The organism is Flavobacterium sp. MAHUQ-57, assembly GCF_051908335.1.
Lineage (GTDB): Bacteria > Bacteroidota > Bacteroidia > Flavobacteriales > Flavobacteriaceae > Flavobacterium.
The window spans coordinates 770,895-828,565 of the sequence record NZ_JBPZTE010000007.1 but is presented as its reverse complement, the minus strand read 5'-3'; the positions used below and the strand labels follow the sequence as shown (position 1 = coordinate 828,565).

The 57,671-nt window shown below is 35.1% G+C and carries 44 protein-coding genes (1 of these 44 only partly in view); 30 read left to right on the top strand and 14 right to left on the bottom strand.

What is annotated here, in order from left to right:
* The 6 genes from ACS8MM_RS11760 to ACS8MM_RS11735 form a co-directional block, all read left to right on the top strand.
* Positions 1–4,734, top strand: partial view of a DUF6443 domain-containing protein gene (locus tag ACS8MM_RS11760; protein WP_379717117.1) — the 3' portion only. 945 nt of this gene lie to the left of the window's left edge; the window shows 4,734 of its 5,679 coding nt (coding positions 946–5,679); the start codon falls outside the window, past its left edge; its stop codon occupies positions 4,732–4,734.
* A 998-nt stretch (positions 4,735–5,732) separates the two neighbouring features.
* Positions 5,733–10,952, top strand: coding sequence for a hypothetical protein (locus tag ACS8MM_RS11755; protein ID WP_379717114.1), 5,220 nt, complete (start codon positions 5,733–5,735; stop codon positions 10,950–10,952).
* Between the two features lie 159 nt (positions 10,953–11,111).
* Positions 11,112–12,620, top strand: a complete 1,509-nt coding sequence (locus ACS8MM_RS11750; protein WP_379717111.1) for a hypothetical protein — start codon at positions 11,112–11,114, stop codon at positions 12,618–12,620.
* A gap of 30 nt (positions 12,621–12,650) precedes the next feature.
* A complete protein-coding gene (locus ACS8MM_RS11745) occupies positions 12,651–13,625 on the top strand; it encodes a cell wall anchor protein (RefSeq protein WP_379717108.1) in 975 nt (324 codons plus the stop codon).
* 93 nt (positions 13,626–13,718) lie between these two features.
* On the top strand, positions 13,719–18,470 hold the full coding sequence (locus tag ACS8MM_RS11740) for a lamin tail domain-containing protein (RefSeq protein ID WP_379717105.1): 4,752 nt from the start codon (positions 13,719–13,721) through the stop codon (positions 18,468–18,470).
* A gap of 404 nt (positions 18,471–18,874) precedes the next feature.
* Entirely contained in the window at positions 18,875–19,294 is a 420-nt protein-coding gene (locus ACS8MM_RS11735) for a hypothetical protein (RefSeq protein WP_379717102.1), read from the top strand.
* Between the two features lie 297 nt (positions 19,295–19,591).
* Here ACS8MM_RS11735 and ACS8MM_RS11730 read toward each other — a convergent pair whose 3' ends face one another.
* From ACS8MM_RS11730 to ACS8MM_RS11710, 5 genes are all read right to left on the bottom strand, one after another.
* On the bottom strand, positions 19,592–20,032 hold the full coding sequence (locus ACS8MM_RS11730) for a LexA family protein (RefSeq protein ID WP_379717099.1): 441 nt from the start codon (positions 20,030–20,032) through the stop codon (positions 19,592–19,594).
* Positions 20,023–21,297 (bottom strand): Y-family DNA polymerase, encoded by a 1,275-nt coding sequence (locus tag ACS8MM_RS11725; protein ID WP_379717096.1) that lies wholly within the window; start codon positions 21,295–21,297, stop codon positions 20,023–20,025. The genes ACS8MM_RS11730 and ACS8MM_RS11725 overlap by 10 nt, the downstream gene beginning before the upstream one ends.
* A gap of 59 nt (positions 21,298–21,356) precedes the next feature.
* Positions 21,357–22,256 carry a metallophosphoesterase gene (locus ACS8MM_RS11720; protein ID WP_379717093.1) on the bottom strand — a complete coding sequence of 300 codons (900 nt, stop codon included), beginning with the start codon at positions 22,254–22,256 and terminating at the stop codon, positions 21,357–21,359.
* Between the two features lie 9 nt (positions 22,257–22,265).
* A complete protein-coding gene (locus ACS8MM_RS11715) occupies positions 22,266–23,051 on the bottom strand; it encodes a DUF3050 domain-containing protein (RefSeq protein ID WP_379717090.1) in 786 nt (261 codons plus the stop codon).
* A gap of 331 nt (positions 23,052–23,382) precedes the next feature.
* Entirely contained in the window at positions 23,383–24,561 is a 1,179-nt protein-coding gene (locus ACS8MM_RS11710) for an acyl-CoA dehydrogenase family protein (protein ID WP_379717083.1), read from the bottom strand.
* 313 nt (positions 24,562–24,874) lie between these two features.
* On the opposite strand from ACS8MM_RS11710, the gene ACS8MM_RS11705 reads away from it, so the two are divergent.
* Positions 24,875–26,515, top strand: a complete 1,641-nt coding sequence (locus ACS8MM_RS11705; protein ID WP_379717080.1) for a helix-turn-helix domain-containing protein — start codon at positions 24,875–24,877, stop codon at positions 26,513–26,515.
* 4 nt (positions 26,516–26,519) lie between these two features.
* On the opposite strand, the gene ACS8MM_RS11700 is transcribed toward ACS8MM_RS11705, so the two are convergent.
* Positions 26,520–26,753 carry a bacteriocin gene (locus ACS8MM_RS11700; RefSeq protein ID WP_379717077.1) on the bottom strand — a complete coding sequence of 78 codons (234 nt, stop codon included), beginning with the start codon at positions 26,751–26,753 and terminating at the stop codon, positions 26,520–26,522.
* A gap of 261 nt (positions 26,754–27,014) precedes the next feature.
* Here ACS8MM_RS11700 and ACS8MM_RS11695 point away from each other — a divergent pair, with 261 nt between their 5' ends.
* The 6 genes from ACS8MM_RS11695 to ACS8MM_RS11670 all read left to right on the top strand — a co-directional run bounded on the left by ACS8MM_RS11695 (position 27,015) and on the right by ACS8MM_RS11670 (position 31,701).
* A complete protein-coding gene (locus ACS8MM_RS11695; protein ID WP_379717074.1) occupies positions 27,015–28,583 on the top strand; it encodes a vitamin K epoxide reductase family protein in 1,569 nt (522 codons plus the stop codon).
* 278 nt (positions 28,584–28,861) lie between these two features.
* Positions 28,862–29,011, top strand: a complete 150-nt coding sequence (locus ACS8MM_RS11690; RefSeq protein WP_379717071.1) for a bacteriocin — start codon at positions 28,862–28,864, stop codon at positions 29,009–29,011.
* A 36-nt stretch (positions 29,012–29,047) separates the two neighbouring features.
* Entirely contained in the window at positions 29,048–29,212 is a 165-nt protein-coding gene (locus tag ACS8MM_RS11685; RefSeq protein ID WP_379717068.1) for a hypothetical protein, read from the top strand.
* 69 nt (positions 29,213–29,281) lie between these two features.
* Positions 29,282–29,509 carry a hypothetical protein gene (locus tag ACS8MM_RS11680; RefSeq protein ID WP_379717065.1) on the top strand — a complete coding sequence of 76 codons (228 nt, stop codon included), beginning with the start codon at positions 29,282–29,284 and terminating at the stop codon, positions 29,507–29,509.
* 10 nt (positions 29,510–29,519) lie between these two features.
* Complete coding sequence (locus ACS8MM_RS11675) at positions 29,520–29,744, top strand: hypothetical protein (protein WP_379717062.1); 225 nt, start codon at positions 29,520–29,522, stop codon at positions 29,742–29,744.
* Positions 29,745–29,946: 202 nt separating this feature from the next.
* Positions 29,947–31,701, top strand: coding sequence for a helix-turn-helix domain-containing protein (locus ACS8MM_RS11670; protein ID WP_379717059.1), 1,755 nt, complete (start codon positions 29,947–29,949; stop codon positions 31,699–31,701).
* On the opposite strand, the gene ACS8MM_RS11665 is transcribed toward ACS8MM_RS11670, so the two are convergent.
* Positions 31,698–31,904, bottom strand: coding sequence for a hypothetical protein (locus ACS8MM_RS11665; protein ID WP_379717056.1), 207 nt, complete (start codon positions 31,902–31,904; stop codon positions 31,698–31,700). The genes ACS8MM_RS11670 and ACS8MM_RS11665 overlap by 4 nt on opposite strands.
* 261 nt (positions 31,905–32,165) lie before the next feature.
* Between ACS8MM_RS11665 and ACS8MM_RS11660 the strand changes: the two genes are divergently transcribed.
* The 7 genes from ACS8MM_RS11660 (at position 32,166) to ACS8MM_RS11630 (ending at position 41,160) form a co-directional block, all read left to right on the top strand.
* Positions 32,166–33,728, top strand: a complete 1,563-nt coding sequence (locus ACS8MM_RS11660; protein ID WP_379717053.1) for a vitamin K epoxide reductase family protein — start codon at positions 32,166–32,168, stop codon at positions 33,726–33,728.
* 95 nt (positions 33,729–33,823) lie between these two features.
* A complete protein-coding gene (locus tag ACS8MM_RS11655; RefSeq protein WP_379717050.1) occupies positions 33,824–34,036 on the top strand; it encodes a hypothetical protein in 213 nt (70 codons plus the stop codon).
* A gap of 21 nt (positions 34,037–34,057) precedes the next feature.
* Positions 34,058–34,222, top strand: a complete 165-nt coding sequence (locus tag ACS8MM_RS11650) for a hypothetical protein (protein ID WP_379717047.1) — start codon at positions 34,058–34,060, stop codon at positions 34,220–34,222.
* 13 nt (positions 34,223–34,235) lie between these two features.
* The gene (locus ACS8MM_RS11645) at positions 34,236–34,424 is read left to right on the top strand and encodes a hypothetical protein (RefSeq protein WP_379717044.1); all 189 of its coding nucleotides are present in this window, start codon (positions 34,236–34,238) and stop codon (positions 34,422–34,424) included.
* Positions 34,425–34,737: 313 nt separating this feature from the next.
* On the top strand, positions 34,738–36,930 hold the full coding sequence (locus tag ACS8MM_RS11640) for a peptidase domain-containing ABC transporter (protein ID WP_379717041.1): 2,193 nt from the start codon (positions 34,738–34,740) through the stop codon (positions 36,928–36,930).
* Positions 36,931–36,933: 3 nt separating this feature from the next.
* Positions 36,934–38,232 (top strand): HlyD family secretion protein, encoded by a 1,299-nt coding sequence (locus tag ACS8MM_RS11635; RefSeq protein ID WP_379717038.1) that lies wholly within the window; start codon positions 36,934–36,936, stop codon positions 38,230–38,232.
* Between the two features lie 18 nt (positions 38,233–38,250).
* Entirely contained in the window at positions 38,251–41,160 is a 2,910-nt protein-coding gene (locus ACS8MM_RS11630; protein WP_379717035.1) for a sensor histidine kinase, read from the top strand.
* 62 nt (positions 41,161–41,222) lie between these two features.
* Here ACS8MM_RS11630 and ACS8MM_RS11625 read toward each other — a convergent pair whose 3' ends face one another.
* Positions 41,223–41,345 (bottom strand): hypothetical protein, encoded by a 123-nt coding sequence (locus tag ACS8MM_RS11625; RefSeq protein ID WP_379717031.1) that lies wholly within the window; start codon positions 41,343–41,345, stop codon positions 41,223–41,225.
* A 187-nt stretch (positions 41,346–41,532) separates the two neighbouring features.
* Between ACS8MM_RS11625 and ACS8MM_RS11620 the strand changes: the two genes are divergently transcribed.
* The 8 genes from ACS8MM_RS11620 (at position 41,533) to ACS8MM_RS11585 (ending at position 51,013) form a co-directional block, all read left to right on the top strand.
* On the top strand, positions 41,533–44,085 hold the full coding sequence (locus ACS8MM_RS11620; protein ID WP_379717028.1) for a T9SS type A sorting domain-containing protein: 2,553 nt from the start codon (positions 41,533–41,535) through the stop codon (positions 44,083–44,085).
* A 107-nt stretch (positions 44,086–44,192) separates the two neighbouring features.
* Positions 44,193–45,221, top strand: a complete 1,029-nt coding sequence (locus ACS8MM_RS11615; RefSeq protein WP_379717025.1) for a hypothetical protein — start codon at positions 44,193–44,195, stop codon at positions 45,219–45,221.
* A 4-nt stretch (positions 45,222–45,225) separates the two neighbouring features.
* Positions 45,226–46,467: a T9SS type A sorting domain-containing protein gene (locus ACS8MM_RS11610; RefSeq protein ID WP_379717022.1), complete on the top strand. Its 1,242-nt coding sequence runs from the start codon at positions 45,226–45,228 to the stop codon at positions 46,465–46,467.
* A gap of 99 nt (positions 46,468–46,566) precedes the next feature.
* Positions 46,567–46,770, top strand: coding sequence for a hypothetical protein (locus ACS8MM_RS11605; protein ID WP_379717019.1), 204 nt, complete (start codon positions 46,567–46,569; stop codon positions 46,768–46,770).
* A 125-nt stretch (positions 46,771–46,895) separates the two neighbouring features.
* Positions 46,896–49,292 carry a T9SS type A sorting domain-containing protein gene (locus ACS8MM_RS11600; protein ID WP_379717017.1) on the top strand — a complete coding sequence of 799 codons (2,397 nt, stop codon included), beginning with the start codon at positions 46,896–46,898 and terminating at the stop codon, positions 49,290–49,292.
* Positions 49,293–49,597: 305 nt separating this feature from the next.
* Positions 49,598–49,786: a hypothetical protein gene (locus ACS8MM_RS11595; RefSeq protein WP_379717014.1), complete on the top strand. Its 189-nt coding sequence runs from the start codon at positions 49,598–49,600 to the stop codon at positions 49,784–49,786.
* Positions 49,787–49,856: 70 nt separating this feature from the next.
* Positions 49,857–50,456 carry a response regulator transcription factor gene (locus ACS8MM_RS11590; protein WP_379717012.1) on the top strand — a complete coding sequence of 200 codons (600 nt, stop codon included), beginning with the start codon at positions 49,857–49,859 and terminating at the stop codon, positions 50,454–50,456.
* The gene (locus tag ACS8MM_RS11585) at positions 50,456–51,013 is read left to right on the top strand and encodes a thrombospondin type 3 repeat-containing protein (protein WP_379717009.1); all 558 of its coding nucleotides are present in this window, start codon (positions 50,456–50,458) and stop codon (positions 51,011–51,013) included. Before ACS8MM_RS11590 ends, ACS8MM_RS11585 begins: the two co-directional genes overlap by 1 nt.
* On the opposite strand, the gene ACS8MM_RS11580 is transcribed toward ACS8MM_RS11585, so the two are convergent.
* The 4 genes from ACS8MM_RS11580 to ACS8MM_RS11565 form a co-directional block, all read right to left on the bottom strand.
* Positions 51,014–51,724, bottom strand: coding sequence for a tRNA1(Val) (adenine(37)-N6)-methyltransferase (locus tag ACS8MM_RS11580; protein WP_379717006.1), 711 nt, complete (start codon positions 51,722–51,724; stop codon positions 51,014–51,016).
* Positions 51,725–51,745: 21 nt separating this feature from the next.
* Positions 51,746–52,096: a four helix bundle protein gene (locus tag ACS8MM_RS11575; protein ID WP_379717003.1), complete on the bottom strand. Its 351-nt coding sequence runs from the start codon at positions 52,094–52,096 to the stop codon at positions 51,746–51,748.
* 116 nt (positions 52,097–52,212) lie between these two features.
* On the bottom strand, positions 52,213–52,740 hold the full coding sequence (rimM, locus tag ACS8MM_RS11570) for a ribosome maturation factor RimM (RefSeq protein ID WP_379717000.1): 528 nt from the start codon (positions 52,738–52,740) through the stop codon (positions 52,213–52,215).
* Between the two features lie 15 nt (positions 52,741–52,755).
* Positions 52,756–53,328 carry a 30S ribosomal protein S16 gene (locus tag ACS8MM_RS11565; protein WP_379716997.1) on the bottom strand — a complete coding sequence of 191 codons (573 nt, stop codon included), beginning with the start codon at positions 53,326–53,328 and terminating at the stop codon, positions 52,756–52,758.
* A gap of 170 nt (positions 53,329–53,498) precedes the next feature.
* Here ACS8MM_RS11565 and ACS8MM_RS11560 point away from each other — a divergent pair, with 170 nt between their 5' ends.
* Both ACS8MM_RS11560 and ACS8MM_RS11555 read left to right on the top strand, forming a co-directional pair.
* Positions 53,499–54,185: a DUF6252 family protein gene (locus tag ACS8MM_RS11560; RefSeq protein WP_379716994.1), complete on the top strand. Its 687-nt coding sequence runs from the start codon at positions 53,499–53,501 to the stop codon at positions 54,183–54,185.
* Positions 54,186–54,331: 146 nt separating this feature from the next.
* A complete protein-coding gene (locus ACS8MM_RS11555; RefSeq protein ID WP_379716991.1) occupies positions 54,332–54,688 on the top strand; it encodes an RNA recognition motif domain-containing protein in 357 nt (118 codons plus the stop codon).
* A 138-nt stretch (positions 54,689–54,826) separates the two neighbouring features.
* Here the strand turns inward: ACS8MM_RS11555 and ACS8MM_RS11550 are convergent, their stop codons facing one another.
* Both ACS8MM_RS11550 and ACS8MM_RS11545 read right to left on the bottom strand, forming a co-directional pair.
* Complete coding sequence (locus tag ACS8MM_RS11550) at positions 54,827–55,597, bottom strand: hypothetical protein (protein WP_379716988.1); 771 nt, start codon at positions 55,595–55,597, stop codon at positions 54,827–54,829.
* Positions 55,598–55,743: 146 nt separating this feature from the next.
* Positions 55,744–56,157 carry a hypothetical protein gene (locus ACS8MM_RS11545; RefSeq protein WP_379716986.1) on the bottom strand — a complete coding sequence of 138 codons (414 nt, stop codon included), beginning with the start codon at positions 56,155–56,157 and terminating at the stop codon, positions 55,744–55,746.
* Positions 56,158–57,671: the final 1,514 nt, after the last annotated feature.

The following is a 57,671-nucleotide window of genomic DNA, read 5'->3' as shown; positions in this document are numbered from 1 at the left end:
GGTACAACAGCAGAAAACAATAGGATAAATGAAGTTACTCCTTTTGGTCAAATTGATAAGGTTTGGAGATGTGGAAGTGATGTTGAAAGTGATGCTGACGGTGGATGGAACACTTCGCCGATACAAATAGATCATAAAAAAGCATACCAATATTGTGTATGGATTAAACGTAAAAACAGTTTGAATGGTTATGCCCACCACGGGACAGGGAATGTTCAGAATCTTGACGGTACGCCTGACAATAATCCTTATTTCTGGGCAGGAAGTCTGCCGGCATTAGATAAATGGTATTTACTTGTTGGATACATCCATCCCTCTGATTATGTAGGGAGTGATACCGGTAAAAGCGGTTTGTATGATATGCAGGGGAATAAAATCATAAACGGTAAAGAATTTAAATGGAATGCAGGCGTAACATCTGCACATTTTAGGAATTATATGTATTATGTAACCGATACTAATGCTGTACAATACTTTTATAATCCAACATTGCAAGCCATCGATGGATCTGAATCAACTCTTAAGGGGATATTGAATAATTATGATATTCCTGATTTAGTTACTTATTTTGAGTATGGAGGAATTAGCCGTAAATCAAAAGAGTTTCTTCCTTATGCATCACAGCATACTTCATCAGAGCAGATATATTCGAGTCCTTCAACAGATCTGAATGCATTTTACAATACACCAAAATTTGAAAATACTTTAAATCCCTTTAACGAAATAAGATATGAAGCTTCGTCTTTAGATAAGGTTCTGGAAGTTGGATATCCTGGTAATGATTGGAAAATAGACCCAACCAGTGATTTGGACAATACTGTCAAAATGGAATATGAATTAAATACGGCAGCTGATAAAGTAAAGCTTTATAATGTTTCTATTAATTCTTCGAATATTTCCTCACTGATTGATGCTGGTTATTATAATGATTTTGAATTGACTAAATCTGTTGTGAAAAATGAGAACTGGAAACCAATACAAGCTAATTTACTTAATAATACATCAACTGAATTTAAAGATAAATTAGGGCGCGTTGTATTGAAAAGGGAAGTTAATGACGGAAAATGGCATGATACTTATAGCGTTTATGATGATTATGGTAATTTATCATTTGCCCTTCCCCCAATGGTTAACACATATCCCAACAACCAACAGATATGGAACAACCAATACTATGAAGACTACAATATAGCTTCTCCTTTTACTTCCGGTTATACAAACAATTCAGGAAATGAACTTGTAGTAGCTTTGCATAACGGCAGATTGTCAGGTTATTTTGATAATTTCGGAGACGGGCCTAATGTGCCTTTAAATACTGTCAGCCCTGCAATTGACCTCAATTTTGATCCGCCGCTTCCTGACATGCAGTTAGGGACTGTTTATACCTTTGTAAACGGAGTGCAGACTCCTTCAGGATATACCGCTTATGTTCAAAACGGAGATATTTACTTTAGCGGGAGCAATGCCATAATCGATAACGGAATTCATTTTTATTTTGATATCGATCTGGGTACCCTTTCAACTAATTTAGGTATCACGATTACTCCTGCAATACTTGATGAGCTGGCTTTTCAGTATAAGTATGATAATAAAAACAGGCAAATTGAAAGGAAATTACCGGGTAAGGAAACTGAGTTTATTGTTTATGACAAATTGGACAGACCAGTCTTAACACAAGACGGAAATCTCCGTAAACAAGACAAATGGCTTTTTGTTAAGTATGATGTTTTTAATAGAACTGTTTATTCCGGGATTTGGACAAATCCAAATACTGGACAAAGTAGAGATGCCGTTCAACAGATAGTTGATAGTCAGGTAGTGGGTACATGGTCTGAAGTTAAAAATTCGACGGCATTAAATGTAGGATCACCTTCAGCATCTGTTTATTATAGCAATAATTCGTTCCCTTCAGCAAATACTGAAATATTAAATATCAATTACTATGACGATTATGTTTTTGATACTGTAGGCTTGGTTCCTGAAATTTCTTTTGAGGTTAGTCCTGCAACTAATGTGAAATCTTTACCAACAGGGACAAAAGTTAAGATTTTAGGTACGAGTTCATGGAGCACTTCTGTTACTTACTATGATAACAAAGCAAGAGCAATTTTGATAGCAACAAACAACAATTATTTAAATGTTGTTGATAAGATGAAAATGAAACTGGACTTTGTGGGTAATGTACTTGAAACGGAATCGACACAGTTAAAAGGGACTTTTCAAACAACTATAAAAGATGTGTTTTCATATGATCATGCAGGAAGAATAATATCCCAAAGGCAAAAAATTGATAACCAGGCAGAACAATTATTGTTCAAAAATAACTATGATGAATTAGGAAGACTGGTTTCAAAAAACGTAGGAGGAAAAACTATACTGACCGGGGAGCAAGGGCTTCAGAAAATTGATTTTAGTTACAATGTCCGTGGTTGGTTGAAAGAAATAAACGATGTGTCCGAAATGAAAAATGATTTGTTTGCAATGCAGTATTTTCATCAGGAGCAAAATGGCAGTTCCCAATTTTTGGGAGGTAATTTAGGTAAATCTTTGTTTAATGGTAACATCAGTGCTGTTTCATGGAGAAGTGATAATCACTCATCTTCTCTTAAATCATATTATTATGAATATGATCATTTAGACCGTCTCAAGCTGGCTAATTTTGTTGAGAATGCTAACAGTAATATGGGGAAATTTAATGAAGGAGTGTCAGGGTATGACCGGAACGGAAATATCCTTGATATGTATAGGAATGGTCAAAGTCTAACTAATCCTTCAGTAATTGAAACTATCGATTACTTGGATTACACCTACAAAGGCAATCAATTGATTTCGGTTGATGATAGTTATCGCCAGACATCTTGGGGAGAACGTGGATTTAAAGACGGAAACACGGTTGATGATGATTATGATTATGATGAAAATGGGAATTTGATATTTGATAAAAACAAAGGGATTACAACGATAGAATATAATCATTTGAATCTGCCTACAAAAATTGTATTTAACAATGCTGATACCGGGACAGCAAATCCCAGGGTGATTACGTATAAATACAATGCTTTGGGTTCCAGAATTGAAAAGAAAGTGTATGAGCCGGTTGGAACGCCTTTAGCAAATACAATTACAACTATCCATTATAATGGAGGAGCTGTTTATAAAAATAATATTTTAGAATTTTTCCAGCAGTCTGAGGGATATGTGGCATATGACGGTAATGCAGTAGGCGACAAATTTTCGTATGTTTTCCAATATAAAGATAATGTTGGCAATGTAAGATTATCATACAAAGATGTAAATAATGATGGTATTGTTACTAGGGCAACCACCGAAATATTCTTCGATGGTTTTGAAACAGCCAGTGGTTGGGATAACCAAGGATTTTCATGGGGAACAGCCATAAGCGGATATGATAACAATAAGAAACGTTCAGGAAACCTGTCTGGTAAGGTCGAAAAATTATCAGCTGGTGTAAAAGCTGTTCATAACAATAATTGGGTGGCCATAAGTAATACACAGCCAACAGATTATATTTTCTCAGGATGGATTTATAGCAACGGCCCTTTCGCACAAATGTTTTTATTTGAAAATACGTCTACGGAAACAAATTATTATACAAATGTTGAATATGTAAGAACTGATGAAAAAAACCGTTGGGTGTATGTTGAGAAAAGAGTAACGGTTCCGGCAAATATTACCAAATTGAATTTACGTATAGACAATGGAAATGGAAATGGGACAGTTTGGTTTGACAATGTAAGTATACGACGTGTAAATCCAACAAACGAAATTGTTGAGGAAAACAATTACTATCCTTTTGGTTTGAAACATGAAGGTTATAATAATATTGTTAGCGGTTTCGGTAATGTCACAGCAAATAAATTTAAACTTACAGGAAAGGAACATGAAAGCGAGTTAAGCTTAAATACATATGATTTTGGATCCAGAAACTATGATCCTGCTGTGGGACGTTGGACAAGTTTTGATCCTTTGGCACAAAAGGCCTTTAACTGGACACCTTACAGGTATGCATTCAATAATCCAAATGTTTATATCGATCCTAATGGTGAATATGAAATTAATTCAGCAGGTCATATAGTTATAAATAATCCTGCGGAAATTGATATGTTTATGAATTACATGGCGAATAATCCTAAACAAGGGGTAGAGAATTATGCAGACCACGTTATGAATTCGGGGAATTACAGCTATGAATTGGATGAAATATCGATAACTGCGACTTTTAGTAGCTCTAGAGGGATGAAGTTTAGTCAAACGGACAGCTATTACTATAATGCAATTTTTAAGCAAATTGATAAGGCTTATTCAAGAATCAACGATTTCGGAGATGGATTGATTGGAGGCAGTATCTTTTTGGATGGACAGGAATACAACGATAAAGGTTATTCAAATGCTGACCATCTAGGTGCAATAGGTTTTGCCGGGACATTAGGAGAAGGCTATATTGAAGGTTATACAACGCTAGCCAAATTTTCTAAAGGTGCAGGAGATTTAGCGAAGTCAACAGGTAAAGTTTTTGCCGGTGTAGGTGTAGTGACTGCGTTAGGAGATTTTGCCCTTAGCGCTAAATCCGGTTCAGACTATGCAAGGCTTGGAGGGGCAGCTTTAATTACCTTAAGCGGTGCAATACCTGTGGTTGGTCCGGGTGTTTCAATTGCTTTAGGGGTTCTGGATGGAGCCGGAGCGTTTGATTCGTTTTACAAAAAATTTGATTAACAGATTATGGAAGCTTTTTTATTGATATCGTCACAGTATGTCCTTCTCATATTTTTTTTTAAGAGATCACTGTTGTTAAATAAAAAAATCAAGACAATATTAATAATTGTGAATTCTATTTTGCTCTTGATTGGTTTATCTGGCTTCTTAGGGCATCCGGTAATTTCAAAAATGTTTATGGTTCCTTTTCTTTCGCAGTGCTTATTTTATATCTTAAATTGGATATTCAATGTGTTTTATGAGAGGGACATCGAAGATACTTTTTGGCATAGGGAAAATAGTTTATGGGAAGATTCCTTTTTTAATATGATCTATATATTTCTTACAATGTTCTTTTTTACAATGTTTGCTTACAGTGATTAAAAGTTAATTGTATTTTACAATGAAATGATCTACGAAGCTATAAACAAATTAAGGAATTAATACCTGAAACTAGACAGGAATTTATCTTGAGAGTTTAAAATACAAAGCAGTGTCTTATTTTTTTATAAGATGCTGCTTTTTTTTATTCGGTTTTATTGTTGTAGCCAAAATTCCAGGCAAAAAAAAAATTTCTGCTGCCAAAAAGTTGTGGCAATTTCGTTTTGAAAAACCTTTTTGCCACAAAAAGTGTGGCAATTTCATTTCCGGAAATCTTTTTGCCACAAAATTTATCCACTCGGTGTTTTGTTGCTGTAATCATAGAATTATGCTGGATTCAGTAAATCAATTATAGGAATTTTCATTCGGAAAATGATGATTGACATTTTTCACAAATTGAAAGTCGATTTTTTTGAAATTATTTTCAAAAGAATTTGTTAAAAAAAACTTTAACAGTTATTTTCGCCACAAAATAAATTTAATATTAGTAACTCTATTACAATGCCAATAGTAGAAGTAAATTATCTAATAAAGATAGTTTGAAACTGTCTATTTGGGTTTTGTGTCTTACAACTGGAACTAATTTGAATTATTTCTTAGCAAAATTATAAAGAACCTCATTACGATTATACCATAAAATGAAACCAAATTCAAGATTTCAACGGGCCATTGCTACGTTCTTTTTATTGATATTCTTTCCAACGTTAGTACCACAAAGTTTATATGCAAATAATAATGGGCCAGCGGCACCTGAGGCAACTAGTTTTGAGCCTGTAGACGCTACGGATATGGTTAATTTGGCAACAGGTGATATGTCTTACGTGTTGCCATTAATCAATGTTCCAAGTCCGGAAGGTGGTTATCCGTTAGCGTTGTCGTATCATGCTGGGATTGCTATGGATCAGGAGGCTTCATGGGTTGGATTGGGATGGTCTTTAAATCCAGGAGCGATAAATCGTTCAGTTAATGGAGTTCCGGATGATTGGAGTAAATCGAGAGTAAGTAAGTTGGCATATGACAGGGGAGAAACTTTAGATTACTACAATTTTGGGATTGGAGGTACTTTGCCAAATGGTATAACTATAGGGATTAGTAGGTCTTGGGGAGCTCATCAGGCGTGGGGTGGTACAGTTGGATATATGGGAATGACTATGACTGCTGATACCGATGGTTATGTAGGAATTGGTATAGGTGCCGGCGGAGCTTCTATGTATATGGATACCGAGGGCAATGGAGGATTTACTGTGTTTGGTTTAAAATATACAGAAACTGAATCTGGAAAAAGTATTGGGGCTAGTTATGGTGGTTTCTCAATGGATTTCGATCCTGAAACAGGAAAAGCAAGTAAGTTCTCCGCTTTGGGTGTATCTTTTGATTCAAAGAATAACAGTGTAGGAGTTGGTCCTGCTAGTATTAATAGCTCTCAGATGAATCTTTCGAAAGGAGATTTTTATTACAAAGTGTCAAACGATGGTTTTAACTTAAATGCAGGTCTTTTTTGGGTAAGTTACCAACACACAAATGTAACATATTCATTGTTTAAACTTAATAACGAATATGTTTCAGGAACACTTAATTTGTTTGATTCAAAAAAAGAAAATGGATATACACAAGATGGAAGACATTATATGGATGTTAAAAGATTCATTTTCGATGGAAGTCAATCTGAGAACATGGGTAGTCCAACTTTTATAGAGAGAGCTTTGACTTTGCCTAATTATGATAATTATTCAATTTCAGGACAAGGAATAGGTGGGGTATTTTCTCCTAAGATATTTGATGAGATTTTGTTGTATAGTTCATCCGGAGAAAATGAATATAGACGTTCTTGCTTCCTTACAACTCCTTCCAGCCCTAGTGATTCCAATTATAAATTAAATAATAAAATCTTCTTTTATTTTGATAATGTAAATTCCTCTTTCTTAAGAACACAAAAAGGAACTTTTAAATCTTTAGATAGTGCAATTGATTTGCATGCTTTTTATAATGGCGCCCCTGTAGACACAAATATTTATATGCCTATTGGAAATGAGGCGAATTTAATTAGCAAAATTATAACAGATAATGATACTAATTTTTCTTCCCTTTATGATAACGATGGAAATCTAAAAAAAACAAACGAGAGAAAAAGAGATGGTAACTTTATTGAGGCTTTTACAAATACTGAAATAGTAAATGGCAATACTAATGGTTACTTTCTAGAAGTTCAAGGATATGATAGGAATTCGTATAAAAATATGTCTCCTGATGGTATAGGGGCTTATAGGGTAACGGGATTAGATGGTAAAGTTTATCATTATTCGCTACCGGTTTATAGTATGGAAGAAGTTCAGAAAAATTATAAAAATGCGAATGACGAAAATGAAAAGTTCTTTGAAGCAGTTAAAAAAAATCCCTACGCTACTCATTGGTTGTTAACCGCAATAACCGGACCTGATTATGTTGATGTTAATAATAATAATGCTGTAGATGAAAGTGATTATGGTTATTGGGTTCAGTTTGATTATGGGAAATGGTCTGATGGTTACGGTTGGCGTTCACCCAAAGTAGGAGGTAAAGCTGATATTAAATATTTGGGTAGTGCTCCTATAGGTTATTTTTATTATTGGGGGCGTAAAGAAGTTTATTATCTGGATAAAATTAAAACGAGAACCCATTCGGCTTTGTTTTTAAAGTCTATAAGAAATGATGATAAAAGTTCTATTATTCAAAAGGGAAATGGGAGTTATAGTTCAGGACCGATACCTAGAAGTATAACAGAAAAATATGCGGATAAACTATACAAGAAAAATGAAATAGGTTCTTATTATGGAGTGAATGGTGATAATGATGTAAATGGACATTGGAGAAGTTTTAATGAGCAAGGTGATTATAGGCATGAAAGTTATAGATATGTTAATTTGCCTGAAAATTACTCATTAAAACTAGATAGGATTTTATTATTAAAAAATACGGATGTAAACGGAGTTCAAAAAAATCTATATCAAGGGATGAGTAAAAAAACAGGGTATACCTATTTTGATTATGGATTTAAAGACGGTGCATCCCAATTTGCTTATTCAATATGGAGAAAAGACCCTTTTGATGTTAGGAAATCCAACATAAATACTGATCAGAACGTTCTAGAAAGTGCGGATATTTCCAGGTTAAATCAATCTAATGGATATGATTTAGCCGGTAAAGCATCTAAAGTGATTAATTTTAATTATGACTATAGTTTGGGTAGTAATCTTCCAAATGGAAGTGCAGGGAGATTAGCATTGAGAAGTGTTGAATTAAACGGCAAGAATAATATTAAAATTTTGCCTCCATATAAGTTTAATTATTTAAAAAGTACTACTCCTTATAATGCAAATAATTATGATGTCTGGGGTCATGTAAAAGATAATCCTGATGCATGGAGTCTTGGTGAAATTATCACACCGACAGGAGGTAAAATAAATATTGAATATGAAGCTGATTCATTTATAGAAGAAGCAGCATTGCGTCAACCTTCTATGTATACTATTGGTTGTGATTTTGCCCGAAATAATTTATATCCACAGTATACGCAATTTTCGATCAGCGGTGATTATATAACGGTGAAAATCGGGTCAGCACATAATCAAGAATATACACCTAATTTAGATAACATATTTGAAGTTGGAGATGAAACTTTTTTTGGATTTAGGTTTTTTCAAAAAACACCATATTATTATGCTAAACCACTTAGCGAATATAATTCTTATACCGTAGAGGAAGTTGATAATGTAAATAAGAAAGTTGTTTTTAAAATTAATACAAAAACAGATCAAAGTATCCACAATAGAGCTTTTTATGGTCCCCAATATACATTGTCGATGATGTCGGGTAGTAGTGCAATAGTAATACCTGATGGAGGACCAAACGAAGTTGTTAAGGCTTTTACTATTTTCAAAAGAAGGAAACCACATTTGGAAAATTTTGGTTTAAATGGTAAAAAAGGAGGGGGTATAAGAGTGAAAAAAGTAATTGTTTCAACTAATGAAATCGGGGAAATTATTACGACAGAATATGATTATCGTAATCCTAAAAATAATCGAATATCAGGAATAACTTCTTATGAACCTTTTGATGCATCTTATGAGTCAGTGAAAATATTTGGTATTGAAGAAATTCCGTCACCCAACGTTATTTACGGATATGTTTCGGTTTCTGTTAAAAATCGTTCAGAAGTTTTGAATAAAACGATTTACAAATTTAAAACTTTAGATGGATTATATTTACGAGACTATAGCGTAAATTTGAGTAGTTATTTAGGTGATTCTTATGCAATAGTTCATGAAGATTCAAATAGAATCCCTCCAACTTCGGGACAGTATGGTAGACAAATCAGTTATGACAAGATTACCTTGTATGACAGATTATCGAATATTGGAAATCTAATCTCGGTACATTCATATAATAACAAAAATCAGCTTTTAAAAAGTGTCGTGAATAATTATAAAGAATTTACCAATAATGAAATTGATAATGGAATATCTCAAGAGACTTTTAAAACTATTATACGGGAAGATACAGATCAATTAGTATCTGGTCAATATTCATATGTTCGAGTGAGACCAATGTATCTGTTTTCATCAATCAGTAAAGTAAAGTTTCCGAGTAGACTAGTTTCTTCTACAACGACATTACCTGGATCGACTAATACAGTTTATTATGATAAATATGATTTCTTGACAGGAGAAGTGGCAGAAACCAGAATAATGGCAAGTGATGGAAAGGTGTTTAAGAAAAGGTTTGTTCCTGCATATTCGAAGTATAGTCCAATGAGATCCAAGGTCGATAATCCTAATAATCGCAATATGTTGTCTCAAAAGGCTGCTGAGTATTCTTATATTTATGATCCGGCAGATGCAAGTAAACCCTGGAAAGAAACGGGTGTGGGTATCACGACATGGAACAACGAATGGACGTATCAGGATATCGAGGGCAATTTAAACACGCCAACGTTAGACAAAGAAAAAGTATGGCGTAAACACAAAACTTTTGTTTGGAATGGTGTAAGAGACAGGGGGATTTTTCAGCACTTTGATAGCGCTACCGATGATGGTTTTGATTGGACAGTTGGAGTAGGCTCGCAGTCTTCCAAATGGAAACAAATATCAGAAGTTACCAAATATGATCATTACTCTATGATGTTAGAAGCGAAAGATATCAACAAGAACCATGCGGCAACAAAAATGGGTGACAACGATACAAAAATCACTACTGTAGGTAATGCCAAGTACAATGAGTTGTTTTATTCCGGTATGGAGAATTTGAAAAGCGGAAGTCAGTGGCTGGACCCTGGAATCAAGTCAAATGGAGCTTTGCGTTCCAATGTTTTGGCACACACAGGGTCATACAGCGCGAGTGTAACTGATGCAACAGCGCTTACTATATATTTAAAAGCGAACCAGCATAAAGCGGGTAAGTATAAATTGAATGTTTGGGTTCATAAGAATAATGCACAGGAAGCCCGTATAAATTATGATGGGGTAACGTATAATTTTAACGGAGAGACCAAACAGGCAGGTGATTGGATTTTAAAAACACATTATCTTGATCTTACTGTAGCTGACATTAAAGTTCATTTACTTTCCGCGTCTAGTGCAACGGTAGTTTACGATGATGTAATGTTACGTCCTTTGGCTACCAGTATTGCAGGTTATGTTTATAACCAGTGGGATGAACTGTCCCATATAGTAGGGAACAATGGTTTGGCAACACGCTTTGAATACGATGCAGCAGGACGCCTGGTTAAAACGTACATGGAAGTGTTCGATGATCCAGCAAACATGTTAACGGGTGGCTTTAAGTTAACCAAAGAAAATAAAATGAAATATAAATATTTATAAAACGTAAAATAGTTTTTGAAAAATAAAAAGAAATAGTAATTTTGGAAGCGTAAGGAGGAGATTTCAAACCGAATGGTGAAGCGTAACAGTGGATGTTGTTGTGGTTGTTTTTAAATATACAGCTCTTCTCCTTTTCTTTCCTTTATCTTTAAATCTTATATGAGTCACTTCACAAGGAAAGATTTTATTAAATTAACATCATTAGGATTTTTAGCGACGGTTTTACCTGTACATCAGGTAGAAGCCGTAAATGGATTATTCAACCTGAATATTCCTGAGGGAGCTAATGATTTGCAAAAGGCACAACTAATCGCTAAAAATGCAAAAGAGCATTTTTATAAAAAAGAATTTGCAAAAGCAGAAGAGCTTTACTTACAGTGTGTTAAGCTGGCGCCTGCTTATATACAGTTTTACGATTCACTTAGTAATGTATATGGTGTACGATGTAATCATTTAGCAAGCGTAGAACTTTTTAAAGCCGGGATGAAGAAAAACGTAGCTAAGGCGGTATTCTGTGATCGCTTGGCTAAAGCTTTAGTGCGTTTGGAAAAAGGCAATAAAAAACAAGCAAAGGAGTACAAAAAGAACCACAAGATATCCCAATCATTACTTGAGGAAGCGGAAAAACTTTGGAAAAAAGGAATTGCTCTGGAAGGGAATAAAAAGTATTTGCAGGAAGGCCTTTCCGTATTAGAAAAATCAAAGCAAAAAAGAGGAGCTGCAGTAAAAATGTCTGCAAAAGAGTCGAAAAAACTTATCATTGAACGTAAGACGCAAAATCGTAAGAAGATTAAAAAAGAACTATTGGCCAAATCCAATCAGGATCTGGAAGGAATGGTTAAAAAGATAGACGCTAAACCAAGAACTGTTTTGTTTGTTGGAAGAGAAAAACAACAACAACAATTTCATATCACCAAACAAAAGAAAAAGTTACTACGGTTATTAAATGAAAAAGACAAAACGAATAAGATAGCTGTATTAAAGAGATCGCAGCAAATATTTGATCTGGATCCAACCGACTCATTGTCTTTGTTTCATCTGAAAAGAGCGTTATATGCAAATGGAAACTATTTTGACTTGATAAGCCAAAGACAAAAGTTTGCGCAAAAGAAAGATTCAGTTTACGCTTACTTAGGTGTGGTGGATGCAATTGAAACAGCGCATGAAAAAGGACAAACAAATCCTGAAGCCCTAAGTAATGCCATTTCGATTTGCGGTCTAGTACTGTCCAACTTCAGCCTGACTGAAAAAACAACAGTAGAAGTAATTGATAAACTGACCAAGATTTATATTCTTCAGGGTAAATCAGCAGATGCCATAACGATGTTGGAAGCTTTGATAAACCAATTTGAAAACAATTCTGTATGTTTAGTCAATATGCTGTTGTACCGCTATGCTTCGGCTTTAAAATCGGCCGGCCAAATCCAAAAAGCAAAAGAGGTGTTGAACATCGGGATTCATAAAATAGTGAATCAGGATCCTTCATTGAGTAAAGTTTACCAATTGGCTTCAAGAAAAGAAAAAGAGGGTTTCAACCAGAAAAAGCCGTTGTACCATTTACTCTACGAAATTCACAATGAATTGGGAGAAACCGAACAAGCATCTCAGATTCTTCTGGATATAAGACAGTTTAACCCTTCAGATAAATTTAGAACTAAAAGAAAATAAGAATAGAAAATGATTTCAGGTGTTATAAATATGAAAAGAATAATATTGGCAAGTTTCTTGGTTTGTGGTGTGTCTTTATATGCACAAGTAGCAACTAAATTGGATGTAGCCGATACCAGAAATACTAACGATCTCCCTAATTTCAGTGACAGAGGTATAAGAGCCGATTTTAAATTCAGATCCGTAATTGGTGTGCCTGGAACAGGAACGTACAGTGCAAACCTAACCATTAACCAATGGACCAATTCAGACAATTCAGGAGGAAAAGTCCATCAGTTGAATTTTAATGACGGCGGTATTTTTTACAGAAATGCTTTGCCTTTACAGTCAAGTTGGGACACTTGGAGAAAATTAGTTGTAGCGGAATCTAATGGTAATGTGGGTATAGGTACAGATGTCCCTCTTGGGCTTTTACATGTAGGTGATAACACAGGTGCCGGAATACTTTTTTCGAATAAAATATCGGGAGTTAGTTCACAAATCCCAGGGCAAATTGCTTGGGGTGATTCCTCAATGGGATTAGCTGGAGATTTAATTGTTTCACCTAGGACAAGTATTGCTAATAATTCGGTTCGATTTTATACAAATGATGGGGCGAGTATTTCGGAACGATTCAGGATTGCCGGAAATGGCGATATTGGAGTTGGAACAAATGCACCACAGGCTAAATTAGATGTACGAGGGAAATCGTCATTTAGTGACAATATGGTAGTAAATGCGAAAATAGAAGCCAAAATAGTTAAAGTTACAGCAACTCCAACCGCCGATTTCGTTTTTGAAGAAGATTATGGTCTTCCGAAATTGGAGGAAGTTGAAAAACATATTAAAGCAAAAAAACATTTACCTGAAATCGCTTCTGCTAAAGAAATGGAAAAAGAAGGAGTAGATGTAGGGGAGTTCCAGATTAAGCTGTTACAGAAAATTGAAGAATTAACCTTGTACGTTATCGATCAGAACAAGCGTATCAAAGAGTTAGAAGCAAAATTGGAAGAAAAACAAAAATAAGCCTGTTTTAAAAATACAGGGAAGATATCAACGATAAAGAATAGTCATCATTTGTGTCTTTTTTGAAAGACTGCATAAAGTTTTCATCTGAGTATGATAGATAAATTAAACAAGTTAATCACCTTTGCATTAGTATTGGTAAGTTTCACGGCAACTTCCCAGACAATTTTAAATACCCCGGTCAGAATTTCCCGATCGGTGCAGGACCCTAATTCTATATTTTTGAAGCAAGGTTTTGAAGCCAATTCAACAACAGGTATAGAGTTTGAAGCGAAAACAGTATTAACAAGTTCAGTTTCGAGTGGTACATCATGTGAGGAATTTGGTAAAGTGGTTATTTCAGAAATTTATTTTGATACTCGATATTCTGAAAACATTGAAGGAAGGTACCATCATTATGGTGAATATATTGAATTATACAATTCATCGAATACCCCGATTGATTTAACAGGTTGGGTCATTAAAGATAATCATACACAATTTACTTTACACCAGAATTTTAATAATTCAGATATGATTATTGCACCTGGAGGGTATAAGTTAATTATCTATAGTGGGTTTTATGCTTTCAGGATGCCACTTCCGGTTCAGGGTTATCTCGATCAAGGGGCATCGAGTTATATCGGGATGACTGCTAAATTCATAGAGATGTTTCCTGAATTAAACAGTTTGCCTAATTTTACTGTTAATGATATTATCATACAGGACCGAATGGTGTTGTGTAATGAAGGTGATAAAGTTACTTTAGTAGCACCAACTGGAACAGTGGTCGATCAGGTAGTATATTCACAAATAGACGGTGGCTTGTCAGTTGGCCCGCAAACTACTGACTTAACAAAAATATCTTCGATAAATATCGATAATGGTGATGGACATATTTTTAACGGGCCAATCGGTTTAGTGAATCAATTGGATTTGAATGGCATTGTAGTAGTTGATGGTAACGGGGATCCTATCAAAGAACAACATGACGAATTCAAACAGGCTATTTACCGTTCAAACGTAGAAGGATATTATGCTAATAAATCATTTCAGTTTGCAATAGCTACTGCATCACCTGCTTCTTCACCTCAGGTGAGTGTTACATTAGCACCCATTGATCCTTACATGACCGCAACTTATACTCCTAATGATGACAATCAGACCGAAAGCGTTGTCTATGATATTAAGACAGGATCAGTTATAGGGCAATCCAAGACCTACTTTGATGATTTGGGTAAACCCCATGTTTCAATAAACAAGGATTTTCAAAACAACCTGACTTGGGGAAGTGAAACGGTTTATGATAATTTTGGACGTAATTGGAAGCAATCTTTCCCAACAACTACCTGTAAGGGGCTTAATAATGTAAAATATTTATCGGATAGTGCAATACGTTCACAATATTTGGAACCTTTCTATAGCAACAACAATATGCTTGAGGCCTATCAAGCTACAGCTGAACAACCCTATTCTGAGATTAATTATGATGATGATCTGAATCCTGGGAATGTGATCAATATAGTAGGGGGTAACAAAATTGATGATGGTTCAGGTCAGCCAAAATGGAAAACTGGGTACAGTTATACGGTACCAGCCGCTCAGGAAATGTATTATGCTTTTGGTTATAATTATTATAATGGGGCAATAACTGGTGGAAAGGAAGAAGTCATAACAAAATTTTTTAAATCGGTAAGTGTAGATGCTAACGGTGTGGAAAATGTTGTTTTTACTGATGGGGAAGGTAAAGTCTTAGCAGCGGCTCGATCGGGAGAAAGTAATAATTACCCTGTGTATTCACTTATTGGTACACAAGGTTTTATAGATGTACATATTCCTGTGAATGCACCTCCGGGAGTACTCCTTGGAAATGTTTCCGATTACAAAGTTTTCAACTTAAAGACAGGTATGCAAATTGTTCCAACTCCTTCCAGTCTGCCTTCAGGAGAAGGATATCGTATAGAATCTAATGTTATTCCTACTACAGATCCTAAAATATATATCGACCAAACGCCAAGTGGAGGAGCAATTACTTATGACGCAGGAGCTTTAGGAGTTTCTTATAGTGTAAACTATTATCACTATACCTTGAACATATATACCGAAACAGGACAATTAATTAAAAAGGTGCAGCCAAAAGGATATGAGTTTAATATGGTCATAAAAGATGTGCCACTTCATATGCAACCTGCAGCCATATCATATATTACAACGTATAGCTACAATAATCAGGGACAAATCAAAGAAATAAGCAGTCCGGATGAAGGAGTTTCGAAATTTGCGTATCGTAGTGACGGGCAAATACGCTACTCACAAAATGCCCTTCAAACAGATTCAAAAGTATCCTATACGAATTACGATGAGTATGCACGCCCTGTTGAAAGTGGTATCATAAAAGGAAACTTTGGTATTTGGGCGGCAGCCTCAGCAGATACAGACGGACCATTAGTGATAGGCTTTTCAAAATCAGAGCAGATATTTACAATTTATGATCATCCATTGAATTACGATGTCTCTATTACCTCTGGAGATCAAATACCTACAAGTTTGCAGTTAGGTACGCTAGTGGGATCAACGTACAAACAGGAAAACCTGGCGGGTAATGTAGCGGTGACTTATAGTAAATCAGGTTCGTTGTTTAATGCCATAACCTGGTACAATTATGATGTTTACGGACGTGTTGTATGGTTGGTGCAGTACAATGACGGACTAGGAACCAAAACCATTCATTATGAATATGATTACAAAGGGAATCCAATCAAGGTAATCTTCCAGAAGGATGTGGTGGGAGAAAAATTTATGCATCTTTATACCTATAATACCATCGACAATGCTTTGATTAAGGTGGAAACAGTCAAAGGAACAGATGCGCCTGTCACCCATGCCGAGTACAGTTATTATGCAACTGGAGCGTTAAAGCGTACGAATATTGCACAGGGAGCACAGGGAATCGATTATGTTTATACCCTAGGAGGTCAGTTAAAAAGCATCAACCATCCCAACCTGACACAGGCAGATGACCCGGGACATGATCCAAATGATGTTTTTGGTCTAATCTTGGATTACCACAACGGTGATTATCAAAGAGCCAATACTAATATTGCATCTTCACCAACAATAACGGGTCCTAATCAGGATTTTACCGGTAACATTAAAGCGGCACGCTGGGGCAATAATAATTTGACAGGAACCGTTGATAAAGCAGCTTACATGTATAATTATAACCGCAACGGTTGGATGGAAAGTGCCACGTATGGAAGTTTTAATACCGCTGGTGCGATTACACCGAACAATAAATTTGCAGAAAAAAATCTGACTTATGACGCCAATGGTAACATTGAAAAACTGCAGCGTACAAACGAAGCGGGAACTGTTATCGATGATTTGGCTTATAAGTATAATAACAATAACCAATTAAATCATGTTACTGATGGTGTGAACCCGGGAGTAAACTACGACATTGATATGCAAAATCCGGGTAATTATGTGTACAACAGTGTAGGTCAATTAATAAAAAACAACAGTGAGAACATAGATTACCTATACAATACACAGGGTCTGATCACTGAAGTTAAACAAAGTGGCCAAACCAAAGTTAAATTCTTTTACAACGAACGTGGACAAAGAGTTAAAAAGGAAAGTTACTCATTGGCGGGTACTTTACAAAGTACCACCTATTACGCATTGGATTTCAGTGGTAATACTATGGCGGTTTATACCAAAGTGGGAGCAAACCCAATCGTTCAAAATGAAATGCCTATTTATGGTTTATCGCGTTTAGGAGTGTATACAAGATCGACAACTGCAGGTACAGATTATATGAACTATCAGATAACTGATCATTTAGGAAATGTAAGGGCGATTGTGAAAAAACCGGTAGGAAGCCCGATAGTAGCAATTTTTACCGCCGATTACTATCCTTTTGGGGAAAAATTACCGTCAAAGGACAACGTTAGCGGAGTGTACCGTTATGCTTACCAAGGTCAGGAACTGGACGGCGAAACCGGTATGGAAGCTTTCCAACTTCGTCTATGGGATGGACGTATTGGTCGTTGGTTGAATCCGGATCCAAAAGGAGAGTTCTTTTCGCCTTACTTAGGAATGGGAAATAATCCAATCAGCCTTATTGATCCTGATGGGGGTCATACAAGTGATTTTTATAGACGTTTAGATGCAAATGGAAAACCAACCGGAGAAGTAATGTGGTTAGATATGACTGGTAAATTAGATGGTTTTGAATGGTTAGGTGCTGAATATAATTACCCGGGAGTGGGTTATGGATCTAGTTTGTATGGGAGTATTACTTCTTATAGTTATTCAACCGGAGAATTTACTTGGGAAGCTGGTAAGAATTACACGGAGGCTGTAGCTGTATCTGGTGTTAGTAGTAAAAGTAATTTTTTTGATTTTAAATGGTCGGATTATAGATCACTTACTCAAACTAATAACATTGGTGAAAGTGAGATTGCTTTTTCTCCTTTTGGTCTTGGAAGGGTTGATGTTACAAATTTTGCAGAGCAAGTTACCGGTACTCAAAAATTATTTGATATTAACGCGAAATACGATAGTGAAGGATACCTTGAAGATATTGAATACAGCTTGAATTTAGGACCAAATGCAGGAATAACATATTCCAGTGCTAATACAGAACTAAAATTTATGAATGCTGCAGGTGTAGGTGGAAGTGCTTATGCAACAGGTATTAGTATTGGGTCAAAAGGACTTGGTATACATTCAGAAGTTGGAGTAAATACCAAAGTAGGTAGTGATGTATATTATACTCCTTCGAAGACAGTAAAAGCAGCTTTGATATTTATATTGTCGGAAGGAGCTATTAAGCAGCCGATGGGGTCGTTTGCACATTAATATATTATAAAAATGTAAACTTTTAAATTTTTATTTTAGCTGTAAAACCAAGCTCCGCTAAGTCTGATTACGTCGAATCTTCGATTTCCTGTCTTGGAGAAATATACAAACAAAAAGCTATAGCAGAAATGTTGTAGCTTTTTTATTAGAAAAGAATTCTGATTTATTATTTTTGATATAACCCGATAGCGCGGATTTATTTCGTCAGTTCGCTATGCCCAGGTGTAATCGTGCCCGCAAAGAGAGGAAAACAAAATCACAGCTTTTTACAGTTGTGGTTTTTTTATTAACAACCAAATTGTGTTAAAAGTTTTGGAATTAGATTTGTGATGGGATGTGCACGGGTTGTAAACCTGTGCTATCAGAACTTTTCAACAAATGACTGAAAAGAAAAAATAAGATATATGAAAAAAAACATAGTAATATTATTTCTAATGTTCACTCTGATTTCTTTTAAATCAGCAAAATCATTATTTGCATCAGATAATGTATTTGAAAATTATGCAAAAGAAATAATTGGTAAGATTTTAAAAAATGACAAGATTACCAAACGCGGTCATAAAGAAGATAAATTCCATTTTAAGTTTAAGAAATTAAGTGAAAACTACTACATAGTTGATGTGGTCTTGGATGAATATAAGCCAAAGCAATACAGCAAAAAAATAAGACATTTAAATTTTGATGCTTATTTGTATTCTGGGAATAATAATGCTAATCTCGATAAATCAGTTTTTTTTATTCCAGATTCGATTTATTGGCAATTTTTGATTTATGTTGAAGGTGACAAAATAACTATTTTAAAAAAAATGATCTTATATGATTGAAATGCCTTGTCAATAATCATTAAAGTTTATAATAATTGTAAATAGTACAAACCACAACCGTAAGAAGTTGTGGTTTTTTTATGCCTTTGACTAAAATGCATTTAGTCATTCTTTTAATTTAATTGGCGATTGTGTTATTGGGGTTTTATTTTGTGGCAATTTCGTTTTTGAAAATGGATTTGCTACAAAATTTTCCGCAGTTGTACAATCGAACAATCGAACAATCGAACAATCGAACAATCGAACAATCTGAAAATCTAATAGTCTAAAGATCTAAGAAGTCTAAGAAGTCAGCAATCAAACCGCCTTAATCACATACGTTACGATGCCCCAAATGCTAATTTGGTTTTCTGCTGTAAGCTTTATAGGTTGGTAGTCTTTGTTTTCGGGAAGTAGATACAGACAGTCTTTTTCGAGTTTGATGCGTTTGACGGTAAATTCTCCATCTACCAGGCACACCGCAATTTTATTGTCTTTGGGTTCAATGCTTCTATCTACTACCAAAATGTCTTTGTCGTTAATCCCCGCATCAATCATCGAGTTTCCATTGACTTTGATGTAAAAAGTGGCCAATTGGTTTTTGGATAACTCTTTGTTTAAGTCGATATTACTTTCGCTAAAATCGGCCGCAGGCGAAGGAAATCCTGCCGAAACTCCGCCCGATTCATAAGGAACCTGCTGGTTGCTGTCGAAATCAGGAGTAAAAAAAGTCAGTTTGTTGGAATTGTTTATTGGCATTGGATTTCAAGAATTTCTTTAAAATTGGTGGTGTAACGTTGGGACAAATGGTTTTGATTCATATCCCATGTCTTTTCAAGGTTCTGATTGCCTAATTTGATTTTACGCCCGCCAATTTTCGCATTGAGATGGTCGATGGTTTCCATCAATTGTAAATGTTTCGGATTTTCATCTTCAAACATATGGAATTGTTTGCTGTCTTCGGGTATTAGACTGGTTACTATTACGCCCGCTTTTTTGAAAGGGATGCTTTTGTTTCCACCGAGCATTTGTTGTAACAAGGCAATAGCTGCGTTGGCAATTGTTAATGTCGAATTCGTTGCAAATGGTAAGGTTACCGCTTGGTTAAAATAATACTTGTCCGAAGGATATTTATGTTTGTCAATCACTAACATGACAATGATGGTGTGGCAACAGGATTTCTGTTTGCGTAATTTTTCGGCACAGACTGTTGCAAAGGTCGATACACGCTCTTTGAGTAAATCAAAATCGGCAATTTGTTTTGGAAAACTTCGAGTAACCGCAATGCTTTTTTTCTGTTCCGAAACGGGTTCTAATGGTAAAACCGACTTGCCTTCGAGTTCTTGTTTCAAGCGAAGCCCAATAACACCCATTTCTTTTCGAATCCAGCCTTCGTGTTCGGGTAATGTGAAATCATAAGCGGTTTTGATATTGCGAAGCTGTGCTTTCTTTGTCGTGCGATATCCGATTCCCCAAACGTCTTCAATTTTAGTCCATTTTAATGCTTTGATGCGACTTTCTTCTGTATTGATGATATAGGAGCCTTTGGTTCGTTCCGGGAATTTGCGCGCAATTTTATTGGCCACTTTGGATAATGCTTTGGTTTCTGCAAAGCCAATCGAAACAGGTATGCCCAACCATTGCTGAATTCTTGATTTTATCTGTAATCCGTAAGTGAGATAATCAACAATGTTCATGCCTTCAAAGTTCATAAACGCTTCGTCAATACTGTAAATTTCTATATTGGGCGTGAATTGCCCTAAAATTTGCATAACTCGGCTACTTAAATCGCCATAGAGCGGGTAGTTGGATGAGAAAACAGTGATGTTTTTCTCTTTTAGCAGTTCGCGGACTTTAAATTCGGGTGCTCCCATAGGAATACCTAGTGCTTTGGCTTCATCGCTTCGGGAAATGATACATCCGTCGTTGTTGGATAAAACCACAATGGGTTTGCCCATTAATTTGGGTTGAAAAACACGTTCACAAGACGCGTAAAAATTATTGCAATCCACTAAAGCATACATGTTGTAAAATTAATCAATATGCCGTGTCGGAAGATGTATACAGTCGTTAAAATTTTGGCTTATCTGTAATTTTCCAGTTTTTCAGGACCTTCTAAGTATTCCTTTTTGATTTGTAAAGTGCCGTCTTCTTTGGTGTCAATGAACCATTTGATTAACGCAATATTATTGTTTTCGATTTCAATGCCGGTTATGCTTCGGGGATGCACGCAACTTCCGTCGTTAAAATAATGCAGGGCGTTGTCTTCCGGTTTTGGGAATCGAGGGCGGTGGGTATGGCCGGTTAGGGTAATTTTGTTATGATTGTTGGCGATCCATTTTTTGATACGGCGTTCCACTTTAATGAGTTCGACATAGTTTTTTGCAGGACTTGTAGGATCTTTGATTCCCCAAACTTGTAAAGGTTTCCATAAAACGCGAACCAGAAATCGATTGATTTTCCATCCAACATAATTCATAAAATCGGCCTGATGTCCATGAGTTAAAAATAATTCCTGTTGGGTTTCGGAATGTTGTAGGACAATGGCTTCTTCGTATTTGATATTGGGGAAAAGTGGTAGTTTCTTTCCTGTTTTCGGTTCAAAATAGTCGAACAAATTGCGTTTTACTACGTTAGGATTTCGGAACACAAAATCATGATTTCCAAAAATCATGTGCAAACGGTTTTCATTAAAAAAACGTTGTAAGAGTAGGTACACATTTTTGTTGGCCTCAAAGATGTCTTTGAAAAATAAATTTTCCCACAATTCATCACCATCACCTAATTCGATATACGTAAAATGATGATTGTAATAATGTGTTAGTGCGTGATAGTAGATGTTGCGATTGTTGGCAAAATCATCGGCAAAACTCGCATCACCACGGTGACAGTCACTAAACAGAATAAACTTCGAGTCGCTATTGAACGAAATGCGTTTGGCATTTTTATAGGCTCGATCTAATCTGTCTTGCGATGAAAGCATAGGAGAAATTTATGCTAAAGATACCTCTTTTTTATTAATGGATTCTTCGATAGCATTCCATAAGCCGATTCTTTTTTCAAGCGCGGCAATAGAAACTTCTTCCACTTCGTTCCATTTTTGAGCATCGTTACCGCATAATTCGGTAATCATCTGCATGGCCATCGGTCCGTGTTCATCAGCGTCCAATTCGATGTGTCTTTCGAAATAGTAAATCAGTTTGGACAAATCGGTTTCAGGGAAGTTGGTTCTGAAGTTGCGCAAGATTTCGGTGAACATATTTGGAATTAGATCTTCTCTTCCGAAGGTAAAAGCGGCTGCAATTTTATGCGATTTCCCTTCTTCAATCACTCGGAACGTAAAATCCAGAAAAGCTTTTACATTAGGATGTAGGTTGCTATTCCTGATGGAAATAAATATATTTTTAGTTTCCAGAACATGTTCCAAAAACGCTTCGATTTCATAGGTTGGCGCGCCACAATCCTTCATTGCTTCAAGATACATTTCGAAATGGCTTTGTCTTTTGCCGTCTATAGTCAAATCCGATTCTTCTGCTAATACTATTTCGTTGATTAAATAACGTGTTTCGGTGTTTTCGGTTGCAAACCATGGAGTAGTCGTGCAGGTTAGCTTTTGCTGTAAAGCTTTTAAAAGTGACATGAAATCCCAAACGGCATAAACATGGCTTTCCAAGAAGAAATGCAAGTCTTCTATGGATTTTATTTTTGAGTACAACGAATGGTGCAACAATTGTTGTTTTTGTTGTTCAATGGATTGATTTACAGCGGCTATATTCATGGGACAAATTTTAAATGATATACGAAAAACAGTAGGTATTGGTTTTTGTTTTTCTCGCTACAAAAATAAAAAAGCTTCCTGTAATAGCGAAGCTTTTCATATTGATTTTGTTTATGTTGTTATAAATTGCGGTATTTCGGCTGTATTAGGATACTATTTTATTCGAAATTGTTAGTCAACATTTGTACGGTAGCTTTATGTTGTGTCGATTTGCGCAGAACTAAGAAATTAGAAAATTTATGGAGTTTGTTCTTCTAGTGTTTTTTTATGCACAGGCCTAAAACAAAAAAAGAGCCTTAAAAAGGCTCTTTATGTATTGGTTTTGAAACTATTATTTGAAAGCAGAGAAACCAGTTACATCCATACCTGTAATTAATAAGTGGATGTCGTGAGTTCCTTCGTAAGTAATAACAGATTCTAAGTTCATCATATGTCTCATGATTGAATATTCACCTGTGATACCCATTCCGCCTAACATTTGGCGTGCCTCGCGAGCGATTTCAACAGCCATGTTAACGTTGTTTCTTTTAGCCATCGAGATTTGTGCAGAAGTTGCTCTTCCTTCGTTTCTCAATACACCCAATCTCCAAGTTAATAATTGTGCTTTGGTGATTTCAGTGATCATTTCGGCTAATTTTTTTTGTTGTAATTGAGTAGCACCAATTGGTTTGTCAAATTGAATTCTTTCTTTTGAATAACGTAAAGCCGTATCGTAACAGTCCATAGCGGCACCAATAGCACCCCAAGCAATACCGTAACGAGCTGAGTCTAAACATCCAAGAGGAGCGCCTAAACCAGATTTGTTAGGTAATAAGTTTTCTTTCGGAACTTTTACGTTGTCAAAAATTAATTCTCCAGTAGCAGAAGCACGTAAAGACCATTTGTTGTGTGTTTCAGGAGTTGTGAAACCTTCCATTCCACGCTCTACAATTAAACCATGGATTCTTCCTTCTTCATTTTTAGCCCAAACTACAGCAATGTCAGCAAAAGGAGCATTAGAAATCCACATCTTAGCACCATTCAATAGATAGTGGTCGCCCATATCTTTGAAGTTAGTTACCATTCCACCTGGATTAGAACCGTGATCTGGTTCTGTTAAACCAAAACAACCGATGAATTCACCTGAAGCTAATTTTGGTAAATATTTCATGCGTTGTTCCTCATTTCCATATTTCCAGATTGGATACATCACCAATGAAGATTGAACAGAAGATGTAGAACGAACACCAGAGTCACCACGCTCGATTTCCTGCATGATTAATCCGTACGAAATTTGATCCAAACCTGCACCGCCATATTCTACCGGGATGTAAGGTCCGAAACCACCAATTTCTGCTAATCCTTTGATCAATTGTTTTGGGAATTCAGCTTTTTGAGCATATTCCTCAATGATAGGAGAAACATCACGTTTCACCCATGCACGTGCTGCATCACGTACTAATTTATGTTCATCTGTTAATAAATCGTCTAACAGGTAATAATCCGGAGATTGAAATAAATCTGGTTTCATCTGTGTTTTTTTTATAGTTTTTAATTAGTCAGATGTAATTCGCATAATTCACATTATACTCATTTCACAATTAAATTATTGCAAGCCATGCAATATATTCATTCAGGGCACAAAAGTAAGTAAAGATTTTTAACAAATCAATTACGGATTGTTATAATTTTTAAAGCGATTATTTTTCTAAGTTTTCATTAATGACTTTGTTTATAACTTCATTAAGTTTATTTTTGGGGAAATTAATTTTTAAATGAAGTTTAATTTCTGGCTTTTTACGCTTTTTTTATCGTCAGTTCTGCTTGCACAAAAAAAAGATTTTTTGTCAGATGCCGAATTTACAGAGCTTCAGCATAGAGCCAGGTTGAATATCAACTCCAATATAGATAGTTCATTTTATTTTGCAAAAAAAATTGAATTGTCAGAAAAAACTTCCCATAAAACCTTTGCTTACGGGATCAAATCGTACCTTTTTCAATTGAAAGGGGACACTGTAGAATCAAAAAAAACATTAAAAAAAGCATTTCAGTTGCTGAATCAGTTGCCCCATTCAAAATCAAAAATTCAGTTGCATTCGTACCTATTAAATTATGCCGGACTCATTGAATGGAAGAAAAATAATCTGGGTAAAGCGTTAAAATATTATTCCGAAGGGAAAGCGCTTTCGAATCAAATCAATGATATCGAACAAATTGTTAAGTTCAATAATAATATTTCGCTAATTTATTCTGATGTAAAAGAATTCGATTCGGCAATTAAAACGTCCAAAGAAACCTATCTTCTTCTGCGAAAATATGGATACTTGTTTGATAAAGATCAATTTTATCTGAATAAGAGTAATACGAGTTTTAATATTGCCAACCATTATTTCAATTTGTACAATCGAAAAGTACAGCGACGAATTTATTTGGATTCTGCGGAGTTTTACTTCAAGGAAGCGGTTAGTTTTTCAGATGATTTGTTTTTGAATAAACTGAACTCGGAGTTGAGTTTGGCTGGGATATACCAAATCAAAGGTTTGGATTTGAAAGCCGAAAAAATGTACCATGAATTACTGCAGTTGACAGCTAATCATCCTAAAGAACGCTATATCATTTATTATAATCTTGGTTATTTATATTATAAAACCAAAAGAGAGGAAAAAGCGTTGGTTTGTTTTAAAAAGGTAGATTCGTTATACGCAGTTCACCCAGTACGTTCGAGTGAATTTATCAATTCGAAATATTGGCAAGCTAAAATATTCAATTCAAACGGGAAATCGGAACAGGCATACAAATGTTCGACCGTTTATTTGGATACTTTGAGCAAGTATGAAGCGCAACTTAATTCGGAAATGTTGGAAGTGAAATCCAAAATTGGATTTGAAAGCTTTAAGAAGGAAATGAACAGAATCAAGGTAGAAAATTACCAATCGTTCATTATTAGTAGGGGCGCATTTGGTTTGGCTTTGTTGATCTTCATTTCGATATTGTCTTGGCTGGTCGTGAATATCAGGCAAAAGAAAAGCGCTGAAGAGAAAATCAAAAAACTGATTGATGAATTTAGTCAGGAAAAGAATGATCGAATGGATATGATTGAAATTCCATCGGATAAGTTTGTTCTCAATATTGATGAAGAAAAAGAACTTAAGATATTACATGATTTAAGAAAATTGGAGGAAAAACAGTTCTTTTTAAGTAAAGATTTTACGCTACCTAATGTAGCAAAGAAAATAAAAACCAATACGACGTATTTGTCGTACATTGTGAATAAACGATTTGGAAAAACGTTCAGTGATTATTCGAATGAACTTAAGATTAATTATGTCATCAGTGAAATGATTAATAATTCACTCTATCGAAAATACTCTACTCAGGCAATTGCCGAAAGCGTTGGCTTTAAGAGCGCTATATCGTTTACAAAATCTTTTAGCAAAAGAACGGGTGTAACTCCAACTCAGTTTGCTAAAAGATTTAATGATTGATTTTTTATGGTACAATAGCAACAATAGGTTCGGTTGTTCCAACGACAACTGGAGGAGGGGTAATAATGATCATTTTTCCAGAACCATTGGTTGTGCCTGAAGTCGTTGCACCTTTAATCGGATCTGTTTCATCATCCGGACCTGGAGGTGTAGTATCTCCACCGGAAATCTTTGCTAATTGATTTTTTGTTAATTCATGTTGTCTGAAATTGTTCAATTTTGAGCTTAAATTTTTCATCGTTTTATCGTTTTGAACAAACTTAGCTCATTATCGAAACCGTATCCCAGATGTGGGCTCTTCGTATCCTGTGGTTGAATTTGATTTAAAATAAACTTCTTATAATCAGATAATTACAACTTTTTTTTCGAATTAATAATGTATAAATTGTTAATGTATAATTTACAAATTATCTAGTTTTTGTTTTTTTTTTACCCTCATATAGTAGAATATTTGTAGGACTCTCTTTAAAAAACAAATTGAAAATTAAGTACCTCATTTATGAATTTAGTTAAGAAACTTTTGATTCAAAACAAATACTCAAATTCGATTGAAGAATTTGAGGATTTATTTTCATCCCATCCTAATTATCCAAGTTTATTTGCTATTACTGATTCGTTGAATCATTTGGGGATTGACAATGTAGCCATAAAAATACCAAAAGAACAATTTGTGGAATTACCATATATTTTTCTAACACTTTACGATAATGAATTGGTATTGTTGCTTAAATATGAAGAATATGTTACAGTAGAAAATGAAAAGGGGAAAAAGCAAAAATTATCGTTCAATGAATTTCTTTCAGGATGGAGTCAAATTATAGTAGCGGTAGAACCCAATGTTGAAGAAAATAAGCACAATGCTAAAAATTATAAATGGATCACATATGTAGTACCTTTTTTATTAATGTGTTCGGCTTCTGTGTTTTTAAACGAGTATTCCGTTGCTGCCATTTTATCATTGACCGTATCGATTGTTGGAATGGTGTTAGGCATACTGATTATGCAGGAAAAATTAGGTATTAAGACCGAATTGGTGTCGAAATTCTGTAACCTAACCCCAGTTGCTTCTTGTGATTCAGTAATTAAATCCGATAATGGAAATATCACCAGGTGGTTAAGTTTTGCGGATTTACCAATATTGTTTTTCAGTACCAATCTATTGGCGCTTTTAATGAATCCGATTCAATCGGCTTGGATTGTATCCGGACTAAGTTTGGTGTCAATTCCTTTCCTAATTTATGCAATATGGATTCAGCAAGTAAAGATAAAAAAATGGTGTGTTTTATGTTTAGCGGTGTCTGCTGTAATCCTTTTACAAGGGTGTGTTTTCTTCGCTTCCAATTCTGATTTAATGGTAAATGATTTAGTGAAAGGAATTACTTTCTATTTGTTTTCTTTTGTTTTTATGTTTTCTGGATGGTTGTTGTTAAAGCCTATTTTGGAAAAAGGGAATAAAGCTACGAGAGAGGTACATGAATTGAAAAGATTTAAAAGAAATTTTAAGGTTTTTCAATCGCTAACAAAAGAAGTAACCTCGGAAATCGGATTGCACAAATTAAAAGGAATCGAGTTTGGCGAGCCGAATTTCAGCACAAACATTACTCTTTTTGTAAGTCCAAGCTGTGGTCATTGTCATAAGGCTTTTAAAGATGCCTATGAACTCTATGAATTGCATCCAGAAGATGTTTACCTGAATGTTCTCTTCAATATTAATCCTGAAAACGAAGAAAATCCGTACAAGACAATTGTGGAAAGCTTGTTGATTCGAAATACAATCGATACGCAGGAAGCTCAGGAAGCACTCATAGATTGGCATATCAACAATCTGGATATCGAATTATGGAAACAGAAATGGGGTGCTAACAATAATGATATGTTGGTCAATAATGATTTGCTAAACCAATACCAGTGGTGTACTATGAATAATTTTAACTATACACCAATTAAGATTGTCAATTCAAAACTTTTTCCTAATGAATATGAAATTTCAGATTTGAAATATTTTATGAATGATTTTGAGGATGAATTCCAATCGCATTATGAAAAATTAGCACAAAGTAGTGTATAAAAAATAGGTTCTCGGCCAGGAACCAACAGACAGAAATCCCAAATGTCTCTAAATGATTGGGAATAAGCAAACTAAAAACTAATAATTATGTTAAAAAGCATTTTAGACCTTAAGGGTGTACAGCAACTAACTGTAAATGAGCAAAAATTTATCACGGGTTCAAAAGAATTGCAAATTGCTGATGCAAGCTTCCCGTGTTATTGCAACGGAGTGTATAAACAAGATTGTGGGACAGTTCAGTGTTGTATTTCTGCTTGCGGGCTTTAACATCTTAAATCATGTTAAAACACATTTCTAATTTATCCAATGCTCAAGAATTGAGTAAAAAGGAGTTGCAAAGCATTAACGGAGGTTACGCTTGTATTGATGGCTGGAAATGTCCGGTAGGAACTTATTGTGATGACAACGGACTTTGCAGAAGAAATTAATCCATTTTAATTACTAATCATTAAAACCATTAAATTATGTTAAAAAACATTTTAAACTTAGAAGGTGTTAAAAAATTATCATCAAATGAGCAAAAATCTATTAGCGGTGGACTAAAGGATTGTATCGATCCAATGACAGGTTTATGTAAATACTACAGCTTAGCTTGTGCTAATCCATGTCGTATCCAATTAGAGCCATAATAAAAATGAATTATAGTAATCCCTGATCATATTCGGGGATTTTTTTTTAACCAAAAAACAATAAAAATCATGTTAAAAAACATTTTAAACTTAGAAGGAGTTGCTAAATTAACAGCTAATGAGCAAAAGTCAATTAAAGGTGGATGGATTCCCGATTTAAGCCAAATATGTGGTTATTATGTGTTCAATTCAACACAATCACAATGTATGTCGCTTTCTGCAATTCATCAGCCTGTATGGAATCCAACAACACGTAAATGTTCTGCTTTAGGAACAGGTACGAATTGTAATGATTAATCAAGAGATTATGTTAAAGAATATCGTAAACTTAATAGGAGTTCAGGAATTGTCTGCCTCAGAACAAAAAGCAATCATCGGTGGAATTCCGGCAGGCTGCAGGTACCAAACATGGCCTGGAACCAGTTTGGCAAATTGTATGGCAACCAAATCGGAAGGCTATAATTATACCTACAGCAACGGTACTTGTAAAGCGTACTTTTGTGGTCCGATTATTCCTCCGCCTCCTTATTAAAATTTCAAAAAGGGTAAAATTAGCGGCAACTTAGTAATGGGATTGCTTTATTATTTTTAGAAAAAGAGGGGAGATTTCCTCTCTTTTTTTTAAAACTTATAGCAGTTGGAATAACGATTTTAAACATAATAAATAACCTGTTTTTCATTTTACTTGACTTTATGCATTTAAAGATTATTTTTGTTAAAAATATCCCCCAAAAATGCGACAGTCAATTTTTTGTGCCTTTCTTTTGATTACTTCGTTAGTGTTTTCTCAGAACAGGAAAATGCTGACTGATAAACAATTTCTAGAATTACAGGATAAAACTAAACGATTTATAAATTCAAATGTAGATAGCGCTTTTGTTTTTGCCAATCGGATTGAACAATCTCAAAATGCAACTCATAAAGTCTTTGCACTTGCAGCAAAATCCTATTTGTATCAGTTAAAAAGAGATAGTATACAGTCGAAAAAGTATTATGCGGAAGCTAATAATTTACTGATCCAAATTCCAAATGGGCAGGAGAGACTTAAAAGTCAAGCGTTTCTACTTAATTGTGGTGGACTTTCCGAATGGAAAAGGTTAAATTTTGGTAAAGCATTAAGCCTTTTTTTAGAAGGTAAAAAAATTTCGAAGAAAGCAGGTGACTTAATACAGGTAGTTAAATTCAATAATAATATTGCTTTGATCAACTCAGAAGTGGGTAATTTTAAGTTGGCTATTAAAGCCTCAAGGGAAATGGATGCCTTTACAGACGAAATTGAGTACCTATATGCTCATGATCAATTTATAAGAAGTAAAAGCAATATCAATTTAAATTTAGGTACTTTTTATGAAAAATATTATGCCAATAATAAATCCCAAAAAAAGTTATTGGATTCAGCAGAATATTACTATAAAAAAACCTTGAATTATTCGAATAACCTTTTGGTGACGAAGATTAATGCCAAACTTAATCTGGGTAATGTTTATTTTCTAAAGCGTGATATGCCTAGAGCTAAAAAAAACTATGAGGAAGTTTTGTTTTTAACGAAAGAGGATGGGAATTTGGTCGAGGAATATTATACCACTTTATACAACTTGGGTAATTTATGCTTTACCCAAAACAAGTATGATGAATCTTTGGTCTATTTCTTGAAAATGGATTCTATTTACAAATTGAATAAAATAGAAAAAGAACAATCTATTAATTCAAATTATTACCTGGCTAAAATTTATAACAGTTATGGAAACGCCTCAAAAGCGAGAGCCTACTCTAAAGCTTATATAGAAAGTTACGAGAACAACGAACTTAAATTAAATGATGAAACTTCTGAAGTGAATGTAAAACTTAATCATGAAGAAGTAAAAAAGGAGATGTTTGCAATTCAAAAAAAGTACAAAAACGATCTTATGTTGAGGTATTTTTTTACCGGACTTTTGATTGTTTTGATAGCAATGTTCTTTTATTTTAAAAGCAAAAGAGATAGAAAGAAAGTCAATGCAAAAGTCAATGCAATTATCGAAAAATACAAATTGGATCAGCTAAGTATAAATTCTACAGAAGTAAAAGACACGTTTGAAGAATTAACCGATAGTCAAGAAAAGAAAGAAGGGGTATCTATTAATCTTGATGAAGAAAAAGAAAATGAGATCCTGGGAAAATTAATCGTTTTGGAGAAAAAACTATATTATTTGAAACCGGATTTTACTCAGCAAAGTGTAGCTAAAAAAATAAAAACCAATACGACCTATTTATCTTATGTGGTCAATAAGAAATTTGGTAAATCATTTAGTGAATACTCCAATGAGCTAAAAATTAATTATGCCATTAATGAAATGATTTCGAATCCTGTCTACAGGAAATATTCCACACAGGCTATTGCTGAGAGTGTCGGATTCAAGAACGCAGTTTCTTTTACGAGATCCTTTAATAAAAGAACAGGGGTAACCCCTGCTCAGTTTATTAAAAGATTAGAATCTAATTTGGTTTAAGGTTCAAAAACTAAAATTTTAATTTCTGTAACACCTGGTTTAATATCTCCGTTATTAGTTCCTGTTGTTGGGTTAACAGGATTACCGTCTTCATCTATTAGTGGAGGTGGTGGGGAAAAATCTCCTCCAATTACTTTTAGTTTTTTTTCTTTTGGTAATTCACTTCCCGCGAATTCATCAAGATTTAACTTTTGGTTTCTCATAATTTTTAAATAGTTTTAATTGATTCTTCAAATGTAAATTGAAATCGAATGCAATCGGCACGATAACGGTTTTCAAAACGCAATTATTTGTAATACATTGATTATTAAATAATTGCATTGCTATTTCTTAGCGATAATTTGTAAATTGTAAGTGCCATAATTTACAAATTGTAAGAGACATCATTTTTTTTATTCTAAAAAGCGCTAAATATTTGCCAGACTTTCAACGAAAATAAAATTGAAAGACTAACAAATAAAGGTATGCGTTTAGTAAAAAAACTTTTAATTCAAAGCAGGTATTCAAATGCTGTTGAAAATTTTGAAGACTTATTTTCTTCACATCCTAATTATCCTAGTTTATATGCGATAACCGATTCTTTAACTATTTTAGGAATTGATAACCTTGCCATCAAAATACCTAAGGAACAGTTTGTAGGGTTGCCTGAAGTTTTCCTGACATTATACAAAAGAGAACTTATTCTATTGTTTAAAGAGAATGAGTCGGTTGTTATGGAGGATGAAAAAGGTAAAAAAACTATAATGTCAATTGACGAGTTTCTTTTGGATTGGGATCAAATCATTATTGCTGTCGAACCTAATGTAGAGAGACAGTTGTCCAATAATCATCGCAACTATAAATGGCTTTCCTATAGCCTACCTGTGCTGATGTTGATTGCAATTTCCATGTTTTTGAACGGATTTGGTGTCAATTCGGTTTTTTTAATGATTACATCGCTTTTAGGACTAGTGTTGAGTGTATTTATTCTGCAGGAAAAGCTAGGTATTAAAACCGAAATGGTGTCGAAATTCTGTAACATGAAACCGGAAGCATCGTGTGATTCTGTAATTAAGTCGGATCAGAGCCAAATTACCAAATGGCTTGGTTTTACCGATTTACCTCTTTTGTTTTTTGGAATAAACTTTTTTGCATTATTGATTCAACCCAATGCATCTGCTGTAATCATATCCGTTTTAAGTACGGTTACAATTCCATTTTTGGTGTATTCAGTCTGGATACAGAAGACGAAAATCAAAAAGTGGTGCTTACTTTGTTTGGCAGTTTCAGGTGTTGTTTTTCTTCAAGGTCTTAACCTTTTCTCACTTTCGAAAACAACATTACTAACCGAAATAATTTCTGGAATACCAACCTATTTATTTGCTACTGTTTTAATTTTTTCAAGTTGGATGCTGCTTCGACCTTTCCTAGAAAAAGAATCTAAAGTTGCACAAGAAAATAAAAAACTGAAAAGACTCAAAAGAAATTTCAAAGTCTTTCAATCATTAACAAAAGAAGTAACATCCGAAATTGATTTGCTTAAATTGGAAGGGATTCAATTCGGAAAACCCAACTTCAGTACCAATATTATTTTATTCCTGAGTCCAAGTTGTGGTCATTGTCATAAGGCTTTTGAAGATGCTTACCAATTGTATAAAAAGTATCCAGAGAGTGTTTACTTAAATATACTATTCAATGTTAACCCCGAAAATGGCCAAAATCCTTTCCGTTTTGTAGTTGAAAAACTATTGCAAATTAACGCAATGGATTCAAATAAGGGACATCAAGCTTTAATCGATTGGCACCTTAATAAAATTGGAATGGAAGCCTGGAAAGAAAAATGGAATAATGATTCACATGATATGCTGGTGAACAATGAAATTCACAATCAGTACAACTGGTGTTTGAAAAATGAATTGAATTTTACACCGGTTAAAATTATCAATTCCAGACTTTTTCCTGAGGAATACGAGATTTCAGAATTGCCATTTTTCATGAACGATTTCGAGGAAGAATTCGAATCGCTTTATACTAAAATAGCGCAATAATAGCGCAGAAATATATTCTTGGCCGAGAATGGACAGATTTCCCAACTGTCTCTAAATGATTGGGATATTAATCAATAACCAAAATTAAAATTACCATGTTAAAAAACATTTTAAACTTAGACGGAGCACAAAAATTGACAAATGCTGATCAAAAAACTATTCAAGGTGGAAGACCACCAGGTATATGTACTGATAGTAATATCGTTTGTACAGGAGTAGGTAACGCTGGATGTCCTGTAAATCAAGGATGTTATATTCAAGACCCAGATAGTACTTATGCACTTTGTAAGTGTTTACCAAGAGGCTAATCAACAACTAAAACGCTTTTTATGTTAAAGAATCTTTTAAATTTAGAAGAGGTTAAGGAATTAACCAATGCCGAACAAAAGTTGATTTCTGGAAGCGGAAGTTCTTTCGGATTGTGCTATTGTGCAAGCTTAGGATATGAGGTTGATTGTGTAAACTACGATCACATTTGTCCATTAGATAATTAATTAAAAATCAATTATGTTAAAAAACATTTTAAATCTAAAAGGAGTTCAAGAAATCACTAAAAATGAACAAAAAGACATTAGTGGTGCTAGAGTTCCTCAAATTGCATGTTATTGTAATGGTGCTTATGCAGGAACTTGTTGGTCAGTTTCTTGTTGTGTAACTACTTGTGATTTTCTAAGTACTGCACCGTTTCAACCTTAATATTACTAATTATATAAAACTGGTACCTTGTAGGGAAATATTTTACACTTAGAAGGTACACAGTTACTGAGTAAAAAATCGCTGAAATTAATCACAGGAGGACTTGAATTAACTGATTCTAATGTAATTGATGGTAAATCATGCAAGCCGATTTGTGAAATGAGATACTCATGTGCTGATGGTAAGTGTAAATTTTGCTGATAAATATAATAGTAATGTAAGCAAGTGTTTCTTGGTTAAACACTAAAAATCTTTTTAACTGCCTATTTTTTTAGGCAGTTTTCTCTATTTTTGCTCAAAACAAACTAAAAAATTGAAAAAATTTCCTACATATAGACAAGCAGATTCCAAAGATTGTGGGCCTACCTGTTTAAAAATAGTTTCGAAGTATTACGGAAAAACCTTAAACATACAACAATTACGTGAATTAAGTGAAACCACAAGAGAAGGCAGTAATCTACTTTTTCTAAGCGATGCTGCCGAGAAAATTGGTTTTAGAACATTAGGTGTCAAATTAAATGTCGAAAGTCTTGAAGACGCTCCATTACCATGTATTTTACATTGGAATAAAGAGCACTATGTTGTACTGTATGAAATTAAAAAAGGCAAATATTATATTTCTGATCCAGGTTTTGGACTGATAACATACAATCAGGAAGATTTCCTGAAGTTCTGGATAGGAAACAACGCAGACCAAAAAACTACAGAAGGTATCGCTTTGTTAATGGAGCCTACTCCAAAATTCAATCAGACCGAGTTTGAAAAAGAAGAGAAAAAAAGTATTGGTTTTGGAATTTTATACCAATACTTAATACGATACCGATCGTTTTTAATTCAGTTAAGTGTTGGATTGTTAGCGGGAAGTTTACTTCAATTAATATTTCCGTTTTTAACACAGAGTATCGTCGATGTGGGGATACAAAACCAAAACATCGGATTCATCTATCTTATTCTTTTTGCACAATTATTCCTGTTTGCAGGAAGAACTGGTTTGGAATTGATTCGTAGTTGGATTTTACTACATCTATCTACTCGTATCAACATTTCCTTGATATCGGATTTCTTTATTAAACTGATGAACCTTCCTATTTCTTTTTTTGACGTACGAATGACTGGTGATATCATGCAACGTATCAACGACCACAGACGCATCGAAAGAATTTTGACCACTTCTTCCTTAAATGTTGTTTTCTCTGTAATCAACATGTTTATAATGGGAGGCGTTTTGGCTTATTATAATCTACAGATATTTTTTGTGTTTTTTGGAGGTAGTGTATTGTATTTCGGATGGATTACACTGTTTTTGAAACGAAGAGAAGAACTGGATTATAAGCGTTTTTCTGAAATCAGTCAGGAGCAAAGTAAAGTGATGGAATTGATTAACGGTATGCAGGAAATCAAATTGCATAACGCCGAAAAACAAAAGCGTTGGAGCTGGGAATATGTACAGGCAAGATTGTTCAGAGTTTCGATGAAAGGATTGGTTTTGGAACAATCGCAATCTATCGGATCTTCAGTTATTAATGAACTTAAAAACATTTTTATTGTCTTTATTTCGGCCAAGTTGGTTATTGATGGAGAAATTACGTTAGGTATGATGATGGCAATCAGTTCTATTGTAGGGAGCTTAGATGGTCCAATTGCTCAATTGATCGGTTTTGTGAGAGAAATGCAGGATGCCAAAATTTCACTTTCTCGCCTTTCTGAGATTCATGATAAAGAGGATGAGGTGCAACAAGAAGAATTTCAAATGCATGAAGTACCTAAGGATGAAGATATTCATATTAAAGACGTGTCGTACCGCTATTTAGGATCAGATGTCCCGGTATTGGATGGTGTCAATTTAACAATACCTGCCAAAAAAGTAACGGCAATTGTAGGTGTTAGCGGAAGTGGTAAAACTACGTTGATGAAATTGCTGTTGAAGTTTTATGAGCCTGAAAAAGGGGATGTTACCGTTGGAAATTCACAGCTTAAAAATATTTCTCAAAAAGCTTGGCGCGATAATGTTGGAGCTGTAATGCAAGAAGGCTTTATTTTTAACGATACTATTGCGAATAATATAGCGGTTGGAGTCGATGTAGTCGATAAACAGCGTTTGGCTTATGCTGCAGATGTAGCTAACATTAAAGACTATATTTTTAGTTTGCCGTTGGGGTATAATACAAAAATTGGTCAAGAAGGTGTCGGAATGAGTACCGGACAAAAACAACGTTTGTTAATTGCTAGGGCGGTTTATAAAAATCCAGAAATGTTGTTTTTTGATGAGGCAACTTCCGCATTGGATGCCAATAACGAAAAAGCAATCATGCACAAACTAGATCAGTTTTTCAAAGATAAGACAGTGGTAGTAATTGCACACCGATTAAGTACTGTAATGAATGCTGACCAAATTGTGGTTTTAGATAAAGGTAAAATCATCGAAATTGGAAGTCATTCGGCTTTGGTAGAACAAAAAGGAAATTATTTTGAATTGGTTAAAAATCAATTGCAATTAGGAAACTAAACTATGGAAGATACAAAATTAGATACTTCATTTGAATTGCGAAGTGAAGAAGTTCAAGATATACTAACCAAAGTGCCTAATTGGATGATCCGATGGGGTACAGTATTAATTTTTGGTATCATTATAATGCTTTTTACCGTGTCTTGGTTTTTGAAATACCCAGATATTGTTGGTGCTGAGGTGATTATTACTACCAATATTCCACCCGAAAAGATTATTGCCAAAGCTTCTGGGAGGATCCAGACTATTTTGATTAAAGACAAATATGATGTAAAGGCACATACACCTTTGGCAGTGATTGAAAATTCAGCTGATTACCGCGATGTATTTCGTTTGAAAAAAGCAGTCGAATCGTTTCAAATTGCCCAAAATGCTAATTTTCCGTTCACAGATTTCAAAACAGCACAATTGGGTGAAATTGAAAACGCATTTGCAGTATTTCAAAAGGATTACCAAGCAAATAATTTGAATGCTAATTTACAACCGTATCAGGTAGAAGGTTCCGCTCAAAAATCCGAAAACGCACAAATCAGAGAGCGATTGACCTTGTTAAATCAACAAAAGGAAATCAATGAACAGGAATTGCAATTACAACGCAATGATATAGCCAGATATACTAAGCTTCACGAAAAAGGAGTAATATCAGCCCAAGAGTATGAAACAAAAAAACTAAGTTATTTTCAGGCGGAAAAAAACTATAAAAATTTATTGACTTCTATTTCACAATTGAATTCTTCCCTAATTGAGAACAATAGAGCTACTAAAGGAACCTCAATCAACGATGTGAAAGAGACCGTGAACCTGGACCGTAATCTTTCGCAATCTTTTTTTCAGTTGAAAAAAGCAATTAAAGATTGGGAACTAGCGTATGTAATAGAATCTGCAATCCCAGGAACGGTAACTTTTACTCAGGTTTGGATTGAAAATCAAACCATCAATGCAGGAGAAAATGTTTTTTCGATTGTACCGTCTTCCAAAAGTGGATTTGTAGGGAAAGTAAAAGCGCCTTCATTGAATTCGGGTAAGATTACTATCGGTCAAAAAGTGAATATTCGACTGAATAATTTTCCGGACAGAGAGTTTGGAATTCTTAAAGGAGAAGTTAAAAATATTTCATTAGTACCCGATAAAGACGGTAATGTGATGGTCGATGTCGCTTTACCGGAAGGTATGCTTTCCAGCTATAAAAAGCAAATTCCTTTTCAACAGGAAATGCGCGGTTCTGCCGAAATCATAACTGAAGACTTGCGACTTATCGAACGAATTTTATACCAGTTTAGAGATATGTTTAAGGTCGAATAAAATTTATAGATTTGCGGAATGCGAATACTGTCAGTTTTTATTTTTCTTTTTTATAATTGCTGTTTTTCACAATTTAAAATTACTCATTATAATTCGGAGAATGGGTTACCCCATGACCTATGCTATCAGATTATCCAAGACAAAGAGGGATATGTTTGGATAGGTACAGATAACGGTTTAGTAAAATTTAATGGAAAACGGCTCCTAAATTATACACAAAATCAAGGTTTAGAAAGTAGCTTTGTAATTGGAGTAAGTGAATCGGAATCAGCAAACAAAAAGCTCATTGCCACCTGGGGTGCAGGAGCTTATTTTTTTGAGAAAAACAAATTTACACCTATTGGTGATGGCAGCTTTAAACACCAAAAGCTGAATCAAATTCTTGAGTTTAAGGATAAGATTTTTGTGATTGAAAACAAGTGTAGTTTACGTTTTTACGGAAAAGGGAAATCAACATCCGAGGTGCTGAATCTTTTTAATATTAAAGGAAAGTACAAATGGTTTACTCCTCGAAATGCCGAAAAAATTACGGAATACGTACGAAAAAATAAAATTGGTTCTGAATTAATTCAAATCGCAAAAGTCAACAATCAGCTTTTTTGTTTACCAGATAAATACAATCCAAAGTTTACTAACATTATCGCAATCGATGGAAGCGACAAAGTGAAATATCCATTTCCTTTTCTTAACGATTATGTTATAGTTGGTTTGCAACGAAAAGAAGATCATTTTTTGGCAGTTACCACAAGTGGCTTGGTCGAGTTCAATAACCAAAGAGTAATTCGAAAGCGTACATTTAACTTGCCGAATTTGCGGGTTATACAGTTTGTGGAAAATCAAAAGTATGAAGTGTATTTAGCCGAAAATAAAGTAGATAAAAGCCATGAAGTCGTACTCTTTGATAAAAAAACCAACAACTATACTTTCCTGAATAGAAAAAGTATTAAAGCGCCAGTAAGTGATATTTTAATGTCTAGAGAGGGCATTCTTTGGATTAGTACTTATGGAAATGGTCTGTTTACTGTAACAGAACCTGAGGTTCAGGTTGAAAAGAATTTTCTTCAGAATAATTTTTTTTTCGATTTTATCGCTACTCCCCATTTCAACTTCTATGCTACAACTGATAAAATATTCTATTCCAACAAATCAAATAGTTTTTTTAATGAAATAGCATGTTCGAGTGTCATGCGTTTCAAGGAATTGTCGAATGATACCTTAGGGATTACGACTAAAAAAATAGATCCTATTTTTAAAAAAGTGGGTCCCTACTATTTGACAAATAAGTACCCAATGTATAAAAAGGCATTTGGTGACTTTGATTTTATATATGGTGATGAAATTTTGTACGTCAGTAAAAAACAAAAACGAAAAGAGGTCAGTTTAAAATTACCCTATTCTCCAGAGGATAATCTAAATATTATTAATATAATCAAAATCAATGCAGAGTATTGGGTAGCCACAAATTTGGGAATCTTTGTTTTAAATGAAGATTTTGAAAACATCAGAAGGATAAGTGATAATGACGGATTGCTTTCCGAGAAAATAATTGGAATGCAACAAAGAGGAAATAAGGTTTGGATTCTGTCTCTTCAAGGGTTGACAATCTACACGAAAGGTAAATTCCGCAAATACCCGTATGTCAACGATAAGAACGATTGTTTCAATGCTTTTATGGTCGATTCCGATGGATCCGGAACGGTCTGGTTTGGAAGTCAAAAAGGTTTGGTTCGTTTTCATGAGGGGCAGTTTTATCGCTATACCAAAAAAGAAGGGTTACCTTCTAGTTTTTATTCGAGAATTTTTTTGAATGGAAAAGGTAGATTACTTTGTTTGGGTAATAAAGGGGTTACTCTGCTTAGTTCGAACCAGCTGAAAAAGACGAAACATCTGCCAATTAATCTTACTTCGAATACAGGTAGTAATATTGTAAAAAAGTCAATTAAGATAGAGCCTGATTCTAATTTTGCGATAACTGCAGAGGTAATCAATTTTAGCGATTCTGAATATACCATGGAATACCAGCTCAATACGGATAAATGGGCAAAATTAACAGGGAATACCATTGATTTTTCCAATTTTTCTTCTGGAAAGTTCTCCCTCCAGTTTAGAGCAAAATATTACTTTTCAGACTGGAGTTATTCCGCTAAAATAACGGTAGATAAAATACCGGTTTGGTATCTCCGATGGTATGTGTTGGTTCCTTTTGTTTTGCTTCTTTCCATAATTCTTTTCTTTTTGGTAAACCGTAGGTTTAAAAAATTAAGAGAAAGAAATCAAATGTTACAAAATCTTTTGGAATCCAATCTGCACCTCGAAAATCAATTGAATGAAATGCGTCACAATATTGCTCAGGATTTTCATGATGAATTAGGAAATAAATTGGCAGGTATAAGTGTGATGTCCGATCAATTATTACATGTAGAACAGCTTAAAGATTCGGAAAATTACACGGTAGTGGAACGAATTAATAGAGATAGTCAGGATCTTTTTCAGGGAATTCGAGACTTTATTTGGGCAATTGATAGTAAAAACGGAACGTTAGAAGAATTGATATTTGCATTGACAGATTTCGGTGAAGAATTGTACCAATATTCCGGGATTAAGTTCATTGTGGAAAATGAAGTAGAGGATGCCAAGTTTTTATTGCCTCACTTCTGGAACCGCCAATTGTTGCTTTTGTTTAAAGAGGCAATGACTAATGCTTACAAGTATAGCCATGCAAGTCAATTGCAACTTGTTTTTAAGCTTGAAGAACAGTTTTTAATTATCGCATGCAAGGATAACGGTGTTGGTTTTGACAAAGAACAGCTTAAAAGACAAAATGGATTGCTTAACCTCCAAAAAAGAGCCAACAAACTTAAATCAGAAGTGACAATTGCATCCAAAACGGGTTCGGGAACAATAATTACTTTTAAAGGACAACTTTAAAAAAAACTCCTTGTAAGCAGTTTCAAAACGAATAGCAAGGAGTTATTACATTAGGTTTAAAGTTATTTTACTTCTACTTCTGCTCCAGCATCTTGAAGTGGTTTAGGATTGTCTGGAGGTGTGTTACCGCCTTTTATCGTTAGTAAGGCATTTTTGTTTAATGAATTGGCATAAAATGTTTCCATAGTTTTCTTGTTTTTTGTGAATAACAAATATAACACGTAGTATATTTTTGAATATCACCCTTTTAGGGTGATATTCAACAGTTTGTTTTCTTTTAATTTTGCCCGGATAATGAAATACGTACTTAAAAGTCGATAAGCATTACTAAAGCATGTAATTAATATACATTTTTAATATAATAGACAAACAATGAAAAGAATTCTACTGTTTTTAATCATTTTATTCAGTGCAATAAGTGGGTCAGGGCAAGTTAATTCTGTTGCCACTTTTTCAGGTAATGGTACGGATCAAGTTCTCACAGGTGCGGGTTTGAATAATAGCTATAAATCCTTATCTGGGATTACTAAAGACTCCCAAGGAAATATTTATGTGGTCGACTTTTCAGCCAATAATATTCGTAAAATTACTCCTAGTGGGGTTTCAACCGTTTTTGCGGGAAGCGAACTAGGGTATCCGGGTTCCGCAAACGGAGCAGGTACTGCTGCTAGATTTTATGAACCCTACGATATCGTTGCAGATGCAGATGATAATTTGTACGTAACCGATAGAAGAAGCCATACGATACGAAAAATTACGCCAACAGGTGTAGTTAGTACGATAGCTGGAGATGGTTTTTCAGGTTTCTTGCTAGGTGGGCAACCTGTCCGATTTAATCAACCTCAAGGGATCGATATTTTACCCAATGGAGAACTAATTGTGGCGGATAGAATGAATCGAATAATCAGAAAGTTAACTACTTCTGGTACTTACATCGCTCACTATGGTATCGCCAATAATGCAGGGAATGTTGATGGCACTCTTGATGTCGCAAAATTTTGGGAACCCATGGATGTAAAAGCAGTTTCAAATACAGAATTCTATGTTGCAGAATCGGCTATCCATAAAATCCGTAAAATTGATTTAACAACCAATACCGTTAGCCATTTCGCTGGTAATGGGGCTGCATCAAGTAATAATGGACCGCTGTTAACGGCCTCTTTTAATTCGCCTTCAAGCATAGAATATGATGGGACCAATTTGTATGTGGCAGATCGAAGTGGTCATACCATTCGTAAAATCTCTGGCGGACAAGTGACGACTATTTCAGGAGCAACAGATAGTGGATTTGCGAACGGAACAACGCTGTATGCAAGATACAATACTCCATCAGCATTATTGTTTGTTGCACCCAATTCGTTATATGTGGCCGATTGGTACAATCGTAGGCTAAGAAAAATCACATTGGGTGATTTCTGTGCCAATGCAACCGAAGTTACGGGAACAAGCGGGACTCAAAGCATAGGAGTCATTAATGAAGGAGTACCAAATTGGAATTGTGCAGTGAACAATAGATATTTCGATGCCAATGCAAAATGGTTTGTTTATAAGCCTACACAAAATGGACTTTTAACAATTAGTACCCGAACTGCAGAAAACAATACCAGTACAAATACACTTTTGTCTGTATATGCTCATTCGAACAATATATGTGAAGGGCTTAATTGCTACGCTTCTAATGATAATATTTCGGAAACTGATTTGCGTTCTGAATTGGTTGATATTGAAGTGGCTTATGGTACAAATTACTATATTGTATGGTCTGATTATTATTCAGATGATTATCAAAATGTAAATTTTACATATCAATTTACACCTAAAAATTGTTTCAAACCATCTGCAATGTCTACTACGCAAGTAAATACCGAAACAACGGTAAATTTGGCATGGCAAACAACAAGTATAAATCAAGTTGCTGTTCAAGGTTATGTTTTAGAAATCGGAAATCCAGGTTTTGTTCCTGGAACTGCATCTGAAATTCAGTCCAAGTCGGTTACGGTTCGAAATACTTCCTTCACGGGTTTAACGCCCAATACTACATACCATGTTTATTTAAAATCAAATTGCGGAGCTAATGATTTCTCGCTGTGGTATGGTCCTATAACTGCAATTACAGAATACACTTCTGCAGCATTGCCTCTTAGTGAAAATTTCGATACTACTGCCACCTTATATGATACGGGTTTCACCACCGCTGGACCTTCAAATACACTGTTTAGGACGTATTCTAGTGCATCGGGAAGAGGAGTTTCGGGTAGTGCAAATGAAGTATTGTCACATAGTGGCACAAAAGCGGTTTTTTCACCATTTGCTAATGCGACAACTTCACAAGCCTCACTTTTTACTAGGAAAGTTAATTTGTTGGCAGGGTCAACATATACAATTGGCTATTATGCTAGAATCAATAAAACCTCGGGCTCGAGTTTGATCGGATCTTTATTCGAATTTGTAGTGCCTAATGCAAGCTATACTTCAGAGGCCTCTTATTCTTTTTTGACGTCAAGAAGTGTGGCCACATTGAACAATACCTACACATATATGGAAAGTAGTTTCGTGCCTACGACTTCTGGGGAGTATAGGTTCGGACTAAAGAATAATGGCTACTATTTAGGGACTATCGATGATAATGCACAGTTGTATTTGGATAGCTTCTCTATTACGTCAATGCTTTCTGTAGATGATTTTAAGAAAACATCAATTTTTATGTATCCAAACCCGGTTTTGGATCGAATCGCATTGCTGAACCCGGACAACCTACTAATCAAAAACTACGTCGTTGTCGATATGAACGGAAGAGTAATCATCAGTAAGCCATATCTTGATTCTGACAATACAATTGATTTGTCGAAACTTTCAAAAGGGTTTTATTTTATACAATTAGAAACCGAAAAAGGAATACTGTCAAAAAAGATTATTAAAGAATAAATTCTCTACCGCCTCATCAGAGGCGGTTTTTTTTGTAAAATCACCCTTTACGGGTGAAGTTGAAAATTTGTTTGTTTGTTATGTTTGCTTCAATCAAAAAAAACATAATGAAAAAAACTATTTTATTTTCGGCTTTCACTTTTATAGTGACTAGTGCAACTTCCTATGCACAAAATCAATTTCCTTCAACCGGAACAGTTGAAATCAATAACGTTGATGCCAATAACCGATTGTTAATTCAGCAAACCACAGAAGCGGTAGGTCAAAACCTGGTTTCTTTTATTACTGGATTACAAAGAGGTGTTTTCTTCAAAGACAGACAGAGTATGCAAGGTGGACTTTGGCTTTTGGGAGGCGGATGTTGTTATCCTGAAGGAGATATTAGAACGAATGGTACAGGCTATATCGGAGCTGGAGTTTTCGGCGACGGCGCTACCTTTATACCTACTTCGAATCGTGCTTCATTTATCCGATTTCAAGAAGGAAAAATCGATTTTTACGGTTTGAACAATCTTACTCCTGGAAGTAGTGTTTATCCAACTTCAGATGTGGCGAAGATGACACTAAATACTTTTCCTACTACTCAATTAAATGTAAATGGGGAGGTAAAAGGAAAAGAAATCATTGTGAATACGAATGGAGCTAGTTATAATAGAGGTTTGCGATTAAGTTATGATGACAGATATAATTCAGGTGGAACAGGCGAAGCGTATTTTGATAATAATCTTATGTATGGTGGATTCAGTTGGAGACAATTGAGAGTAAATACCAACGGAGAAAGCTATGGAACCCTGATGCGTTTAGATCAGGCAGGTACATTAAGACTTGATGGAGAATTTAGAGCCAAAGCAATAAGAGTACGAACTAATGTATGGGCAGATTATGTGTTTAATTCAGAGTACAAATTGCCTGCCTTGTCGGATGTGGAACAATTCATTAAAGAAAACAAGCACTTGCCAAATATCCCTTCCGAGAAAGAAGTGCTGGAAAACGGGATTGATGTAGCGCAAATGCAGGAAAAACATATGCAAAAAATTGAAGAGTTGACTTTGTATGTTATTGATCTCGAAAAGCAAAACAAACTGTTACAAGAAAGGTTAGCAAAAATTGAAGCTTTGTTGAATAAATCCAATTAAAGCGATGAAAAAGGTATGCTATTTTTTGCTCCTTAATTTCTGTATATGGAATGGAGGTCAAGCGCAAATTTTTCAAGAAAATTTCGAAACAGTAAGCCCTGAATATGGAGCCAATGTAACGTCAAGTGGGATCTGTCCGAGTATCTCTTTCGAAGCAGGTTACCCAGTTAGAAAGGTGGATTGCTTAGCGAATTGGAAAGCCTCCAAAGGAACTCCTTCAATTCTAAATGAGAATGGGAATTCTTCATTGACTTTATGGGCACAAAATTTTCAAGGAACTAATAATCGGGTTTTAGCGGAAGAAGTTTATTTGGATGGTTATAGATTAGAACCTCACACGAATTACCGATTGGTTTATTTTATTAAAGCAGATTTTAATGCTCCCAACGGATATGCCAGTTTTAATGTTAAATTGTCTAATTGGAACAAGCCTTATTATTATAAAAATTCAGGTGATTGTGGTGCCGTTTTGGAAGAAGGTGGTGTTAGAGGTAATTTAGAATCATATACTATTCCTTCCACCGGAATTTCGGACTGGGAAATGAGAACCGTTTATTTTTCTACAGAGAATGAGTCGGAGTATTTTTTGTCTTTTTTCCCTTTAGTGTGGCTCTATAACAATCCGGCAAAACAATTAACGGTCCAGCTAGATAATGTTGCACTCTACAAGGAAGGCGTATGTGAATCCAATACAGTTTCTATACAAAACAAAACAATCACTGCCAAAACGGTCTATCCTATCATTAAAGCGAAAAGAATTAATGTGGGTAGAGCTGTTTTAGCTTCGTCTGTAGTGCCGTTTGGAGATGTTGTAGTGAAGCCTAATGCAGTGCTAAACTTATACGGTACTTATACAATAGACTTGGAAGATGGTTGTATTGTTGAAGAAGGAGCTGTTTTTGATGCTTTTGTAGATGATAGTTGCTATCGTTCCTTGGGAAGTTATAGAATGGGTGCTGATGATGAGGTATCCGAAGAAGAAATCATAAGCGATAGTACAGTTGGAACTAGTGTTGAAATTGGAGTATATCCCAATCCATCTAACGGTCAGTTTACCATAAAATCCTCTGCCAATATAGACGAAATTGAAATTTATAACACTTTGGGACAAGAAGTGAATAGGATTCAAGATCTAAAAAATACAACAGTAGTGGAAGTGAATCTAATCAACAAAATGAAAGGGATGTATTTCCTTAGGATTCGCTCAGGTGATCAATGGATCGATAAAAAAATTATCATTGAGTAATTGAAGTTCTTTATTATGTAAGAAAAATCACCCTGTATGGGTGATTTTTTATTGAAAACACCACAGTATTTTTGAATTATAAACTAAAAAACACGTAATATGAGAAATCTAGAAAAATTCCAATCTCTACAATTGAATGATAACGAGTTGTTATCTGTAAGAGGTGGTAATCCTATTTTTGTAGCTGGTATGTTAGTTGCCGCTGTAGTAATTTACATGGAGCATGATGCCAATTCTTCATCTAGCGAAGGTAGTAATCCAGGTAGTACTGCAGGTGCAGGTGCTGTGGCAGGTGTAAAATAGTAGGATAAGAAAATTCGTAACATATTGAGCAGCTTCTTTTTGAAGCTGCTTTTTTTGTAAAATCACCCAATTTGGGTGAAGTAAAAAATAAGCATAGTTAAGACATTTGCAAAAACAAATTAACTATGAAAAAAATTTTATTTTCTCTTTTTGTGCTTGTAAGTATAAGTGCATTAGGTCAAATCGGACAATCAAATACCTATACAGGAAGCACAACCGAAGGATCGCAAGACGGAGGGTTGTTTCAAGCGCGTTACTCTTATCCTACTTGTGTAATAAAGGCAGGTTTTTACACTTATGTTGGAGATAATGGAAGGTTAAGAAAAATAGATGAACTTGGTAATGTGTCTACTATTTCAACTGTGATTGGGAATATACACGATATGGCATATGATGCTACAACGAATACTTTTATTGTGTCGACCGTTATCGATTATGAAAAAGTACTACGTATCGATACGAATGGCGCGATTTTAGGACAAATTTATTCAAATAGTTCGACAACCTCTTCATTTGGGGGAGCTTGGGGGGTTGAAGTTGATGATGCAGGGAATATTTACTATTCAGTTCCAACATTTCATGCCATACAAAAGTATGTGCCTTCAACAAATACAACAACTACTTATGCGGGTACGCCTCTTTCTCCTGGAAATGCAAATGGAACTCTACTGGGTTCTTCGTTTAGTTATCCACGTGATTTGGAATTCGATACGAACGGCAACCTATATTTTACCGATCAAAATAATACGGTAATTAAAAAAATTACGGCTACTGCGGTATCTACAGTAACCGGATCAGCAGATAATATCAACTGTATAAGTTACGCGGATAACATGTTGTATTTTACGAACAATTACAAATTGATGGGGTTTAACCTGTTAAGCAACTCATTACAGGTTATTTCAGGAACTTCGAACACATCTGGTTTTCAAAATGGGAACGCCGCAACTTCTAGATTTAATGGATTAATGGGGATTTTTCCAATAAATTCGTATTATCTTTTGGCCTGTGATTATTATAATCACCAAATTAGAAGAATACAAATCGGTGATGCTTGTGCTAATGCAACTGTTTTAACTAACAATTCAGATAGGGTTTTAATTGGCAGTTACTTTGGAAATCCACCTTCGGGTTCGGGCTTGTGTTATAATTACTCCAATAACAACGCTGCGGCTAATTGGTACAAATTTACACCAACTCAAAACGGTGTTTTGACAGTTACTTCACAAACTGTACAAAATCCTATATCTGAAGATACAAGGCTTTCAATCTATTCAGGAACGTGTGGTTCGTTAACTTGTGTGGCAGGTAATGATGATATTTCTCCTGGAATCAATAAGAATTCATCCGTTCAGAATCTGGAAATAGTTGCAAATACAACCTATTATATCGTTTGGGATAATATACATGATAGTGCTGCCATTGATTTTACGTATACTTTTACACCTCAAACTTGTTTTACACCCAATGCCTATAGCTTAGTGTCTCCTGTAACAACAACAAGTGTTCATTTACAGTGGAATGCGCCAACATTAGGTGATTCGACACCGGATTCGTATTCTGTTCAAATAGGATTACGTAACTGGGGTAGACAACCTGCTGGTTTAATTCAATCCGGGAATCCAACAACGAATAGTTTTCAATTTACAGGTTTAGAGCAAGGAAAAGTGTACGATATGTATGTCAAGTCTAATTGTTCCGTGTCTGATGAAAGTTTATGGGAAGGTCCTATTCAAGTAGCAACTGCTTTTGATCCAGTCGAAGCTCCTTATGTGGAGAATTTTGATACAGAGACCAGCTTTGGTTTTTTAGGTTTAGGCAGATACAGTGATACAACAAATGCAAATTGGAGATTCCAAACTGGTGGACCAAATGCTTTTGTATATAATGGTTCAAATTCAGTGTATTCAATTAGTGACTCAGCAGCGCTAACTAACGCTTATTTGTTTACAAAACCCGTAAATTTAATCGCTGGACAATCGTACAATGTTAATTTTTATTTGAAAGATTATTCAACTTCGGGGAATACCACGCAATATCAAGTTGAAGTACTTGTTGGAACTAATACAACTTCAACGACTCCAGCTGATTATAATATCATTTGGACTGATTTCGATACGCAAGCTCCCAATGTATTTGTGGCTAAAAATGCATCATATACTCCTTCTGTTTCAGGTGCGTATCGTTTTGCAATTAGAAATAGTTCTCAAAGTACAGGAACGGGCACCCATTATTTATTCGTAGATAATTTGGTAATTTCTTCAACTTTGTCTGTCGAGGACTTTAACCAATCGGGCTTGTCACTTTATCCTAACCCAGTGCTTGATGTTATCACTTTGCAAAATACCAATAATCTGACAATTAAAAAGTTTTCTGTTGTCGATATGAATGGGCGTGTACTGCAAACAAATACCTTGTCCAATGACAATAGTATCAATTTAAGTGCATTGTCAAAAGGTATCTACTTTATCCAATTAGATACTGAAAAAGGAATTTTATCTAAAAAAATTATTAAAGAATAGGGTTGGTTGGGTTGTATTAGCCGTCTCGAAAGAGACGGCTATCTGATTTGTCTATTTTAAATAGTAAAGACAGAAATTAAGCAATACTACGTAACAAAATCCTTTTTGGAAATTGGAATTGATTTGTCCTGTTTTTTCGTTTCAAGAAAGTAAATGGGTGCGATTTGATCGAATAATCCAATATCTAATTTTACTGCTTTAATGTTATTTGTTGCAATTTTTAAGTGTATAAAATCACCCAAATCGGGTGATTTTTTTCATTATAGAAATCGATACATTTGAAATCTATACTTAAATTCTTTTTTATGAAACTAGAAAACTTTAAAAGCAAAATGGAAACGGCTGTTTTGAAAAAATCAGAGTTAAAACACATTGTAGGGGGTGAGTATGGTGATGTGGATTGGGCATTTTGGGGGAGTTATTTCTCAGGTAACCTAACAGCACACCAACTGGGACGTTCAGTCGGAGCAACCATTGCTACTACCCTCCCATAATTTAAAATAGAATTAAAATTAAAATCAAGTGCAAGTATTTTACTTGTACTTGATTTTTTATTTTTGCCCAATGAAAGTTGTATTAATAGAAGATTACGAAATTTTAAGAAATTCCCTGAAAGATATTATCAATCAGGAAGAGGGATATGAAGTGATAGGTGATTTCGAATCCTATGAAATGGCGCTGCCGCTAATCAAAGAATTGGCTCCTGATATTCTCCTGACCGACATTACTTTGCCTGGAATTAACGGTATTGAAGGAATTAAACAAGTAAAACAACTACTACCACACTTAGCGATTATTGTAGTGTCAATACATGAAAATTCTCAGTATGTTTTTGATGCATTGTGTGCGGGTGCTGTAGGGTATCTTACTAAGAACTCCGGAAAACAGAAAGTAATAGAGGCTTTGAATCAACTAAAGTTAGGTGGAGCACCCATGAGCGTTAATATCGCCCGTATGGTGGTGGAATCGTTCCAGCAAAAAAGACATAACGATTTAACCCAACGTGAAAATGAAGTTCTCGACCTGTTGTCTAAAGGGAAAAGCTATGCTTCCATTGCAGATGCCTTGTGTTTGAGTGTCAATACAATCAAAACCCATGTAAAGAATATTTACGAAAAACTACAGGTAACCAGTAGAGAAGAATTAATTAATAAACGATTTTAATGAATAAAGTAGTTCTAGTTTTAGGTTTGCTACTACATCTTGTTGGATCTGCTCAGGATATGGACAATGACGGTTATTTGAATGCTGTAGATAATTGTCCCTCATTGTATAATCCAACACAATCGGATCAGGATGTAGATGGTCGTGGAGATGTTTGTGATAACTGCCCTTATGTGGCCAACAATGCGCAAATGGATGCCGATATGGATGGGGTTGGAGATGTGTGTGATAATTGCATTTATGTCAGTAATCCAGGGCAACAAGATAGCGATGGGAATGGTATTGGGAATGCATGCGATCCCTCGCTAAATAATAATGATTTTGAATGGAGTGGACTAAAAGTCTATGTGAAAAAGAACACAAATCTGATCGAATTAATCGTGGAATCCAAAGCAATTGTTGAAGGAATTCAGATTTTCGATCTCAATGGAAGAATTGCTAAAGAGGTACTGCAACCTAAACAGGAAAATGTCAATTTAGAAGGATTTTCTTCGGGTGTCTATATCGTGAAAATACGCACTTCAGAAAATGTGCATACTCGTAAAATCAGGTTGTAATTACATTTTTAAGTAAAAGTCTTTGGTCAGTGCAACATACTCCGGAGTGTAGTCATGACGTCCAATTTCTATAACTAATTCATCAATAAATGGGGTTTGCTCAATTCTGGTAAAGGCGAGTAAACTCCTTTTGATTTCTGCAGTAGGCGTCCCTTTTACTCGAGTGATTTTCAAAGGAAATAATTGACTGTCCTGGCAAAGTGCAATGATTTTTTCTTCTTCTTTAAACGGAACAATCAAGGCAAAAATTCCATTATCTGATAAGAAGAAATCGGCTGCTTCGACTAACTCATCAAACGGAAGGGAATCTTCAAAACGGGCATTATCACGCTGATCATCACCTGATTTGTAATCGTCGGTGTAAAAGGGTGGATTGGATATAATCAAATCAAATTCTTCTTCTACTTCTTCCACAAATTCATCGAGTCCGGCATGATAACAATACAAACGGTCATTCCATGGGGAGTTTTCAAAATTTTCGGTAGCCTGCTCGTAAGCATCGTCGTCGATTTCGATAGCGTCAATCTGTTCGGCATTACTGCGCTGGGCTAACATTAAAGCAATGAGTCCGGTTCCGGTTCCGATGTCGAGTATGGAATAAGGATTGTTGATAAGGGGAGTCCAAGCACCTAATAAAACACCGTCAGTGCCGACTTTCATCGCGCAACGGTCTTGTTGAATGGTAAATTGTTTAAAGTTAAATTGGCTCATAAAAAATCACAAAACCCAAACTCAAAATTCCAATTTTTTAATCATTGCGGATACTATTTTTCTTATTTCTCCTGCTTCTCTGATTAATGGGTTGGAATCTATTGATTCATTGGGATTTAAATCATGTAATAATTGTAACCAAAGCATTGATTCTTTGGCTTCTTTTCTTGAAATTTTTAATCGAAATAATAAATCTTTAGCTCCTAATTTCTCATTCCCTTCAATATAATTTGCTGCAACGGAACCGGATGATCTTACAAGTTGTTTGCTGTCTTCAATGTTAGAAATTGTTTTGGGTAATCGGCTAATGTAAATTCTGCAATATTTGGCAAATAAATAAGTGCGCTCTTCTAAATTATAAGGCTTTTCCATGATTGTTTTTTTGGCTTTTAATCACTGAAAAGTAGTGTTTATTCCTGAGAATTCGAAATTTAGTTTTTGGAATTTAGTTTTTGGAATTTGGAATTTGAAATTTGGAATTTGAAATTTTAACCTAGATAAAGATCAACCAATCCCTCAGGAGTATTCAAAAAGATGGATTTTTTCTCGCGACTTACCTCGATAATGAAATCATCAATCATAGGAACCAAAATTTCAATGCCGTCTTTGTCAATTTCAAATAAAGGTTGTGCAGCACTGTCATTAATGGCAACTATTTTACCAATATTCCCCAAACGGGTATCGATAACATCAAAACCAATGACTTCGTGGTAGTAAAATTTGTTGCCCTCAAGTTTCGGCAACATAGTTAAAGGAAGGTATACTTCACAGCCAATCAATTTGTCGGCTTCTTCCTCGTTATCCACATCTTCAAAACGGACTTTCAGGAAGTCACCCTTGTGAAGCTGGGAGTTTTCAATAAAAAATGGAACCAGATTTTTGTTGAATTCAACAAAAACTGATTCCAAATCTTCATACATTTCAGGTTCATCCGTATCCAAATAGATAAGGACTTCACCTTTGAAACTAAATTTTTTAGCGATTTTACCTAAATAGAAACAATCGTCTTTACGCATTACCGCCAGTTATAATTAAGCTTCAGTTTCTTCGTTGTTAGCTTCTTCAGTTGCAGGAGTTTCCTCTACAGTTGCTTCAACATCTGCAGGAGCTTCTACTTCTTCAGCAACCTCTTCTGTAGCTTCAGCAGCTTTTAACGCTTCTGCTTGTGCAGCAGCACGTTTTTCGTTAGCCGCTTTTTCAGCTTTTAACGCCTCAGCTTTAGCATCTGCTTTCGATTTTGCTAATCCGTCTTTCTTAGCAGTAACTTTTCCAGCTTTCTCGTCTAACCAAGCGTTGAATTTAGCTTCTGCTTGCTCAGGAGTTAAAGCACCTTTACGTACTCCGCCTTCTAAGTGGTGTTTTAATAAAGCACCTTTGTAAGAAAGGATTGCTCTTGCAGTGTCAGTAGGCTGAGCACCGTTGAATAACCATGTAACTGCTTGATCAACATTTAAGTCGATAGTTGCAGGGTTAGTGTTTGGATTGTAAGTTCCGATTTTCTCTAAGAATCTACCATCTCTTTTTGATCTAGCATCTGCTGCTACGATCCAGTAAAAAGGTTTCCCTTTTTTTCCGTGTCTTTGTAATCTAATTTTTACTGACATAATCTTTATTGATTAATTTGAGGTACTCGACCTCGAGTTATTTAAGGGTGCAAATATAGTCAAAATTTTCATTCGCAACCTATTTTATATCAATCGAATAAAATATTTTGTCTAATTTATACTTTCAAAACGCGAAAAGTATACTTTTGTATTCCACAAATACTTCTATTATGAAAAAAATTATACTTATACTTTCAGTGGTAACCACCTTGTTTTCTTGTCAGAGTGAAGTTGAATTCAACGATCCTGCTTTTCAAGCAAGAATCAATAACGAAGTTTGGAGTGCTAATCTAAAATCAGCAACGGTTGTCGATGGTCAGCTAACTTTGAACGGTACATCATCGGGTTATAATTTGATGTTGAAAACTAGCGGTACTGCAGTGGGGGCATATTTACTAGGAACATCCAATCAAGCCAATAAAGCGGTTTTTACTACGGTTAGTAATACTTCCGATGAACAATATACTACCGGTATTAATGCAGCACCGGCTTATGAAATTGCTTTAGCTAACGGTGGTAGTAATTATGTTACTTCAAGCATCGTTGCTACAACAGGAGGGTCGGGTACAGGGTTGAAAGTGAATATCGAAGCAAATCCTAATGGTGTTGTTACGAAAGCAACGATTAATATTCCAGGTACTGGATATGTTCCGGGGGATGTGGTAGCAATTGCTTCAGGAAACAATAATGCGACTCTTGTAATTAAAACGGTTGCAAATAGTAACGGACAAGTGGTGATTACCAAAAATACAGGGACTACCATTTCAGGTAACTTCAAATTTACTGCTTTTGATGCAACAACTGGTGAAGTGGCTTCTTGTAAAGACGGAGTTTTCTATAACCTACCTTTGGAATAAGCATTTACATCTGAATATACTCAAAAAAACCATCCTTATTTAGGATGGTTTTTTTGTTTAATACAAGTATTTTTAAAGAAAAACTTTAATTGTCAGGTATTTACCAATTTAATAGTCTACCTTTGACCAAATTATAAAATTTATATATGAACATTTTTGTAGGAAGTTTGCCGTTTTCAATTGATGAGGCTGACTTAAGAGACTCTTTCGGAGTGTATGGTACTGTAACTTCAGTAAAAATTATTACTGATAAATTTACAGGAAGAAGTAAAGGGTTTGGATTCGTTGAAATGTCAAGCGATGAAGAAGCTTTAAAAGCTATCCAAGAGTTAAATGGTGCTACCGTAGAAGGACGTACGATTGTGGTAAACAAATCGGAACCGAAACCGGAAGGCGAAAGAAGAAGTTTCAGTAACAACCGCCCAGCTGGTGGAAGTTATGGAGGAAACAACCGCGGTGGTGGTAACTACGGTGGTGGTAACAATAGAGGAGGAAGATACTAAGACTATTTTTTATATTATTGTTTGTGAACCATCTCTTTCGAGATGGTTTTTTTGTACCCATATTTTTTTCTTGTTCTAAAACGCTCAAATGAGTGTGATTCTCCGTGACTTTTTACGTTATTGTGGGGTGTGTATCCTTTAGGCTAAGTATTCAGTGTATTTTAAAAATAAATAAGTACGGTTCTCAATTAAGGCTAACATACGCTCATAACTACTTTCGTCGGAATTGTACAAGGCAATCAAATCGGTAGCCAATGCTTTTGCTGCTTCAACTTCTAAGGGTTGCTCTCTTATAAACCCCAACAACGAGGCGCCTATTCCTAAAAAAGTATAACCATAGTGGTCATGTAAATGTCGGGCTACAGCATAATTTTCAAATGGATCCAAATCGCTGGAAAAATAACCATTCGGAAATCCACAAAGGGCTTCGTAAGAATGTCGTACCGGAACAATTTTAACTAGCACTTGTTTGTCCAGATAGGTAATGGGCGATTGTTGTATTTTTTCTAAAAGCTGAATCTCCGAATCGTCAATCGTTAGACCACTGTCGCAGGCGTCGGAAAATGAGCACTCTTGCGCCTTTTGCAAGAAATTCTCCCTTTGTATGAAAAATTCGGAAGGGGTCGAAAGATAGCCAAGGTGTTCTCCGTTTTCAAAAGCCGAAGCGTCAATTCCTGTTAAATCATGTCCTTCGATAGTGTCAAGGTCATGGGCTAAGATAGCATGGGTACTGGTATATTCTGCTTGCCCTAAATCATCTAAAGTAATAATCACCGAATGATCTTGATGTTCTCGCTTGAATTGATGATGCACAGCTAGTAAATCGTCAAAAGTAGTATGCCCTTCAATGCGATAGGTTTCAAATAAAATAGGACCGAATTGGTCTGGATCTAAAGGTTGTACTGTCATAGTAGTCAAGTTCAAGCGGTCACTATGCCAAATATACGAAAACGAGTTGTTTTATGATTTTAACCTTTTCTGAAATCATAACACAATCCAATCGAAGTGAAATGCAGTGTTGCTTTTTTGTGTAGTCAACAACGTTCCGATGGTGGTTACCAAACAATATTCTCAGTGTAGGATTGATTTTTGTAGTCGTTGAAATCTTTGATTTTTCGTAGGGATTTAGTTTGTATATCAAACTCCCAAACGGAAGAATGGTCTGCCCAAGGATCAATTAATAGCTCTACTTTATGCGTATCGGTTTGGCGTATTTTAAATGTCCAATTAACGGTATCATCTTTTATTTCTGTTAATTCGTTGGTTGTCCAGAGTGTAAGGGTATATCCTCCAACCAAACACCAGCTATTGTCACTGCCAATAATTCCGCAATTGGGGTCACCATAAAAATGACCAATAAAAATCGAGTCATTTGTGTCTTTGTTGGTCAGATAGGCATTCTCAAAAATATGCCCTAAAACCAATTGGTCTGTTTCATGAAGCTTGGTGTAGCCTTGTTGATTTATCATGGTCTCTGTTCTGTTAAGCGTAGCTGCAAGGGTTAGAATGCAGTTGTTCGTCACAGATAAAATTAATAATTTTTAGACTATAATAAAAGTGAAAGCAAAATATTTTGTAATCTTTTTCTTAATAGTATTAAATTGACTGCTTTCGATGATTTTGCCACTAAGAGGTTGTTATTTTGGTACCATAGGGGGAAAAAAACAACAATTTATATAAAACAACAAATTAACACCCCTAAAAGAAATAAGACGAAAATATGAACAAGCAGCGAACCAAGATGTTCTTTGTTGAGATAAGTTCTCACTGCAGAAACGATTGTTAACAACCCTACAATAAAAGGAGCCAGTACTATCAGAATAGCATTGGGTCCGGGCGCGCAATAACCTCCTGGCAATGTCTTCATGCCAATAATAGTCAGTAAAATATATAAGACATAAAACACGACAGTTTTTGCACTGTTTTTTTGAGTATTCGATAAATTCGTAAACATTCTTTGTAATGATTAGTAAGATTGTGACATTCCACAAAACTAATAAATTAAAAACGATAGAGCTCTTAATGATTTGTGATGTCTGATTTTTTTACTTGTACTTATTTAAGAAGGCAAGTCTAACTTTCCATTACACTGCAAATTGATAATCCATGCCAATAAAATAAGTAACAGGTTCTAAGGATATTTGACGTATCAAAGTAGTATTAAAGTAGTATCAAAGTAATATCAAAGTAATATCAAAGTAATATCAAAGTAATATCAAAGTAGTATCAAAGTAGTATTAAAGTAGTATCAAAGTAATATCAAAGTAATATCAAAGTAGTAGTAGAGTATTGAATTATTAGAGGATTTGACTTCTTAGCTATTGAAGTGCTCAGGTTAAAAAACTTTTAAGATTTCAGGAGGAGAAACTTACAAATGAAAACACAAGTGAACGTCAAGCCCGATAGCGCGGATTTGCAATCCGTGCCCACAAAGGGAATAAGCAATTCCCATCCCACAATTTCCGCAATTTTCCCACACCAGTCAATCCGTATTTATACGTAATTTTAGCATCTCCAACACAATAAGAATACCCCATTCCGGTTGACCCTTAAGTGCAGTGTAAGTGCAGTGTAAGTGCAGTGTAAGTGCAGTGTAAGTGCAGTGTAAGTGCAGTGTAAGTGCAGTGTAAGTGCAGTGTAAGTGCAGTGTAAGTGCAGTAAGACTATTAGATTATTGGATTTTTAGATTGCTTAGATATTGGTGTACTCGGGTGTAATTCGTGACTTATCGAACGCTACCCTGTCAGCGGTTCTAACCCTGACAGCGGTTAAACAAGTGATATTGGCTCTTTTAACTCCTGTCAACGACATACCCCAATCAAAACCTCAGTACCTTAGATTCTCAGAACCTCAATCCTTCAATTAAATAATAGGTTCATCCATATCAAAGTAATATCAAAGTAATATCAAAGTAGTATCAAAGTAATATCAAAGTAGTATCAAAGTAATATCAAAGTAATATCAAAGTAGTAGTAGAGTATTA

What these genes read in the sequence shown, in the direction of transcription:
- ACS8MM_RS11655 (WP_379717050.1), top strand. Translation starts at nt 33,824, where the DNA reads ATGTTAAAAAACATTTTAAACTTAGACGGAGCACAAAAATTGACAAAT.
- ACS8MM_RS11590 (WP_379717012.1), top strand. Translation starts at nt 49,857, where the DNA reads ATGAAAGTTGTATTAATAGAAGATTACGAAATTTTAAGAAATTCCCTG.
- ACS8MM_RS11580 (WP_379717006.1), bottom strand. Translation starts at nt 51,724, where the DNA reads ATGAGCCAATTTAACTTTAAACAATTTACCATTCAACAAGACCGTTGC.
- ACS8MM_RS11710 (WP_379717083.1), bottom strand. Translation starts at nt 24,561, where the DNA reads ATGAAACCAGATTTATTTCAATCTCCGGATTATTACCTGTTAGACGAT.
- ACS8MM_RS11750 (WP_379717111.1), top strand. Translation starts at nt 11,112, where the DNA reads ATGAGTCACTTCACAAGGAAAGATTTTATTAAATTAACATCATTAGGA.
- ACS8MM_RS11755 (WP_379717114.1), top strand. Translation starts at nt 5,733, where the DNA reads ATGAAACCAAATTCAAGATTTCAACGGGCCATTGCTACGTTCTTTTTA.
- ACS8MM_RS11700 (WP_379717077.1), bottom strand. Translation starts at nt 26,753, where the DNA reads ATGAAAAATTTAAGCTCAAAATTGAACAATTTCAGACAACATGAATTA.
- ACS8MM_RS11720 (WP_379717093.1), bottom strand. Translation starts at nt 22,256, where the DNA reads ATGCTTTCATCGCAAGACAGATTAGATCGAGCCTATAAAAATGCCAAA.
- ACS8MM_RS11715 (WP_379717090.1), bottom strand. Translation starts at nt 23,051, where the DNA reads ATGAATATAGCCGCTGTAAATCAATCCATTGAACAACAAAAACAACAA.
- ACS8MM_RS11605 (WP_379717019.1), top strand. Translation starts at nt 46,567, where the DNA reads ATGAGAAATCTAGAAAAATTCCAATCTCTACAATTGAATGATAACGAG.
- ACS8MM_RS11660 (WP_379717053.1), top strand. Translation starts at nt 32,166, where the DNA reads ATGCGTTTAGTAAAAAAACTTTTAATTCAAAGCAGGTATTCAAATGCT.
- ACS8MM_RS11585 (WP_379717009.1), top strand. Translation starts at nt 50,456, where the DNA reads ATGAATAAAGTAGTTCTAGTTTTAGGTTTGCTACTACATCTTGTTGGA.
- ACS8MM_RS11680 (WP_379717065.1), top strand. Translation starts at nt 29,282, where the DNA reads ATGTTAAAAAACATTTTAAACTTAGAAGGAGTTGCTAAATTAACAGCT.
- ACS8MM_RS11695 (WP_379717074.1), top strand. Translation starts at nt 27,015, where the DNA reads ATGAATTTAGTTAAGAAACTTTTGATTCAAAACAAATACTCAAATTCG.
- ACS8MM_RS11740 (WP_379717105.1), top strand. Translation starts at nt 13,719, where the DNA reads ATGATAGATAAATTAAACAAGTTAATCACCTTTGCATTAGTATTGGTA.
- ACS8MM_RS11635 (WP_379717038.1), top strand. Translation starts at nt 36,934, where the DNA reads ATGGAAGATACAAAATTAGATACTTCATTTGAATTGCGAAGTGAAGAA.
- ACS8MM_RS11645 (WP_379717044.1), top strand. Translation starts at nt 34,236, where the DNA reads ATGTTAAAAAACATTTTAAATCTAAAAGGAGTTCAAGAAATCACTAAA.
- ACS8MM_RS11625 (WP_379717031.1), bottom strand. Translation starts at nt 41,345, where the DNA reads ATGGAAACATTTTATGCCAATTCATTAAACAAAAATGCCTTACTAACG.
- ACS8MM_RS11555 (WP_379716991.1), top strand. Translation starts at nt 54,332, where the DNA reads ATGAACATTTTTGTAGGAAGTTTGCCGTTTTCAATTGATGAGGCTGAC.
- ACS8MM_RS11560 (WP_379716994.1), top strand. Translation starts at nt 53,499, where the DNA reads ATGAAAAAAATTATACTTATACTTTCAGTGGTAACCACCTTGTTTTCT.
- ACS8MM_RS11735 (WP_379717102.1), top strand. Translation starts at nt 18,875, where the DNA reads ATGAAAAAAAACATAGTAATATTATTTCTAATGTTCACTCTGATTTCT.
- ACS8MM_RS11575 (WP_379717003.1), bottom strand. Translation starts at nt 52,096, where the DNA reads ATGGAAAAGCCTTATAATTTAGAAGAGCGCACTTATTTATTTGCCAAA.
- ACS8MM_RS11670 (WP_379717059.1), top strand. Translation starts at nt 29,947, where the DNA reads ATGCGACAGTCAATTTTTTGTGCCTTTCTTTTGATTACTTCGTTAGTG.
- ACS8MM_RS11565 (WP_379716997.1), bottom strand. Translation starts at nt 53,328, where the DNA reads ATGTCAGTAAAAATTAGATTACAAAGACACGGAAAAAAAGGGAAACCT.
- rimM (WP_379717000.1), bottom strand. Translation starts at nt 52,740, where the DNA reads ATGCGTAAAGACGATTGTTTCTATTTAGGTAAAATCGCTAAAAAATTT.
- ACS8MM_RS11600 (WP_379717017.1), top strand. Translation starts at nt 46,896, where the DNA reads ATGAAAAAAATTTTATTTTCTCTTTTTGTGCTTGTAAGTATAAGTGCA.
- ACS8MM_RS11730 (WP_379717099.1), bottom strand. Translation starts at nt 20,032, where the DNA reads ATGCCAATAAACAATTCCAACAAACTGACTTTTTTTACTCCTGATTTC.
- ACS8MM_RS11550 (WP_379716988.1), bottom strand. Translation starts at nt 55,597, where the DNA reads ATGACAGTACAACCTTTAGATCCAGACCAATTCGGTCCTATTTTATTT.
- ACS8MM_RS11620 (WP_379717028.1), top strand. Translation starts at nt 41,533, where the DNA reads ATGAAAAGAATTCTACTGTTTTTAATCATTTTATTCAGTGCAATAAGT.
- ACS8MM_RS11610 (WP_379717022.1), top strand. Translation starts at nt 45,226, where the DNA reads ATGAAAAAGGTATGCTATTTTTTGCTCCTTAATTTCTGTATATGGAAT.
- ACS8MM_RS11745 (WP_379717108.1), top strand. Translation starts at nt 12,651, where the DNA reads ATGAAAAGAATAATATTGGCAAGTTTCTTGGTTTGTGGTGTGTCTTTA.
- ACS8MM_RS11665 (WP_379717056.1), bottom strand. Translation starts at nt 31,904, where the DNA reads ATGAGAAACCAAAAGTTAAATCTTGATGAATTCGCGGGAAGTGAATTA.
- ACS8MM_RS11545 (WP_379716986.1), bottom strand. Translation starts at nt 56,157, where the DNA reads ATGATAAATCAACAAGGCTACACCAAGCTTCATGAAACAGACCAATTG.
- ACS8MM_RS11685 (WP_379717068.1), top strand. Translation starts at nt 29,048, where the DNA reads ATGTTAAAAAACATTTTAAACTTAGAAGGTGTTAAAAAATTATCATCA.
- ACS8MM_RS11690 (WP_379717071.1), top strand. Translation starts at nt 28,862, where the DNA reads ATGTTAAAACACATTTCTAATTTATCCAATGCTCAAGAATTGAGTAAA.
- ACS8MM_RS11725 (WP_379717096.1), bottom strand. Translation starts at nt 21,297, where the DNA reads ATGTATGCTTTAGTGGATTGCAATAATTTTTACGCGTCTTGTGAACGT.
- ACS8MM_RS11595 (WP_379717014.1), top strand. Translation starts at nt 49,598, where the DNA reads ATGAAACTAGAAAACTTTAAAAGCAAAATGGAAACGGCTGTTTTGAAA.
- ACS8MM_RS11675 (WP_379717062.1), top strand. Translation starts at nt 29,520, where the DNA reads ATGTTAAAGAATATCGTAAACTTAATAGGAGTTCAGGAATTGTCTGCC.
- ACS8MM_RS11630 (WP_379717035.1), top strand. Translation starts at nt 38,251, where the DNA reads ATGCGAATACTGTCAGTTTTTATTTTTCTTTTTTATAATTGCTGTTTT.
- ACS8MM_RS11650 (WP_379717047.1), top strand. Translation starts at nt 34,058, where the DNA reads ATGTTAAAGAATCTTTTAAATTTAGAAGAGGTTAAGGAATTAACCAAT.
- ACS8MM_RS11615 (WP_379717025.1), top strand. Translation starts at nt 44,193, where the DNA reads ATGAAAAAAACTATTTTATTTTCGGCTTTCACTTTTATAGTGACTAGT.